At 70.5% G+C, this 55,700-nt stretch carries 54 protein-coding genes and 3 pseudogenes (1 of these 57 running past the window's edge); 39 read left to right on the top strand and 18 right to left on the bottom strand.

The features are described from left to right. Positions 1-306: the 5' portion of a PLD nuclease N-terminal domain-containing protein gene (locus QWM81_RS16320; RefSeq protein WP_290112723.1), read on the bottom strand. It extends 93 nt beyond the left edge of the window; 306 of the gene's 399 nt are visible here — the first part of the coding sequence; the start codon lies at positions 304-306; the stop codon falls past the left edge of the window. An 89-nt stretch (positions 307-395) separates the two neighbouring features. Here QWM81_RS16320 and QWM81_RS16315 point away from each other — a divergent pair, with 89 nt between their 5' ends. Beyond that, complete coding sequence (locus tag QWM81_RS16315) at positions 396-1,847, top strand: menaquinone biosynthesis decarboxylase (RefSeq protein WP_290112722.1); 1,452 nt, start codon at positions 396-398, stop codon at positions 1,845-1,847. Next, positions 1,844-2,755, top strand: a complete 912-nt coding sequence (gene mqnP / locus QWM81_RS16310) for a menaquinone biosynthesis prenyltransferase MqnP (protein WP_290112721.1) — start codon at positions 1,844-1,846, stop codon at positions 2,753-2,755. Before QWM81_RS16315 ends, mqnP begins: the two co-directional genes overlap by 4 nt. On the opposite strand, the gene QWM81_RS16305 is transcribed toward mqnP, so the two are convergent. After that, positions 2,745-3,362 (bottom strand): rhomboid family intramembrane serine protease, encoded by a 618-nt coding sequence (locus QWM81_RS16305; RefSeq protein WP_290112720.1) that lies wholly within the window; start codon positions 3,360-3,362, stop codon positions 2,745-2,747. The genes mqnP and QWM81_RS16305 overlap by 11 nt on opposite strands. A gap of 94 nt (positions 3,363-3,456) precedes the next feature. Here QWM81_RS16305 and QWM81_RS16300 point away from each other — a divergent pair, with 94 nt between their 5' ends. From QWM81_RS16300 to QWM81_RS16270, 7 genes are all read left to right on the top strand, one after another. Then, positions 3,457-4,131 carry a UbiX family flavin prenyltransferase gene (locus tag QWM81_RS16300; protein WP_290112718.1) on the top strand — a complete coding sequence of 225 codons (675 nt, stop codon included), beginning with the start codon at positions 3,457-3,459 and terminating at the stop codon, positions 4,129-4,131. Positions 4,132-4,352: 221 nt separating this feature from the next. Then, on the top strand, positions 4,353-4,808 hold the full coding sequence (locus QWM81_RS16295; RefSeq protein ID WP_290112716.1) for an Lrp/AsnC family transcriptional regulator: 456 nt from the start codon (positions 4,353-4,355) through the stop codon (positions 4,806-4,808). 102 nt (positions 4,809-4,910) lie between these two features. Continuing rightward, the gene (gene mqnE, locus QWM81_RS16290; protein ID WP_290112765.1) at positions 4,911-6,074 is read left to right on the top strand and encodes an aminofutalosine synthase MqnE; all 1,164 of its coding nucleotides are present in this window, start codon (positions 4,911-4,913) and stop codon (positions 6,072-6,074) included. Positions 6,075-6,257: 183 nt separating this feature from the next. After that, the gene (locus tag QWM81_RS16285; RefSeq protein WP_290112715.1) at positions 6,258-6,920 is read left to right on the top strand and encodes a UdgX family uracil-DNA binding protein; all 663 of its coding nucleotides are present in this window, start codon (positions 6,258-6,260) and stop codon (positions 6,918-6,920) included. Between the two features lie 19 nt (positions 6,921-6,939). Next, positions 6,940-7,464, top strand: coding sequence for a GNAT family N-acetyltransferase (locus QWM81_RS16280; RefSeq protein WP_290112713.1), 525 nt, complete (start codon positions 6,940-6,942; stop codon positions 7,462-7,464). Between the two features lie 117 nt (positions 7,465-7,581). Beyond that, on the top strand, positions 7,582-7,836 hold the full coding sequence (locus QWM81_RS16275) for a DUF4229 domain-containing protein (protein ID WP_290112764.1): 255 nt from the start codon (positions 7,582-7,584) through the stop codon (positions 7,834-7,836). A gap of 332 nt (positions 7,837-8,168) precedes the next feature. Further along, on the top strand, positions 8,169-9,512 hold the full coding sequence (locus QWM81_RS16270) for a dicarboxylate/amino acid:cation symporter (protein ID WP_290112712.1): 1,344 nt from the start codon (positions 8,169-8,171) through the stop codon (positions 9,510-9,512). Between the two features lie 7 nt (positions 9,513-9,519). Here QWM81_RS16270 and QWM81_RS16265 read toward each other — a convergent pair. Beyond that, positions 9,520-10,797: pseudogene (locus tag QWM81_RS16265) on the bottom strand (MFS transporter). Between the two features lie 159 nt (positions 10,798-10,956). Further along, the gene (locus QWM81_RS16260) at positions 10,957-12,138 is read right to left on the bottom strand and encodes a S8 family peptidase (RefSeq protein WP_290112711.1); all 1,182 of its coding nucleotides are present in this window, start codon (positions 12,136-12,138) and stop codon (positions 10,957-10,959) included. A gap of 242 nt (positions 12,139-12,380) precedes the next feature. Here QWM81_RS16260 and QWM81_RS16255 point away from each other — a divergent pair, with 242 nt between their 5' ends. Beyond that, positions 12,381-13,013, top strand: coding sequence for a TetR/AcrR family transcriptional regulator (locus tag QWM81_RS16255; protein WP_290112763.1), 633 nt, complete (start codon positions 12,381-12,383; stop codon positions 13,011-13,013). Positions 13,014-13,096: 83 nt separating this feature from the next. Here QWM81_RS16255 and QWM81_RS16250 read toward each other — a convergent pair whose 3' ends face one another. Both QWM81_RS16250 and QWM81_RS16245 read right to left on the bottom strand, forming a co-directional pair. Continuing rightward, positions 13,097-13,498: a DnaJ family domain-containing protein gene (locus QWM81_RS16250; RefSeq protein ID WP_290112710.1), complete on the bottom strand. Its 402-nt coding sequence runs from the start codon at positions 13,496-13,498 to the stop codon at positions 13,097-13,099. A 137-nt stretch (positions 13,499-13,635) separates the two neighbouring features. Next, positions 13,636-13,839 (bottom strand): cold-shock protein, encoded by a 204-nt coding sequence (locus tag QWM81_RS16245; protein ID WP_030012116.1) that lies wholly within the window; start codon positions 13,837-13,839, stop codon positions 13,636-13,638. Positions 13,840-14,099: 260 nt separating this feature from the next. Between QWM81_RS16245 and QWM81_RS16240 the strand changes: the two genes are divergently transcribed. Further along, positions 14,100-14,969 carry a menaquinone biosynthetic enzyme MqnA/MqnD family protein gene (locus QWM81_RS16240; RefSeq protein ID WP_290112709.1) on the top strand — a complete coding sequence of 290 codons (870 nt, stop codon included), beginning with the start codon at positions 14,100-14,102 and terminating at the stop codon, positions 14,967-14,969. 22 nt (positions 14,970-14,991) lie between these two features. Here the strand turns inward: QWM81_RS16240 and QWM81_RS16235 are convergent, their stop codons facing one another. Next, on the bottom strand, positions 14,992-16,005 hold the full coding sequence (locus QWM81_RS16235) for an alpha/beta hydrolase (RefSeq protein WP_290112708.1): 1,014 nt from the start codon (positions 16,003-16,005) through the stop codon (positions 14,992-14,994). A gap of 215 nt (positions 16,006-16,220) precedes the next feature. Between QWM81_RS16235 and QWM81_RS16230 the strand changes: the two genes are divergently transcribed. The 4 genes from QWM81_RS16230 to QWM81_RS16215 all read left to right on the top strand — a co-directional run bounded on the left by QWM81_RS16230 (position 16,221) and on the right by QWM81_RS16215 (position 20,522). Further along, a complete protein-coding gene (locus QWM81_RS16230) occupies positions 16,221-17,903 on the top strand; it encodes a serine/threonine-protein kinase (protein ID WP_290112707.1) in 1,683 nt (560 codons plus the stop codon). An 85-nt stretch (positions 17,904-17,988) separates the two neighbouring features. Then, positions 17,989-19,188, top strand: a complete 1,200-nt coding sequence (gene mqnC, locus QWM81_RS16225; RefSeq protein WP_290112706.1) for a cyclic dehypoxanthinyl futalosine synthase — start codon at positions 17,989-17,991, stop codon at positions 19,186-19,188. 7 nt (positions 19,189-19,195) lie between these two features. Beyond that, complete coding sequence (locus tag QWM81_RS16220; RefSeq protein WP_290112705.1) at positions 19,196-19,795, top strand: imidazolonepropionase-like domain-containing protein; 600 nt, start codon at positions 19,196-19,198, stop codon at positions 19,793-19,795. A 31-nt stretch (positions 19,796-19,826) separates the two neighbouring features. Next, complete coding sequence (locus tag QWM81_RS16215; RefSeq protein ID WP_290112704.1) at positions 19,827-20,522, top strand: demethylmenaquinone methyltransferase; 696 nt, start codon at positions 19,827-19,829, stop codon at positions 20,520-20,522. Positions 20,523-20,587: 65 nt separating this feature from the next. On the opposite strand, the gene QWM81_RS16210 is transcribed toward QWM81_RS16215, so the two are convergent. After that, the gene (locus tag QWM81_RS16210; RefSeq protein ID WP_290112703.1) at positions 20,588-21,112 is read right to left on the bottom strand and encodes a GNAT family N-acetyltransferase; all 525 of its coding nucleotides are present in this window, start codon (positions 21,110-21,112) and stop codon (positions 20,588-20,590) included. 97 nt (positions 21,113-21,209) lie between these two features. Between QWM81_RS16210 and QWM81_RS16205 the strand changes: the two genes are divergently transcribed. Then, positions 21,210-22,502 carry a geranylgeranyl reductase family protein gene (locus tag QWM81_RS16205; RefSeq protein ID WP_290112701.1) on the top strand — a complete coding sequence of 431 codons (1,293 nt, stop codon included), beginning with the start codon at positions 21,210-21,212 and terminating at the stop codon, positions 22,500-22,502. Positions 22,503-22,584: 82 nt separating this feature from the next. Here the strand turns inward: QWM81_RS16205 and QWM81_RS16200 are convergent, their stop codons facing one another. Further along, positions 22,585-23,424: a C40 family peptidase gene (locus QWM81_RS16200; RefSeq protein ID WP_290112699.1), complete on the bottom strand. Its 840-nt coding sequence runs from the start codon at positions 23,422-23,424 to the stop codon at positions 22,585-22,587. Between the two features lie 691 nt (positions 23,425-24,115). Between QWM81_RS16200 and QWM81_RS16195 the strand changes: the two genes are divergently transcribed. From QWM81_RS16195 to nuoN, 14 genes are all read left to right on the top strand, one after another. After that, a complete protein-coding gene (locus QWM81_RS16195; protein ID WP_290112698.1) occupies positions 24,116-24,475 on the top strand; it encodes an NADH-quinone oxidoreductase subunit A in 360 nt (119 codons plus the stop codon). 17 nt (positions 24,476-24,492) lie between these two features. Beyond that, the gene (locus QWM81_RS16190; RefSeq protein ID WP_290112697.1) at positions 24,493-25,047 is read left to right on the top strand and encodes a NuoB/complex I 20 kDa subunit family protein; all 555 of its coding nucleotides are present in this window, start codon (positions 24,493-24,495) and stop codon (positions 25,045-25,047) included. After that, complete coding sequence (locus tag QWM81_RS16185; RefSeq protein WP_290112696.1) at positions 25,044-25,772, top strand: NADH-quinone oxidoreductase subunit C; 729 nt, start codon at positions 25,044-25,046, stop codon at positions 25,770-25,772. Before QWM81_RS16190 ends, QWM81_RS16185 begins: the two co-directional genes overlap by 4 nt. Next, positions 25,769-27,112, top strand: coding sequence for an NADH-quinone oxidoreductase subunit D (locus QWM81_RS16180; protein WP_290112695.1), 1,344 nt, complete (start codon positions 25,769-25,771; stop codon positions 27,110-27,112). Before QWM81_RS16185 ends, QWM81_RS16180 begins: the two co-directional genes overlap by 4 nt. 20 nt (positions 27,113-27,132) lie before the next feature. Beyond that, positions 27,133-27,948: an NADH-quinone oxidoreductase subunit NuoE gene (nuoE, locus tag QWM81_RS16175; RefSeq protein WP_290112762.1), complete on the top strand. Its 816-nt coding sequence runs from the start codon at positions 27,133-27,135 to the stop codon at positions 27,946-27,948. Next, complete coding sequence (gene nuoF, locus QWM81_RS16170; protein WP_290112694.1) at positions 27,948-29,291, top strand: NADH-quinone oxidoreductase subunit NuoF; 1,344 nt, start codon at positions 27,948-27,950, stop codon at positions 29,289-29,291. Before nuoE ends, nuoF begins: the two co-directional genes overlap by 1 nt. Before the next feature lie 79 nt (positions 29,292-29,370). Next, positions 29,371-31,869: an NADH-quinone oxidoreductase subunit G gene (locus QWM81_RS16165; RefSeq protein ID WP_290112693.1), complete on the top strand. Its 2,499-nt coding sequence runs from the start codon at positions 29,371-29,373 to the stop codon at positions 31,867-31,869. After that, positions 31,866-33,224, top strand: a complete 1,359-nt coding sequence (gene nuoH / locus QWM81_RS16160) for an NADH-quinone oxidoreductase subunit NuoH (protein ID WP_290112692.1) — start codon at positions 31,866-31,868, stop codon at positions 33,222-33,224. The genes QWM81_RS16165 and nuoH overlap by 4 nt, the downstream gene beginning before the upstream one ends. Beyond that, complete coding sequence (gene nuoI, locus QWM81_RS16155) at positions 33,217-33,840, top strand: NADH-quinone oxidoreductase subunit NuoI (protein WP_290112691.1); 624 nt, start codon at positions 33,217-33,219, stop codon at positions 33,838-33,840. Before nuoH ends, nuoI begins: the two co-directional genes overlap by 8 nt. Next, a complete protein-coding gene (locus tag QWM81_RS16150) occupies positions 33,837-34,685 on the top strand; it encodes an NADH-quinone oxidoreductase subunit J (RefSeq protein WP_290112690.1) in 849 nt (282 codons plus the stop codon). The genes nuoI and QWM81_RS16150 overlap by 4 nt, the downstream gene beginning before the upstream one ends. Continuing rightward, on the top strand, positions 34,682-34,981 hold the full coding sequence (gene nuoK, locus QWM81_RS16145) for an NADH-quinone oxidoreductase subunit NuoK (RefSeq protein ID WP_069927518.1): 300 nt from the start codon (positions 34,682-34,684) through the stop codon (positions 34,979-34,981). The genes QWM81_RS16150 and nuoK overlap by 4 nt, the downstream gene beginning before the upstream one ends. 14 nt (positions 34,982-34,995) lie before the next feature. Beyond that, entirely contained in the window at positions 34,996-36,945 is a 1,950-nt protein-coding gene (nuoL, locus tag QWM81_RS16140) for an NADH-quinone oxidoreductase subunit L (protein WP_290112689.1), read from the top strand. Positions 36,946-36,950: 5 nt separating this feature from the next. After that, positions 36,951-38,546 carry an NADH-quinone oxidoreductase subunit M gene (locus QWM81_RS16135; protein WP_290112688.1) on the top strand — a complete coding sequence of 532 codons (1,596 nt, stop codon included), beginning with the start codon at positions 36,951-36,953 and terminating at the stop codon, positions 38,544-38,546. Beyond that, complete coding sequence (nuoN, locus tag QWM81_RS16130; protein WP_290112687.1) at positions 38,543-40,201, top strand: NADH-quinone oxidoreductase subunit NuoN; 1,659 nt, start codon at positions 38,543-38,545, stop codon at positions 40,199-40,201. The genes QWM81_RS16135 and nuoN overlap by 4 nt, the downstream gene beginning before the upstream one ends. Positions 40,202-40,271: 70 nt before the next feature. Here nuoN and fahA read toward each other — a convergent pair whose 3' ends face one another. Then, positions 40,272-41,501 (bottom strand): fumarylacetoacetase, encoded by a 1,230-nt coding sequence (gene fahA, locus QWM81_RS16125; RefSeq protein ID WP_290112686.1) that lies wholly within the window; start codon positions 41,499-41,501, stop codon positions 40,272-40,274. 276 nt (positions 41,502-41,777) lie between these two features. On the opposite strand from fahA, the gene QWM81_RS16120 reads away from it, so the two are divergent. After that, positions 41,778-42,788, top strand: coding sequence for a polyprenyl synthetase family protein (locus QWM81_RS16120; RefSeq protein ID WP_290112685.1), 1,011 nt, complete (start codon positions 41,778-41,780; stop codon positions 42,786-42,788). 123 nt (positions 42,789-42,911) lie between these two features. Beyond that, positions 42,912-44,135 carry a LolA family protein gene (locus tag QWM81_RS16115; RefSeq protein WP_290112684.1) on the top strand — a complete coding sequence of 408 codons (1,224 nt, stop codon included), beginning with the start codon at positions 42,912-42,914 and terminating at the stop codon, positions 44,133-44,135. 102 nt (positions 44,136-44,237) lie between these two features. Here the strand turns inward: QWM81_RS16115 and QWM81_RS16110 are convergent, their stop codons facing one another. Further along, positions 44,238-45,602 (bottom strand): M28 family peptidase, encoded by a 1,365-nt coding sequence (locus QWM81_RS16110; RefSeq protein WP_290112683.1) that lies wholly within the window; start codon positions 45,600-45,602, stop codon positions 44,238-44,240. Positions 45,603-45,858: 256 nt separating this feature from the next. Between QWM81_RS16110 and QWM81_RS16105 the strand changes: the two genes are divergently transcribed. Then, a complete protein-coding gene (locus QWM81_RS16105; RefSeq protein WP_290112682.1) occupies positions 45,859-46,041 on the top strand; it encodes a hypothetical protein in 183 nt (60 codons plus the stop codon). Next, a complete protein-coding gene (locus QWM81_RS16100) occupies positions 46,038-46,253 on the top strand; it encodes a hypothetical protein (protein WP_290112681.1) in 216 nt (71 codons plus the stop codon). Before QWM81_RS16105 ends, QWM81_RS16100 begins: the two co-directional genes overlap by 4 nt. Before the next feature lie 33 nt (positions 46,254-46,286). Here QWM81_RS16100 and QWM81_RS16095 read toward each other — a convergent pair whose 3' ends face one another. Next, complete coding sequence (locus QWM81_RS16095) at positions 46,287-46,739, bottom strand: VOC family protein (RefSeq protein WP_290112680.1); 453 nt, start codon at positions 46,737-46,739, stop codon at positions 46,287-46,289. 21 nt (positions 46,740-46,760) lie between these two features. On the opposite strand from QWM81_RS16095, the gene QWM81_RS16090 reads away from it, so the two are divergent. Continuing rightward, positions 46,761-47,390: a CGNR zinc finger domain-containing protein gene (locus QWM81_RS16090; protein ID WP_290112679.1), complete on the top strand. Its 630-nt coding sequence runs from the start codon at positions 46,761-46,763 to the stop codon at positions 47,388-47,390. A gap of 143 nt (positions 47,391-47,533) precedes the next feature. On the opposite strand, the gene rarD is transcribed toward QWM81_RS16090, so the two are convergent. Beyond that, positions 47,534-48,463: an EamA family transporter RarD gene (gene rarD, locus QWM81_RS16085; protein WP_435372380.1), complete on the bottom strand. Its 930-nt coding sequence runs from the start codon at positions 48,461-48,463 to the stop codon at positions 47,534-47,536. A 172-nt stretch (positions 48,464-48,635) separates the two neighbouring features. After that, the gene (locus QWM81_RS16080; protein WP_290112677.1) at positions 48,636-49,499 is read right to left on the bottom strand and encodes an SDR family oxidoreductase; all 864 of its coding nucleotides are present in this window, start codon (positions 49,497-49,499) and stop codon (positions 48,636-48,638) included. Between the two features lie 89 nt (positions 49,500-49,588). On the opposite strand from QWM81_RS16080, the gene QWM81_RS16075 reads away from it, so the two are divergent. Continuing rightward, the gene (locus QWM81_RS16075) at positions 49,589-49,984 is read left to right on the top strand and encodes a winged helix-turn-helix transcriptional regulator (RefSeq protein ID WP_290112676.1); all 396 of its coding nucleotides are present in this window, start codon (positions 49,589-49,591) and stop codon (positions 49,982-49,984) included. A 54-nt stretch (positions 49,985-50,038) separates the two neighbouring features. Here the strand turns inward: QWM81_RS16075 and QWM81_RS16070 are convergent, their stop codons facing one another. The 4 genes and pseudogenes from QWM81_RS16070 to QWM81_RS16055 form a co-directional block, all read right to left on the bottom strand. Continuing rightward, on the bottom strand, positions 50,039-51,088 hold the full coding sequence (locus tag QWM81_RS16070; protein ID WP_290112675.1) for a 2-oxoacid:ferredoxin oxidoreductase subunit beta: 1,050 nt from the start codon (positions 51,086-51,088) through the stop codon (positions 50,039-50,041). After that, a complete protein-coding gene (locus QWM81_RS16065) occupies positions 51,081-53,054 on the bottom strand; it encodes a 2-oxoacid:acceptor oxidoreductase subunit alpha (protein WP_290112674.1) in 1,974 nt (657 codons plus the stop codon). The genes QWM81_RS16070 and QWM81_RS16065 overlap by 8 nt, the downstream gene beginning before the upstream one ends. Before the next feature lie 280 nt (positions 53,055-53,334). After that, a pseudogene (locus QWM81_RS16060) lies at positions 53,335-53,415 on the bottom strand (DNA-binding response regulator); the annotation flags it as partial. A 200-nt stretch (positions 53,416-53,615) separates the two neighbouring features. Beyond that, positions 53,616-53,945: pseudogene (locus QWM81_RS16055) on the bottom strand (sensor histidine kinase); the annotation flags it as partial. A gap of 129 nt (positions 53,946-54,074) precedes the next feature. Here QWM81_RS16055 and QWM81_RS16050 point away from each other — a divergent pair. The 3 genes from QWM81_RS16050 to QWM81_RS16040 form a co-directional block, all read left to right on the top strand. Then, a complete protein-coding gene (locus tag QWM81_RS16050) occupies positions 54,075-54,485 on the top strand; it encodes an NADH-quinone oxidoreductase subunit A (protein ID WP_290112673.1) in 411 nt (136 codons plus the stop codon). After that, on the top strand, positions 54,476-55,054 hold the full coding sequence (locus QWM81_RS16045; RefSeq protein WP_290112672.1) for an NADH-quinone oxidoreductase subunit B: 579 nt from the start codon (positions 54,476-54,478) through the stop codon (positions 55,052-55,054). The genes QWM81_RS16050 and QWM81_RS16045 overlap by 10 nt, the downstream gene beginning before the upstream one ends. Beyond that, positions 55,051-55,700, top strand: a 650-nt coding sequence (locus tag QWM81_RS16040; RefSeq protein ID WP_290112670.1) for an NADH-quinone oxidoreductase subunit C, incomplete at its 3' end; no start/stop codon positions are given. The genes QWM81_RS16045 and QWM81_RS16040, both read left to right, overlap by 4 nt.

The raw sequence follows: 55,700 nt of genomic DNA, 5'->3' as shown, positions 1-55,700 counted from the left end.
GAGAGCCTCGTCCTTCTTGTTCTCGTCCTTCAGGGACTTGAGGAAGTCGGGGTTGTCGTCCGGGGCGACCCACTCGGTGCGATGGTTCCGGTGCCACTCAGAAGGGGTGCCGCCACCGGCCGGGGCGTGGCGCAGCTTGCCGGCGGCGAACCAGACGATCGGCCCGACGATCCAGAAGAGCAGGATGATGAAGATCCACGCCACCTTGGGCAGGTGCCTGGCCTCGTCCTCGGGCGTGTTCAGGCAGTCGATGAACGCATAGATCGTCAGCGCCAGCGGCAGGATGTACATCAACGCCCTGAGCATGTGGGACAGCCCCCTGGAAGCAGTGGCGGGCCGCGTTTCGTCAGCCCCGGTGACAAGGCCAGAGTAACCGGTACCGGATACTTGACCCCATGGCTTACGACGATCTCCGCTCGCTGCTCAGGGCGCTGGAGCGCGAAGGCGACCTCAAGCGCATCAAGGCCGAAGTCGACCCCCATCTGGAGGTCGGGGAGATCGTCGACCGGGTCCAGAAGTCCGGCGGGCCCGCGCTCCTCTTCGAGAACGTCCGCGGCTCCGCCATGCCGCTCGCGATGAACGTCTTCGGCACCGACCGGCGGCTGCTCAAGGCGCTGGGCCTGAGGTCGTACGACGAGATCAGCGCGAAGATCGGCGGGCTGCTCAGGCCGGAGCTGCCGAGCGGCTTCATCGGGGTCCGGGAGGCCTTCGGCAAGCTCGGCGCGATGACCCACGTACCGCCGAAGAAGGTCAAGGACGCGCCCGTGCAGGAAGTGGTGCTGCGGGGCGACGACGTCGACCTGGACGCGCTGCCGGCGCTGTTCACCTGGCCGAAGGACGGCGGGTCCTTCTTCAATCTGGGCCTCACGCACACCAAGCACCCCGAGAACGGGATCCGCAACCTCGGCCTGTACCGGCTCCAGCGCCACGACCGGCGCACCATCGGCATGCACTGGCAGATCCACAAGGACAGCCGCAACCACTACCAGGTGGCCGCGCGGCGCGGTGAGCGGCTGCCGGTCGCGATCGCGTTCGGGGCGCCGCCTGCGGTGACGTACGCCTCCACGGCGCCGCTGCCGGAGGACATCGACGAGTACCTGTTCGCGGGCTTCCTCCAGGGGAAGCGGATCGAGATGGTCGACTGCAAGACGGTGCCGCTCCAGGTCCCGGCGCAGGCGGAGGTGGTCCTGGAGGGCTGGCTGGAGCCGGGGAAGATGCTCCCCGAGGGGCCGTTCGGCGATCACACCGGCTTCTACACCCCGCAGGAGCCCTTCCCCGCCCTCACCATCGACTGCGTGACGATGCGCAGGCGCCCGCTGTTGCAGTCGATCGTGGTGGGCCGCCCGCCGACCGAGGACGGGCCGCTGGGCCGGGCGACGGAGCGTTTCTTCCTCCCGCTCCTGAAGATCATCGTGCCGGACATCGTGGACTACCACCTGCCGGAGTCGGGCGGCTTCCATAACTGCGCGATCGTCTCGATCGACAAGAAGTACCCGAAGCACGCGCAGAAGGTCATGCACGCCATCTGGGGCGCGCACATGATGTCGCTGACCAAGCTGATCGTGATCGTGGACGCCGACTGCGACGTCCGCAATATGCACGAGGTGTCGTGGCGGGCGCTCGGCAACACGGACTACGCCCGTGACCTCACCGTCGTGGAAGGTCCGGTGGACCACTTGGATCACGCCTCCTACCAGCAGTTCTGGGGCGGCAAGGCAGGCATCGACGCCACCAGGAAGTGGCCCGAGGAGGGCTACACGCGCGACGGCGGCTGGCCGGACATGGTCGAGTCCGACCCGGCGACGGCGGCGCTGGTGGACCGCCGCTGGAAGGAGTACGGCCTGTGACCGCCGAATCCGCGTCGGCGGCCGCGGCGCCGCGTCCGGGGCGTACGCGCGCGTTCCTGCGGCTCGTGATGATCGAGCACTCGGTCTTCGCGCTGCCCTTCGCGTACATCGCCTCGCTCACCGCGATGTTCCAGCTGGACGGCACCGTCCACTGGCTCGACCTGCTGCTGGTCACCGTCGCGATGGTCGGCCTGCGGACGTTCGCGATGGCCTGCAACCGGATCATCGACCGCGAGATCGACGCCCGTAACCCGCGCACCGCCAACCGCGAACTGGTCACCGGGGCGGTGTCCGTGCGCTCCGCGTGGACCGGCGCGCTGGTGGCCCTGGTGATCTTCCTGGGCGCCGCGGCCCTGCTGAACCCGCTGTGCCTGGCGCTCGCGCCCCTCGCGGTCGTACCGATGGTGGTCTATCCCTACGGCAAGCGGTTCACCGACTTCCCGCACGCCATCCTCGGGCTCGCCCAGGCGATGGGCCCGGTCGGCGCGTGGATCGCGGTCACCGGGGCGTGGTCCTGGGACGCGGTGATCCTGGGCCTGGCCGTGGGCGTTTGGATCGGCGGTTTCGACCTGATCTTCGCCTGCCAGGACGTCCGGGCCGACCGCGCCCACGGCGTGAAGTCCGTCCCCGCCCGCTTCGGCATCCCCGCGGCGCTGTACGGGGCCCGCGGCTGCCATGTGGTCACCACCGGGCTGCTGGTCTGGTACGCGCTGGCCACCGGGGCCGGGGTGTTGTTCTGGGCGGGCCTGGTGATCGTCGCGGCCGCCTTCGTCTACGAGCACATGATCGTGCGCCCGCACGACCTGTCCCGCCTGAACAGAGCGTTCTTCACCGTCAACGGTTTCATTGGGATCGCCCTGTTCGTCTGCGCGCTGGCCGACCTGGCGGTGCGCGGCCTCAGGCTGTGAGCGCCGGCGCCGTGCGGGTGCGGCGGCGGAAGACGAACGCGGCCGCCACACCCGCCAGCAGGCCGAACAGGTGGCCCTGCCAGCTGACGCCCGACTCGGTGGGCGTGACGCCCAGCAGGATCGTGCTGCCCCAGGTCGCGCCGATCAGCAGGCCCACCACGATGTCCAGCGGCTTGCGGTCGACGAACCCGCGCACCAGCAGGTAGCCGAAGAGGCCGAATATCAGGCCGGACGCGCCCGCCGTGTTGCTGTACGCGGGGGAGACCAGCCAGACGCCCACGCCGTCGGCCACGACGATCAGCGCGGCCACGGCCAGGAAGCGGCGGATGCCGCCCAGGGCGGCGAGGAAGCCGAAGACCAGCAGCGGGACGGTGTTGGCCGCGACATGGCCGAAGCCGAAGTGCAGGAACGCCGCCGGCACGATGTCGCGCAGCTCGGTGAACTCCCGCGGTGTGATGCCGAACTCGTCCAGCGCGTGGCCGCTCGCGAGGTCCACCGCCTCCAGGACCCACAGCAGCGCCACCCATGCGACGATCAGCTTCGCGGCCGCCTTGACCCGGTCGGCGCCGCTCCGCGCGGCGACCCCGCCGCCTGCCGTACCCGCCATCGCAGCCCCCTGTGGTGTCCAGCGTGTCCACCCCCGTAACGTCCGGGTCACCTTGCTCGGTTCCGTACCCGCTGAGCCGGATAGGCTCAGCCGCGTGGAGCCGGTACATGTGCAGCGTCGCCCGTGGGTCGTCGGGGTGTCCGGGGCGTCGGGGACCCCGTATGCCGCCGCCGTGCTGCGCGGGCTGCTCGCCGCGGGCGAGAGCGTGGACCTGGTGGTGTCCCGGGCGTCACGGCTGACGCTGCTCGACGAGACGGGGATCGCCTTCCGGGACGCGCACTGGCGCGACGACCTGCGGGAGTGGCTGAGTCGCGGCGCGGATGGGAAGCCGGGCACGTTCCGGGTGGACGTCGCGGACGTACGGCACTGGGCGGCGGGCGATCTCGCGGCCGGGCCGTCGTCGGGGTCGTACCCCGTCAAGGGCATGCTGATCGTGCCGGCGTCCACCGCGTGTGTGGCGGGGGTGGCGCTGGGGCTGTCGAAGGACCTGTTGCAGCGGGCCGCGAGCGTGACGCTCAAGGAGCGGCGGACGCTGGTCGTCGCCGTGCGGGAGACCCCGCTGAACGGACAGACGCTGAGGCATCTGGTGGCGCTGGACGAGGCGGGCGCCGTGGTGCTTCCCGCCTCTCCGGCGTTCTACGCGGGCGCGACGCACATCCAGGACCTGGTGGACTTCGTCGCGGGGCGGGTGCTGGACGCGGCGGGAGTGCCGCATCGGCTGTACCGCCGCTGGAAGGGGGAGCTGGGGGGAGGATCGCGCGGTGACTGACGCATGTCGGCGGCCTGGCTCCGGCGGCGAGGGCCGCGTGTGGGCGTAGGCCGTGGTCCCGATCGCCTCGATCGCCTCGGTGTTATCGATGGCACCGATCGGCTGGACCGCATGGGCCGCTCAATGTTGATGGAATGAAAGATCGCAGGGTGTCGACCCTGCGTGCCTTGGATTTACACTTAAACTCGCGGTATCGCTGGATAATGGAAGGCTTCAGGCATATGGACGCCGTGGATAGGCAGCTCATCCAGGCTCTGCGGGAGAACGGCAGGGCTTCGTACGCCGAGCTCGGCCGGCTCGTCGGGCTCTCCGGGCCCTCCGTCACCGACCGCATCAACCGCCTGGAGGCGGCGGGCGTCATCACCGGCTACCGGGCCACCGTCGACGCCGCCTCGCTCGGCCTCGGCGTCACCGCCCTCATCGGCATCTCGCTCTCCGACGCCGCCGACCACGAGGACGTGGCGCGCCGGCTGAGGGACCTGGCGGAGATCGAGGACTGCTGGTTCATCGCGGGCGACGACTCGTACATGCTCAAGGTGCGGGCGAGCGACGTGGACGGACTGGAGAAGACGATCCGGCGGCTGTCGGGGACGAAGGGCGTCTCCCGGACCCGTACGACGATCGTGCTCTCCACGAAGTGGGAGAACCGGGTCGGCGAATTGCCCGAGGAGGGCTGACGCGGAGCGTCAATGGGGGTCCCCCCGCCGGAGAAGTGCGGGGGAGTACGGTGGTGGAGCCCGATTGGTAGACGTATGGGAGGCGGCCGCGTGACTGCATCTATGGATGTGGGCCTCAAGCGTGAGCTGGAGGAGAAGGTCAGGTCCGGGGAGCGGCTGACCCGTGAGGACGGCATCGCCCTCTACGAGTCGGACGACCTGGCCTGGCTCGGCGGCCTCGCCCATGAGGTGCGCACGCGCAAGAACGGCGACGTCGTGCACTTCAACGTCAACCGGCACCTCAACATGACCAACGTGTGCACGGCGTCGTGCGCGTACTGCTCGTTCCAGCGCAAGCCGGGCGAGAAGGACGCGTACACCATGCGCATCGAGGAGGCCGTCCGCCTCGCCAAGGCGATGGAGAACGAGAACCTCACCGAGCTGCACATTGTCAACGGGCTCCACCCCAACCTGCCGTGGCGCTACTACCCGCGCTCGCTCAGCGAGCTGAAGAAGGCGCTCCCGAACGTCTCCCTCAAGGCCTTCACGGCGACCGAGATCCACCACTTCGAGACCATCTCCGGGCTGTCCGCCTCCGAGATCCTCGACGAGCTGATCGAAGCCGGTCTGGAGTCGCTGACCGGCGGCGGCGCGGAGATCTTCGACTGGGAGGTCCGCCGGCACATCGTGGACCACCGCACCCACTGGGAGGACTGGTCCCGCATCCACCGCCTCGCGCACGAGAAGGGTCTCAAGACCCCGTGCACGATGCTGTACGGCCACATCGAGGAGCCGCGCCACCGGGTGGACCACGTGCTGCGGCTGCGTGAGCTCCAGGACGAGACCGGCGGCTTCCAGGTCTTCATCCCGCTGCGCTACCAGCACGACTTCGTGGACGTGCGGGACGGCAAGGTCCGCAACCGGCTCCAGGCGCGTACCACCATGGCGACGGGCGCGGAGGCGCTGAAGACGTTCGCCGTCTCCCGGCTGCTGTTCGACAACGTCCCGCACGTGAAGGTCTTCTGGGTCATGCACGGGGTGCAGACCGCGCAGCTCGCGCTCCAGCACGGCGCGGACGACATGGACGGCTCGGTCGTCGAGTACAAGATCACGCACGACGCGGACAACTACGGCACGCCCAACAAGCTGGGCCGCGAGGACCTGCTGGAGCTGATCCGGGACGCCGGTTTCCGCCCGGTGGAGCGGAACACGCGGTACGAGATCATCCGCGAGTACCCGGGCCCGGACCCCGACCGCCGCGAGTCGCCGCAGCCCATGCGCGTCTGACGCGGGCGGCCTGCGTCGTGGGCGCCCTGCGTCCCGGGAGCCCTGCCTCGTGGGTGCCCTGCGTCCCGGGAGCCCTGCCTCGCGGGCGGCCTGCGTCGTGGGCGCCCTGCCTCGTGGGTGCCCGGCGTCCCGGGAGCCCTGGGGCCTTGGGTTGGCCCACCGCCCCGGGGGTACCCGGGCCGCATGGCCAGTCGTACGAAGACCGCGCCGGAGGAGGCGTACACCGCCGAGCCGTTCGTGCCCGGGAGCGGCGGGATCGAGGCGCTGCGCGAGGCGGCCGCCGGGTGCCGGGGCTGCCCGCTGCACCGCGACGCGACCCAGACCGTGTTCGGCGCCGGGAACGTCCACGCGCGCGTGATGCTCCTCGGCGAGCAGCCGGGGGACCAGGAGGACCGGCAGGGGGCGCCGTTCGTCGGCCCGGCCGGCAAGGTGCTGACCCGGGCCCTGGACGAGGCCGGGATCGAGCCCGGCGACACGTACGTCACCAACGCCGTCAAGCACTTCAAGTTCGAGCTCGTGCCCGAGCGCGGCAAGCGCCGCATCCACAAGGCACCCAGCCTGCGCGAGATGACCGCCTGCCGGCCGTGGCTGGAGGCCGAGCTGCGGCTCGTCGACCCCGAGATCATCGTCGCCCTCGGCGCGACCGCCGGAAAGGCGCTGCTCGGCTCCTCCTTCCGGGTCACCAAACAGCGCGGCATGCTGCTGCCCTTCCCCGGCCACGAGGAGCGCGGCGAGTGCCTCCTCGCCACCATCCACCCGTCCGCCGTGCTGCGCGCGGACGACCGGGAAGCGGTCTACGCGGGCCTGGTGTCCGACCTGCGGATAGCCGCGCGGGCCCTCGGCTGAGCCGTTTATCGTCGAACGCATGCCGTTGAACTTCGAACTGGACCCCCAGGTCGACCACGCCCTCCGCGACGGCGTCCTCGCCCTGTGGACGGACGTCTCCAACGCGGGCGGCTCCGTCGGCTTCGTCCCGCCCGTGACGCCCGATGACATCCGCCCGGAGTGGGTCAAGCACCTGACCGCCATGGCCGAGGGCCGCACCCGGCTCGTCGTCGGCCGCGACGAGGACGGCACCGTCGCCGCCACGGCGTTCATCACGTACAACACGCACCGGCTGATGAGGCACTGGGTGTGGCTCTACACCGTGATGGTCCACCCCCGCCACCAGGGCAAGGGGTGCGGGCGCGACCTCATGGCGGCCACGGAGGCGGCGGTACGCGGCTTCGAGGGCATCGAGGCGATCCGCCTCACCTGCCGCGGCGGTACCGGTGCCGACCGGTTCTACGCCTCCTGCGGCTACAAGGAGGTCGGGCGCGTACCGGGCGCCATCCGGGTCGCGGACGGCGATGACCGCGACGACATCATCATGCTGCTCCCCTTGAACTGATCAATTCGCCACGTGCTTCACTAGTCAGGCAGGAATGCCATACGAAGGAACACGAAGGAAGAAGGCCACGCCGTGTCCGCTTCAGCCCGCACGAGCGCCACGATCCAGTACACCCTCATGCGTCTCGGCGTCTTCGCCGGCTGCTTCCTCGTCCTGTGGGGTCTGGTGTACGTCGGTGTGCTGCCGCGCGGCCTCGGCGACTCCAACCTGCTGTGGGTGCTGCTGCTCTCGATCGTGATGTCGGCGCCGCTCAGCTTCGTGCTGCTGCGCAAGCAGCGTGACGCGATGTCCGCGCAGATCGTCGAGAAGGTCGACAGCGCGAAGGCCCGCCTGGAGGCCAGCCGGTCCCAGGAGGACGCCACCGCCCAGTGATGTGACTCACACGCTCGTACGCACCCCCGTGCCGAAGCCGCGCTTCGCACGGGGGTGTTGGCGTTCCGGGCGACGCCCGTACCTCAAAGAACAGCTTTGAGGTTCTCAAAGTTCAAGTGTTAACGTGTTCAGCGTGAAGACAGCAGTGCGCCTCCAAGCCGACGCCATGAGCATCCCGCTCGTGGCGCGCCTGCATGTCGACCTGTGCCGCTGTATGTCCGCGGTCTGTTGCCGCGAAGTCTGACCCGGCATCATGCAGCGGCGCCGCCGTAAGGCGCGTGCGCCGCACCCCTCGTCCCGTATTCCCCGATACGTACCACTGGAGTGTGTCCGTGTCCGCGTCCGCGAGCACCGCGAACCCCGATACCCAGCCCGCCCGCCGCATACCCAAGGTGCCCTTCTGGGCCCAGATCGTCGCCGGTCTCGTCCTCGGCGTCATCCTCGGCTGGATCACCCGCACCTATGACGTGCAGTGGCTCCACACCACCCTCGACAAGGTGGGCCACATCTTCGTCCAGCTGCTGAAGCTGGCCGTCGCCCCGCTCGTCTTCTTCGCGATCCTGGTGTCCATCACCAACCTGCGGAAGGTCAACAACGCCGCCCGGCTGGCCACCCGCACCCTGCTCTGGTTCATGATCACCTCGCTGATCGCCGTCGCCATCGGCCTCGCGATCGGCCTGCTGACCAACCCGGGCGCGGGCACCGGCCTGACCCCGAGGGACGGCGAGAAGCCCGAGAAGGCCGGCTCCTGGCTGGACTTCCTCACCGGCATCATCCCGGAGAACGTCATCACGCCGTTCGCCGAGCTGAACGTCCTCCAGATCGTCTTCATGGCCGCCGTCGCCGGTATCGCCGCCCTGAAGCTCGGCGAGAAGGCCCAGCCGATCCTCACCCTGAGCGAGTCCGTGCTGGAGCTGCTCCAGAAGGCCCTGTGGTGGGTCATCCGCCTGGCGCCCCTGGGCACCGTCGGCCTCATCGGCTACGCCATCGCCGACTACGGCTGGGACCTGATCGGCAAGTACGCCACCTTCACCGCCGACGTCTACATCGGCTGCGCGCTGGTGCTGTTCGGCGTCTACCCGCTGCTGCTGGCGACCGTCGCCAAGGTCAACCCTCTCCAGTTCTTCAAGGGCGCCTGGCCCGCGATCCAGCTGGCGTTCGTCTCCCGCTCGTCGGTGGGCACCATGCCGGTCACGGTCAAGGTCACCGAGCGGCTGGGCGTCCCGAAGGAGTACACCTCCTTCGCCGTCCCGTTCGGCGCGACGACGAAGATGGACGGCTGCGCCGCGATCTACCCGGCGCTCGCCGCGATCTTCATCGCGCAGATCTTCGGGGTGCAGCTGGGCATCGGTGACTACGTGCTGATCGCCTTCGTGTCGGTCATCGGCTCGGCGGCGACCGCCGGTCTGACGGGCGCGACCGTCATGCTGACGCTGACCCTGTCCACGCTGGGCCTGCCGCTGGAGGGCGTGGGTCTGCTGATGGCGATCGACCCGATCCTCGACATGATGCGCACCGCCACCAACGTCGCCGGCCAGGCGCTCGTCCCGGTCATCGTCGCCGCCCGCGAGAAGATCCTCGACCACGAGGCGTACAACGCGGCCTCGGCCTCGCCGGTCGACGACTACGACGTCCGCGAGGCGGAGCAGAAGGTCACGGTGCCGGTCGCGGCCTGACGCAGCGTCACCCGACAGTGCCCCCGGTCTGCTGACCGGGGGCACTGTCGTACGCCGCTCCTGAGTCATGTGGTCCTGTTCCGTCCCGCCCGGGGAGCAGGAGCACGGTGGTCAGGAGGAGGACGCCGGCGATGGCGATCGCGGTGCGGGGGCCTGCGAGACCGGCCAGCAGCCCCCAGAGGCCGATCATGGCCGCGGTCGTGGCCTTGCCGGTGACCGACCACGCGGACAGGGTGCGGACGAGCCGGTCCGTCGGGGTGTGGTCGAGCCGGTAGGTGGCGAACACCGGGTTGAACACGCCCATGCAGGTGATCAGACCCAACTCGACGGCCATGACCAGCACCAGCCCGGCAGTGCCGGGGCAGACGAAGGCCAACCCGAACGACCAGCACGCCCGCAGCGCCCCGGCGATGACCAGGACCTTGTGCCGGCCGGCCCGGGCGACCAGTCCGGGGGCCATCCGTGCCCCGATCAGGCCGCCGACACAGGGCACCGCGAAGGCGAGGCCGTACTGCCAGGGCGGGAAGCCGAGGTCGGCGAGCATGAGGACGGCGAGCAGTGGCGAGGTCGCCATGATCAGGCCGTTCACCAGGACGGTGTTGAAGAACAGCGGGCGCAGCGCCGGGTGGGCCAGGATGCAGCGTCACCCTTCGAGCAGGTCGCCGGCCCGGAGTCGTGGTGGTGCGCCGGTGCGTACGGGGCGTGGCTCCTTGCCGCCGATCGCGCGGATGCCCAATGCCGAGAGCGCGTAGCTGACGGCGTCGGCCACCACGGTCATCACCGGGCCGAACAGCCCGATCGCGGCCGTGCCGAGCGGCGGTCCGAGCACGGTGGCGGTCCAGGTCGTGGACTCGAACCTCCCGTTCGCGACGAGGAGGTCCTCGGGCGGTACGAGGGCCTTCAGGCAGGCGCCGGCGGCCGCGCTGAACGTGATGCCGGCCGCGGCGACGACGACCGACACGACGAGGAGCTGGACGAAGGTGAGCCGGCCGAGCGCGAACGCGGCGGGGACACTCATCAGCGCCGCGAACCGGACCAGGTCCATCGCGACCATCACGGACCGCTTGCGGCGGAACTCCACCCATGGTCCCAGCGGTACCGCCACCGCCGCACCTACCGCCGCCCCTGCGGCTGCCAGCACCGACACCTCCGCCGGGCCGGCGTGCAGGACAAGGATCGCGATCAAGGGGAACGCGTCGAAGGCGAGCCACGTACCGAACGTGCTGACCGCGTACGCCGCCCACAGCCACCGGAACCGCCGCCCCAGCGACCGCTTGGTCCTCATGCCCGCGACAACCTCCCGTTGACTGCCGACATCAAAGCGGTCGGCAGGCCGACCGATCAAACGACCGGCTCGCCGGGCACAGGACGGCTGACGTGAGGGTGCCCCCACCGGCCGGCCGGCCGGTGGGGGCACCTTTTCGCGCGCGGCGGAGGCCGGTGGTCAGAGGCCGGCGGTTTGGAGGAGGCGGTTGGGGGAGGACTTGCTCACTACGAGGATGTCCTTGACCGACTGGTCCCTGAGCCAGGTGTAGACCTGCGCGGGGGTCGCCGAGGGGTAGCGGGACTTGAGGAGGGTTGCCACGCCGGCGACGTGGGGGCTGGCCATGGAGGTGCCGTTCAGGGCGACGCTGCCGCCGCCGAGCCTGGCGGAGACGATGGCGGCGCCGGGGGCGTACATGTCCAGGCACGGCCCGTAGTTGGAGAAGCTGGTCTCCCGGTCCTGGTGGTCGGTCGCGCCGACGGTGAGGACCCGGTCGGCGCTCGCGGGCGAGACGTTGCAGGCGTCGATCGCGTCGTTGCCGGCAGCGAGCACCGGCAGGACGCCGCTGTCCGAGAGGGCGGTGGCCGCCTGGTTGACGGCGATGTTCTTCGGGCCGCCCAGGGAGCCGTTGAGGACCGCCGGCTGCCTGGCGTTCTTCGCGACCCAGTCGAAGCCGGCGATGATGCCGCCCCACGAGCCCTTGCCGTCGCAGCCGAGGACGCGGACGCTGACCAGGGTCGCCTGCCGGGCCACCCCGTAGGTGGCCCCGCCGACGGTGCCCGCCACATGCGTGCCGTGACCGGCGCAGTCCTGGCCGTTCCTGCCGTCGCCCATCGCGTCGAAGCCGGGCACGGCACGGCCGCCGAACTCCGCGTGCGCGTAGTCGATTCCCGAGTCGATGATGTAGGCCGTGGCACCCGCGCCGGTGCTGTACACGGTGAACTGCTGGTTGAGCGGCAGGTACGGCTGGTCGATGCGGTCCAGGCCCCAACTGGCCGCCGGGGCGCGGTTCTCGCGCAGAGGGCCTGCGGTGACGACCGCGTCCTGCTCGACGGCCTGGACGTCAGGGAAGCGGCGTACGGTCTCCAACTGGGAGGCGTTCAGCTTCGCCGTGAAGCCGCGCAGCACGCTCGTGTACTCGTACAGCGGGGTGATGCCGAGCCGCTGGGTGACCTCGGCCGAGGCCGTGCCCGACTTCAGGGTGACGATGTACTGGTCGGCGATGGGCGCCGCGGTGGTGCGCAGCGGGGCGGGTTCGTCGTCGGCGGAGGCGGCGGAGGCGGCGGAGGCGGAGGCGGAGGCGGCGGCGAGGGGGAGCAGCAGGAGCAGCGCCACGCATGCGTGGCGAGCGGACAGCCTCATGCAGTTACTCCGTTCGGGAGCGTCTGACAAAGAGCGACGCCTGTAGGGAAGCAGCTCACCGGCGTTCCGGAATATCACCTACTGGAGTGACATGCACACTTTCAGTGGTGAACGGCGCATATGCCTCCGCTCGGTGCGCGGCGCGCGCCCTTCCGGTCGGCCGTAGGCTTACCGATCACCGAGGAGTAGGAGGACGGGTGTCGAAGAGCACGGGCGCGGGGCCGAGCGCGAAGGCCAAGCGCATGCCGCGGGCCGTGCGGGAGCGGCAGATGCTGGACGCGGCCGTGCGGACGTTCGGGCAGCGGGGGTACCGGGCGGCGTCGATGGACGAGATCGCCGAACTGGCGGGCGTGTCCAAGCCGCTGGTCTACCTGTACCTCAACTCCAAGGAGGAGCTCTTCACCGCCTGCATCCGCCGCGAGGCCGCCGCGCTCATCGCCGCCGTACGCGACGCCGTGGAACGGGACGCGGCAGAGCCCGGGTTGCCGGCCGACCGGCAACTGTGGGCGGGGCTCACCGCGTTCTTCACGCACACCGCTGAGCACCCGGACGGCTGGGCGGTGCTCCACCAGCAGGCGCGTACGCACGGCGAGCCGTTCGCCGCGGAAGTGGCCGCCATGCGGGACGAGATGGCCGCGTTCGTGACCGGCCTCATAGGGGAGGCGGCCCGGGAGGCCCACCAGGACCCCGCGTTCGGCGACCGGGACGTGGCCGGGCTCGCCCAGGCGCTGGTGGGCGCGGCCGAGTCGCTGGCTCAGTGGGCCAACGAGACGCCCGGGGTGTCCGCCAAGGAGGCGGCCGCGACCCTGATGAACTTCGCCTGGACGGGCCTGGGCAACCTCATGGACGGGCAGCGCTGGTCACCGTCCCGGTGAGGCGGATCACCCCCGCCACCCGCGCCCGCCGCCCGCGCCCGCCGCCCGCACCCGGGCCCGCGGACTGGCTCGTGCGCTGAGGCTCAGGTGCGACGGGACCGCCACTGCCGGACCAGCTCCTCCGCGTCGAACGGCGCGAGTCGCAGCGGTGGGCCGGCCGGCGGGCGGCGCAGGGCCGCCGTGATCTTCTCGTTGATGTCGGCGACGATCCGCCGCACCTGCGTCTCCGAGGACGCGCGGCCCACCGCCTCCAGCGCGTCCTCGGCCTCCTTGCGCAGGGCGAGCGCGGGCGGCAGGACGGGGGCGATGCCCTCGCGGTGCATCTTGCCCTTCACCCACCACAGGTCGTCGTACGGGGCGGTGTCGTCGGGCAGGGGCTTGCCGAAGCCGGACAGGTTCTGGAAGTCGCCGCGTTCCATCGCCTCGCGGATCTGCCTGTCGACCCATGACTCGAAGCTGACGCCGGGCGGTTTGCGTTCGGTCATGCCATCGATCGTAGGCGGCCCCGCACGGTGACGAGGAGGACAAAGGGCAGAAGCCCTTTTCCGTGACAGCCTCGCGGCCGTCACGGAAAAGGGCTCCTTGGTACTGCTAAGTCGTGCGCGATCGCCGACCCGGGCAACTAGGCCGGGGTGACGTTCTCCGCCTGCGGGCCCTTCGGGCCCTGGGTGACGTCGAAGTTCACGGTCTGGTTCTCCTCGAGGGAGCGGAAGCCAGACGCGTTGATCGCGGAGTAGTGGACGAAGACATCCGGGCCGCCGCCGTCCTGGGCGATGAAGCCGAAGCCCTTTTCAGCGTTGAACCACTTGACGGTTCCGGTAGCCATAAGCCCTCCTATGGGCCAAAGGGTTGCCCTGCTCCAGAACCTGCCAAACAAGTCTGAAAACTACAAAAGCCTGCGGGTTACATGCTCCGCAGGCTCTGTACTGCAAGGGAAACCAAACTGCAACTTGCGTCGAGCCTAGCACGCAGTGTGCGCGTATGGGTAGAGGCAAAGATCACGTCACCCGGACGTTTGAAAGTCGCGGCGGCGCTGACGGCCAGCCCGGCGCGGCCGGGCCCGCAGGACGGGTCTAGCCTCGCAATGTGGACCATTCAACCGACGACCACCCGCGGAGCCGGCCCCGCGTCGGACACATCCAGTTCCTGAACTGCCTCCCCCTCTACTGGGGCCTGGCCCGCACCGGAACGCTCCTCGACCTTGAGCTCACGAAGGACACCCCGGAGAAGCTCAGCGAGCAGCTGGTGCGCGGCGATCTCGACATCGGGCCCATCACCCTCGTCGAGTACCTGCGCAACGCCGACCGTCTCGTCGCCTTCCCCGACCTCGCGGTCGGCTGCGACGGACCCGTCATGTCCTGCGTGATCGTCTCTCAGCAGCCGCTGGAGCGGCTCGACGGCGCACGGGTCGCCCTCGGCTCCACCTCGCGCACCTCCGTACGCCTGGCGCAGCTGCTGCTCGCCGAGCGCCACGGGGTGACCCCCGACTACTACACCTGCCCGCCCGACCTCGGCGTGATGATGCAGGAGGCCGAAGCGGCGGTCCTGATCGGGGACGCCGCGCTGCGTGCCTCCCTGCACGACGCCCCCAGGCTGGGGCTCCACGTCCATGACCTGGGGCAGATGTGGAAGGACTGGACGGGGCTCCCGTTCGTCTTCGCGGTCTGGGCGGTGCGCAAGGACTACCTGGCCCGCGAGCCGGGCACGGTACGCCAGGTGCACGAGGCGTTCCTCGCCTCGCGCGACCTGTCGCTGGAGGAGGTCGCGAAGGTCGCCGAGCAGGCCGCGCGCTGGGAGGCGTTCGACGCGGCGCTGCTGGAGCGGTACTTCACGACGCTGGACTTCCGCTTCTCGGCCGAGCAGCTCGCGGGCGTGCGGGAGTTCGCCCGCCGGACCGGGCCGACGACCGGGTTCCCGGCCGACGTACGGGTGGAACTGCTCAGCACGGACCGCTGAGACGGACCTCTGAGACGGATGCCTAGGGGGAGGGGATGGGGGCCTGCATGTGCCGGCTGATCCACTGGATCGAGCCGTCCCCCATGCCCTTCACATAGGTCCTGGCGTTGTGCTCGCCGTCCGGGATCACCTGGAGGCGGGTCTTGACCGGGCCTTTGGTGTACGTCTTCATGAACGATTCGACGTTGCCCAGGCCGGATTCCTTGCTGCCCACCTGGAACGCCAGATAGACCTCATGGTCCTTCGTGTCCGGCTGCGCGCCCAGCGCCTTGGCCAGCTTCTCAGGATTGTTCGCCTGCTTCTGCGCCTCGTGCCCGGACCACAGCGGCGAGTCCGGCACGAGGTCCGGGCCGGAGGCGATGACGGCCTTGAACTTGTCCGGGTGCTTCAGTACGGACTTCAGTCCGACGAAGGCGCCGGACGACGAACCCATGAACGCCCAGCCGTCCCGCGAGGTGAACGTACGGAAATTCGCCCTGACGAAATCGGGAACGTCTTCCGTCATCCAGGTGCCCATTTTCGGCTGCCCCGGGATATCGCTGCCGTCGTAGTAGTGCTTGTCGTCCGGGTTGAGGACCGGCATCACCACGATGAAGGGCAGGCTCTTGCCTTCTTTCGACCACTCGCTGATGCTGCTCTGCAGCTTCAGGTCGGTGCCCATCCAGTAATTGTTCGGATAGCCGTTGCCCCCGGGCAGGGCGATCAGTACGGGGAAGCCGCTGCGGGCGTACGTCGGGTCGAAGTACTGCGGGGGCGCCCAGACCCACACCTTGCCCGTGAAGCCCGACTTCTCGCCGTGCAGCGTCGTCACGCCGATCTTGGTGCCGTCGGAGAGGGTGTTCTGGGTGGTGAACTCGGCCTTGGGACCGGTGGGCATCAGCGTCTTGGCGGCGGCGGCCCGTCCCTTTCCGGTCGCGGGCGCGGGTGCCGACGCGCTCGGGCCGTCGAACGAGACCGGGGCGCCCTCGTCCGAGCAGCCCGTGAGCGTGACCAGGGCGAGCGAGCCGAGGGCGACGGCGGCGACAAGACGTTTCATAGGAGCACTCCGGGTCTTTCGGGGCATTTACGGCCAGGTAGATGCCGGAACGGCCGCACAGGTTGGCCGCGTTGAGCGGTCGATCCCCGTGATCCCGCCCACGCGGGACCTCTACGCTGCTGTACGCGACCACGTCGCCATGACGTACGAAGTGCCATGACGTACGAGGGACGTACGAGGGACGTACGAAGGACGTACGAATCGGGGGGACGCGCATGCAGCCGCTGGAAGCCGGTGAACCGAGGACCATCGGTCCCTACCGGCTGCTCGGCAGACTCGGCGCGGGCGGTATGGGCCGGGTCTACCTCGCCCGCAGCGAGGGCGGCCGCACGGTCGCGGTCAAGGTCGTGCATCCGCACTTCGCCCAGGACGAGGAGTTCCGGGCCCGGTTCCGCAAGGAGGTCCAGGCGGCGCGGCTGGTGGGCGGGCAGTGGACCGCGCCGGTGCTCGACGCCGACCCGGACGCTCCCGTTCCGTGGGTGGCGACGGGGTACGTCACCGGGCCGTCGCTCGCCGCGGCCGTCACCGGACACGGCCCGCTGCCCACGCACTCCGTACGGGCGCTGGGCGCCGGACTCGCCGAGGCCCTGGCCGCCGTGCACGGGCTGCGGCTCGTGCACCGGGACGTCAAGCCGTCGAACGTGCTCCTGGCCCTGGACGGGCCGCGCCTCATCGACTTCGGGATCGCCCGCGCCACGGACGGCTCGGCGTCGCTCACCTCCACCGGAGTCTCGGTCGGCTCGCCCGGCTACATGGCGCCCGAGCAGATCCTCGGCAAAGGCGTGACGGGCGCGGCGGACGTGTTCTCGCTGGGCGCGGTCCTGGCGTACGCGGCGACCGGCGCCCCTCCCTTCCCGGGCGACTCCTCGGCGGCGCTCCTCTACAAGGTGGTCCACGAGGAGCCGGAGCTGGGCGGCGCCCTCACCGGTGAGCTGCGGGAGCTGGTCACCGCGTGCCTGGCCAAGGACCCGGCGGCCCGCCCCGTGCCGGCCGAGGTCGCGGGCCGGCTGGCTCCGGGCGGGGCGGCCGCGCTGGTGGCGGGCGGCTGGCTGCCGGGCCCCCTGGTCGAGCAGGTCAGCCGGGCGGCGGTACGGCTCCTGGACCTGGAGCCGGCGGCGGACCACTCGGGCTCGGGACCGGTGCCGTTCAGCAGCCCGGCGGTGGGCGTCTTCGGCCCCCCGATCGACCCGCCCCCGACCCCGGACTGGGCGCCCCCGCCGCCTGCGGCGCCTTCGCGGGGTGGGGCGCCGGGCGCGGTGCGTTCGCCGGGCGGGGCGCCGGACGCGGTGCCCCCGCCCCGTAAGCCGCTGTCCCTGTCGGTCAGCACCGCGTCGGAGCGCATGGCCGGCCGCGGCCGCCGCCTCAGCTGCACGGTCGCCCTCGCCGTCGCGGGCGCCATGGCGGCGGTGACGGTGGGCGGCGCGTTCCTCCTGGGCCTGTTCGACGACGGCCCCCACGACGCCGACCCGGCCGGGCCCAAGCCGTCCGCGAGCAGCGGCGGCCCGGACGCCTCGGCGGCGGCCTCCTCCGTACCGAAGGAGTTCCTCGGCACCTGGAAGGGCCTCACCAAGGAAGCCCAGGGCGCGCCGCACGGCGAACTCACCGTGGTCATCACCAAGGGCGAACCGGGTGACGACGTCATGCGGCTGACCGCCACCCTGACCGTCCTGACGATGACGGCCGAGTGCCACAGCGTCGGCAAGCTGACCTCGGTGGAACCCCGCCGGCTGAAGGTGCGCGACCGCACCGACCCCGACCGGCCCGGCTCTCCCGGCCTGTGCACCGGGGGCGCCGCCAACCTGACGTTCACCCTGACCAAGGACGGCACCCTGTACTACCAGTCCGACGAGGCGGCGGCGGGCCGGCCGTCCGGCACGCTGACCAAGCAGGGCGGGTGAGGGCTCCGGCGGGCGGCGGAAAACGCTGGCGTAGGCTGGGCCGGTCCGCGCAGAAGCCCTGCAAACCGCCGAAAGGTGACATCCGGTGAGCGAGAAGGCCGACCTTCAGTCCGTCCTGGACCGTGCCGCGGAGGGCGGGCGGATCACCCCCGAGGAAGCGCTCGACCTCTACCGGTCGGCCCCGCTGCACGCGCTCGGCGCGGCCGCGGACGCCGTGCGGCGGCGGCGTTACGCGGGTACGGAGCACATCGCGACGTACATCATCGAGCGCAACATCAACTACACCAACGTGTGCGTCACGGCGTGCAAGTTCTGCGCCTTCTACGCCGCGCCGAAGGACACCGCCAAGGGCTGGACGCGCGACCTCGACGACATCCTGCGGCGCTGCGCCGAGACCGTCGAACTGGGCGGCACGCAGATCATGTTCCAGGGCGGGCACCACCCGGACTACGGCGTCGAGTACTACGAGGAGCACTTCGCCGCCATCAAGCGGGAGTTCCCGCAGCTGGTCATCCACTCGCTGGGCGCCAGCGAGGTGGAGCACATGGCGCGGATCTCCGGCGTACCGGTCGAGGAGGCGATCCAGCGCATCCACGCCGCCGGTCTCGACTCCTTCGCCGGCGCCGGCGCGGAGCTGCTGCCCGAGCGGCCGCGCAAGGCGATCGCGCCGCTCAAGGAGTCCGGCGAGCGGTGGCTGGAGATCATGGAGACCGCGCACCGGCTGGGTGTCGAGTCGACGTCCACGATGCTGATGGGTACGGGCGAGACGAACGCCGAGCGCATCGAGCACATGCGCATGATCCGCGACGTGCAGGACCGGACTGGCGGCTTCCGGGCCTTCATCCCGTACACCTACCAGCCCGAGAACAACCACCTGAAGGGCCGCACCCAGGCCACGATCTTCGAGTACCTGCGGATGATCGCCATCGCCCGGCTCTTCTTCGACAACGTGGCCCACATCCAGGGCTCGTGGCTGACCACCGGCAAGGAGATCGGCCAGCTGTCGCTGCACTACGGCGCCGACGACCTCGGTTCGATCATGCTGGAGGAGAACGTCGTCTCCTCGGCCGGTGCCAAGCACCGCTCCAACCGCCAGGAGATCATCGACCTGATCCGCAAGGCGGGCCGCGTGCCGGCGCAGCGCACCACGACGTACGAGCACATCGTCGTCCACGACGACCCGGCGAACGACCCGGTCGACGAGCGCGTGGCCTCCCACATCTCCTCGACGGCGATCGAGGGCGGCACGGCCCATCCCGAGCTGAAGCTCCTGAACGCCAACTGACGCCGCCGTGCTGACCCTTCACGTCGCCGAGTCCTCGCCCGAGTCCGCGGTCCTGGTCGACGGCGCCCACATCGCCGCCATCGGCCCGTACGAGGAGCTGGCCGCCGCTCATCCACGGGCGCGGGTGCGGCGGTGGCCCGGCATCCTCACCCCCGGGCTGCTCAACCCGTACGGGCCCGAGCTCCTCGAAGGCACCTACCACCCGGACCCGCGCGAGGCCGCCGAGTTCGGCACCGAGCCGATCACCGGGGAACGGGCGCGGGCCATCTTCCTCGCCGACGCGTCCCGTCAGGGCGCCAGCGCGCGGCGCGGGGTGCGGCGGATGCTGGCGCACGGAACGGTCGCCGTCGCCGGTGAACTGCGCACCCGCGCCGCCCTGGACGCGGTGCGCCGGGCCGGGCTCGCGGTCGGCCGCCGCCCGGCGGTCCTGCCGGGGCCCGCGTCGTTCTCGCCGGTGCCGCTGATCCTGCTGCCGCGACTGGCCCCCGGGGGCCCCGCGCGGTTCGCCGTGTTCGACGTACCGGACCGGGCCGCCCTCGTGCGGCTCGGCGCCTCGACGTGCGTGGCGACCGTCCTGGCCGGCCGCCTTGTCCACAGGCGCGCGTAGGCGCGAGGGGGCCGCCTGCCACAATGGGCGGGTGACGCGAGCAACCCTGGACAAGCAGCCGCACGAAGTCGCCTCGATGTTCGACGACGTCGCCGCGAACTACGACCTCACCAATGACGTGCTCTCGCTCGGCCAGGACCGGCGGTGGCGCAAGGAGGTCGCCAAGGCGGTCGACGCCCGGCACGGCCAGAAGGTCCTCGACCTGGCGGCGGGCACCGGTACGTCCTCGCTGCCGTTCGCGCGGGCCGGTGCGTATGTGGTGCCGTGCGACTTCTCGCTCGGCATGCTGCGCGAGGGCAAGAAGCGCCACCCCTGGCTGCCCCTGACGGCGGGCGACGCCACGAAGCTGCCCTTCCGGGACGGGGTGTTCGACGCGGTGACGATCTCCTTCGGGCTGCGCAACGTCCAGGACACGGACGCCGCGCTGAGCGAGCTGTACCGGGTGACCAAGCCGGGCGGCCGGGTGGTGATCTGCGAGTTCTCGCACCCGACGTGGGCGCCGTTCCGGACGGTGTACGAGGAGTACCTGATGCGCGCGCTGCCGCCGGTCGCCCGCGCCGTCTCCTCCAACCCCGACGCGTACGTCTACCTCGCCGAGTCCATCCAGAGCTGGCCCGACCAGCCGACCCTCGCCCGGCGCCTCCAGGCGGCGGGCTGGTCGAAGGTGGCGTGGCGGAACCTGACGGGCGGGATCGTGGCGCTGCACCGGGGCACGAAGGCGCGCTAGGTCATGTCGTCACAGTCCCGTCTGCCCCGCCCTTCGGGCGGACGACGCTGCTTTGACGACACTCCCTAGGACAGCTCCAGCCGGAAGCAGCGCGCCTGTTGCCCGCCCCCGCCGGGTATCGCGTACGTCCGCGCCGGTGCCATCCCCAGCCGCCGCGCCACCGCCACCGACCGCTCGTTGCCGGTGTTCACCATGGCGACCACCCGCTCCACCCCCGCCGCCCGCAGCCGCTCCAGCGTCATGCGGGCGGCGGCGGTCGCGTACCCCTTGCCCCACGCGCACCGGGCGAGCCGCCAGCCGATCTCGACCTCGCCGGCCGGCCCCCACGCGTGCGGCCACGGCTGCGCTCCCGTGAAGCCGATGACCTCGCCGGCCTCGTCCAGCAGCGTCCACAGGCAGAAGCCGCGCTCGGCGTCATGGCGGCGCTGGCGGGCGGTGAGCTCGTGGTAGACGGACAGCTCGGCGGGCCCGCCCTGGAAGAACTCCATCACCTCCGGGTCGTCGAACGCCCGGTGCCAGGCGTACGCGTCCTCGTGCGTCGGTACACGCAGCCGGACAACGGGCCGGCCGGCGGGGAGCAGCTCGGTCATCGGGCGGCCCTTCGGGTCGGTGATCGGTACGTCCCCATAGACTGCACACGTCCTGTGCCGTCCGGTACGCAATTTCGAGTATTCGGGAGACCCCGCCGTGACCGAGCAGCAGCCCCTCTCCGAACACACCGCGGATGTGATCGTCGTCGGGGCCGGTCCGGCCGGCTCCACGACCGCGTACTACCTCGCCAAGGCCGGCCTGGACGTCCTGCTCCTCGAAAAGACCGCGTTCCCGCGCGAGAAGGTGTGCGGCGACGGTCTCACCCCCCGCGCCACCAAGCAGCTCGTGGCGATGGGCATCGACATCTCCGAGGAGGCGGGCTGGCTGCGGAACAAGGGCCTGCGCATCATCGGCGGTGGCGTCCGCCTCCAGCTCGACTGGCCGGAGCTGGCCAGCTACCCGGACTACGGCCTCGTACGCAAGCGCGACGACTTCGACGAGCAACTCGCCCGCCAGGCGCAGAAGGCGGGTGCGCGGCTGTACGAGCGGTGCAACGTCGGCGCCCCGGTCATCGATGAGCGCACCGGCCGGATCACGGGCGTGCACGCCAAGCTGGGCGAGGAGAAGACGCCCGCCACCTTCCACGCGCCGCTGGTCGTCGCCGCCGACGGCAACTCCACGCGCCTGTCCCTCGCCATGGGCCTGCACCGGCGCGAGGACCGGCCGATGGGCGTCGCCGTCCGTACGTATTTCACCTCCCCACGCCACGAGGACGACTACCTGGAGTCCTGGCTGGAGCTGTGGGACCGGCGCGGCCCCGGCGAGGACCGGCTGCTGCCCGGCTACGGCTGGATCTTCGGCATGGGCGACGGCACGTCGAACGTCGGCCTCGGCGTCCTCAACACCTCCGACTCCTTCAAGGAGCTGGACTGGCGCGAGGTGCTGAAGGCGTGGTGCGCCTCGATGCCGGAGGAGTGGGGGTACGTCCCCGAGAACATGACCGGCCCGATCCGCGGCGCCGCGCTGCCCATGGCCTTCAACCGGCAGCCGCACTACACGCGCGGCCTGCTGCTGGTGGGCGACGCGGGCGGCCTGGTCAACCCGTTCAACGGCGAGGGCATCGCGTACGCCATGGAGTCCGGGCAGATCGCCGCCGACGTGATCGTGCAGGCGCACGCCCGCGCGACCCCGGCCCAGCGCGAACTGGCCCTCCACAACTACCCGAAGATCCTCAAGGACACCTACGGCGGGTACTACACGCTCGGCCGCGCCTTCGTGAAGCTGATCGGCAACCCGAAGGTCATGAAGATCGCGGCGCAGCGCGGCCTGACGCACCCGCTGCTGATGAGGTTCACGCTGAAGATGCTCGCCAACCTCACCGACCCCACGGGCGGCGACGCGATGGACCGCATCATCAACGGCCTGTCGAAGGTGGCCCCGAAGGCCTGAACGCCCGCAGGCAGGCGCCGAAGGGCCGTCGCTCCCTCCCCGAGCGGGGGAGCGACGGCCCTTCACACCGGATGCGCGCGGGTCAGAGCACGCGGACCGCGCCGGACGGCATGTCGTAGTCGAGGGAGCGCTCGACGACACCCGTGCTGGGGTTCTGCGCGCCGACGTAGTTGCCGCCGCCCACGTAGATCGCGACGTGGTACGAGTCGCTGCGGCTGCCCCAGTAGAGGATGTCGCCCGGCTGGAGGTCGTCCAGCGAGACGGACGTGCCGCGGCTGGACTGGTCGCCCGAGACGCGGGGGAGCTCGATGCCCGCCTGGCGGTACGCGGCCTGGACGAGGCCCGAGCAGTCCCAGGAGTTGGGGCCGGTGCTGCCCATGACGTACGCGTCGCCGACCTGGGCGCGGGCGAAGTCCACGATCGCCGCGGCGGAGCCGGTCGCCTGGGAGGAGCCGGAGATGTCGAAGGAGGAGCCGCCGTCGTCGGAGCCGGCGGAGGCGGAGAGCGTGGTGCGCTCGGCGGAGCGGGAGGCGCGCTCGGCGGCCTCGGCCTTGGCCTGGGCCTCGGCCTTCCGCTTGGCCTCGGCCTCGGCCTTGCGCTCCGCCTCGGCCTTGGCCGTCTTGGCTTCCTTCGCGGCCTTGGCGGCCGCGGCGTTCTCCTGCGTCTGCAGCTCCTGGTCGAGTGCGATCTGCTGGGTCGCCTCGGCGGAGGCGGCGACCGCGCTCGACAGGTTCGCGGACAGGTCCGCGTTGAGGGTGGGCATCTCGATGGTCTCGGTCACCGGCTCGGCGTGGGCCGGCCCGGCAGCACCGGCCACCGCGATGGTGCTGAGAACGCCACCGGCAACTCCGGCCCGCAGCGCGAGCTTCGAGGCGTTGCGGCGGGGCTTCCGGTGGCTGGGTATGTGAGCGGTGTGGGACATGAGTACAACCGCTATCAGGGCTTCACGGTTCCCTTCAAGAAACGTGGGTTGCGCCACAGTTGCGCTCGGAATGCGTGAATCCGGTTCCGTACGGGCTTTATTGACGCCGTAACGGACAATGCGGACTGTGGTGATCATGGCCGTGATCATGGGCTTTCTGTGAAACGTCCGAATTGCCGCGCGCCTACCACTCCTTCACGCCGGTGGCCAAGCCCGCTTTCCCCGGCGCGGCAGCGGCGTGACGCAGGTCACGGAAAGGTCACCGTCGCAGATGCCCGGAAGATCGTGAACGCACGCACGTGTCCACTTCGGTACCGGCCGGCCCCTCGCGGGAGTGGGGTGAGGTCCTCTACCACCCGTGCGAATCCAGAGCGAATTTGCCTGTACCCACCATCTCTTGATAGGGCAAACCGGCTCTGACCAGCGGCAACCCCTACCTGCTTCACGGAACGCAGTCATATGACTACGCGGCGTGTGAAGATCAGCCTTCATCGGAATTCATGATCCTTCGCCAGGTGGTGGAGATCACAAAGACGTTGTCGCACCCCGTGTCGCAGATCACAGATCCACGGGCATAGGATGCGAGCAGCGGGCTTGTGAACTGCCTCACATGTGCACGATCTTCGCGAGGCGGCGAGACGGATGCCCGGTGCGGTCCAACGGTCAAGGACGACTGGAAGGAGCGAGGAGCGTGAATGCCTACGCGCCCATCCTCGTGCTCGGCGCCCTCGGGGCAGGGTTTGCGATCTTCTCCGTGGTCATGGCCACGCTTATCGGCCCAAAGAGGTACAACCGGGCCAAGCTTGAGGCCTACGAGTGCGGTATCGAGCCGACACCCACTCCGGCCGGAGGTGGCCGCTTCCCCATCAAGTACTACCTGACGGCGATGCTCTTCATCATCTTCGATATCGAGATCGTCTTCCTCTATCCCTGGGCCGTCAGCTTCGACGCCCTGGGGCTTTTCGGGCTCGTGGAGATGCTGCTCTTCGTGCTCACCGTCTTCGTCGCCTACGCGTATGTATGGCGGCGCGGCGGCCTGGACTGGGACTGAGGGGCTGAGGAGCACCAATGGGACTCGAAGAGAAGCTGCCGAGCGGTTTTCTGCTGACGACGGTCGAACAGGCCGCGGGCTGGGTGCGCAAGTCGTCCGTCTTCCCCGCGACCTTCGGCCTTGCCTGCTGCGCCATCGAGATGATGACGACCGGCGCCGGGCGGTACGACCTGGCGCGCTTCGGCATGGAGGTCTTCCGCGGCTCGCCGCGCCAGGCCGACCTGATGATCGTGGCCGGCCGGGTCAGCCAGAAGATGGCGCCCGTCCTGCGCCAGGTCTACGACCAGATGCCCAACCCCAAGTGGGTGATCTCCATGGGGGTTTGCGCATCATCGGGCGGAATGTTCAACAATTACGCGATTGTGCAGGGCGTCGACCATGTCGTCCCCGTCGACATCTATCTGCCGGGCTGCCCACCGCGTCCGGAGATGCTGATGGACGCGATCCTCAAGCTCCACCAGAAGATCCAGAACTCCAAGCTCGGCGTCAACGCGGAGGAAGCGGCCCGCGAGGCGGAGGAAGCCGCGCTCAAGGCACTGCCCATGATCGAGATGAAGGGGCTGCTGCGATGAGCGACCAGCCGAATCCCGACAAGGAGCTGAGCGCGCAGAACCTGCCGGGCCAGCGCGGCCGGCTGGGCGAGGAGATCCGCGTCCAGCGCGGCATGTTCGGCGCCAACAGCGGCGGCGACACCTCCGGCTACGGCGGCCTGGTCCGCTCCGTCCGCCTGCCAGGACCGGCGGTCCGCCCCTACGGCGGGTACTTCGACGAGGTCGCCGACGAGCTGGAAGGCGCCCTCGAAGAGCAGGGCCTCGTCCCCGAGAACGCGATCGAGAAGACCGTCGTCGACCGGGGCGAGATCACCTTCCACATCGCCCGCGAACACCTCGTACGCGTCGCCCGCACCCTCCGTGACGACCCCGCGCTGCGCTTCGAGCTCTGTACGGGGGTGAGCGGCGTGCACTACCCCGGCGACAAGGGCCGCGAGCTGCACGCCGTGTACCACCTGCGCTCGCTCACCCACGGCCGCCTGATCCGGCTCGAAGTCTCGGCCCCCGACGCCGACCCGCACATCCCGTCGCTCGTCCCGGTCTACCCGACCAACGACTGGCACGAGCGCGAGACGTACGACTTCTTCGGCCTGATCTTCGACGGCCACCCCGCCCTGACCCGGATCATGATGCCGGACGACTGGCAGGGCTTCCCGCAGCGCAAGGACTACCCCCTCGGCGGCATCCCCGTCGAGTACAAGGGCGCCCAGATCCCGGCTCCGGACGAGCGGAGGTCGTACTCATGACCAGCACCCCCCATGCCCCTCAGGCCCCCGAGGCCGAGGTCCGCGAAACCACCGAGGGCACCGTCTACACGGTCACCGGCGGCGACTGGGACGAGGTCGTCCAGGCCGCGACCAAGGCCGACGACGAGCGGATCGTCGTCAACATGGGCCCCCAGCACCCGTCCACGCACGGCGTGCTCCGGCTCATCCTGGAGCTCGACGGCGAGACGGTCACCGAGGCCCGCTGCGGCATCGGCTACCTCCACACCGGCATCGAGAAGAACCTCGAATACCGGAACTGGACGCAGGGCACCACCTTCGTCACGCGCATGGACTACCTGACGCCCTTCTTCAACGAGGCGGCGTACTGCCTGGGCGTGGAGAAGCTGCTCGGCATCGAGGACCAGATCCCCGACCGGGCCTCGGTCATCCGCGTCCTGCTGATGGAGCTCAACCGGCTCTCCTCCCACCTGGTGTGCATCGCCACCGGCGGCATGGAGCTGGGCGCCACCACGATCATGATCTACGGCTTCCGGGACCGCGAGCTGATCCTGGACCTGTACGAGCTGATCACCGGGCTGCGCATGAACCACGCGTACATCCGCCCCGGCGGCCTCGCCCAGGACCTGCCGCCGGGCGCCGTGGACCAGCTCCGCGAGTTCGTGAAGACCATGAAGAAGAACCTGCCGGAGTACGACAAGCTCGCCACCGGCAACCCCATCTTCAAGGCCCGCATGCAGGACATCGGCTACCTCGACCTGGCCGGCTGCATGGCCCTCGGCGCCACCGGGCCGATCCTCCGCTCGGCCGGGCTCCCGCACGACCTGCGCAAGACCGACCCGTACTGCGGCTACGAGACGTACGAGTTCGACGTCCCGACCGCCGACACCTGCGACGCGTACGGCCGCTTCCTCATCCGGCTCGAAGAGATGCGCCAGTCGCTGCGGATCGTCGAACAGTGCCTGGACCGGCTGGAGCCGGGCCCGGTGATGGTCGCCGACAAGAAGATCGCCTGGCCCGCGCAGCTCGCGCTCGGCCCGGACGGCCTCGGCAACTCCCTCGACCACATCAAGCACATCATGGGCACCTCCATGGAGGCCCTGATCCACCACTTCAAGCTGGTCACCGAGGGCTTCCGGGTGCCGCCCGGCGAGACGTACACAGCGGTCGAGTCGCCCAAGGGCGAGCTGGGCGTCCATGTCGTCAGCGACGGCGGCACCCGCCCCTACCGGGTCCACTTCCGTGACCCGTCGTTCACCAACCTTCAGGCCATGGCGGCGATGTGCGAGGGCGGCATGGTCGCCGACGTCATCGTCGCCGTCGCGTCCATCGACCCCGTGATGGGAGGCGTCGACCGGTAATGACAGACGTATCGCTGGGGATGCCGCAGCTGCCCGCCCCCGATTACCCGGCCGATGTGCGCGCCCGGCTCGAAGCGGATGCCAAGGAGATCATCGCCCGCTACCCGGACTCCCGTTCCGCGCTGCTGCCGCTGCTGCACCTGGCGCAGTCGGAGGAGGGGTACGTCTCCCGGACCGGCATGCGGTTCTGCGCCGACATGCTGGGCCTGACCACCGCCGAGGTCACCGCCGTCGCCACCTTCTACAGCATGTACCGGCGGGGGCCGGGCGGCGACTACCAGGTCGGGGTGTGCACCAACACCCTGTGCGCGGTCATGGGCGGGGACGCGATCTTCGAGGAGCTCCAGGAGCACCTCGGCGTCGGCAACAACGAGACGACACCGGACGGCAAGGTCACCCTCGAACACATCGAGTGCAACGCGGCCTGCGACTTCGCGCCCGTGGTGATGGTCAACTGGGAGTTCTTCGACAACCAGACGCCCGAGTCGGCCAAGCGGCTCGTCGACGACCTGCGCGCGGGCCGCCCCGTCGCACCGACGCGCGGCGCGCCCCTGTGCACGTACAAGGAGACCGCCCGCATCCTGGCCGGCTTCCCCGACGAGCGCCCCGGCGCGGTCGAGGCCACCGGCGGCGCGGGCCCCGCCTCACTGGTCGGGCTCCGGCTCGCCAAGGGCGAGGCCGAGCCGGGCGCGCGCGTGGTCCACCCACGCGGCGAGGCCCCGCGGGACGAGCCCATGCCCGGGTCGGGGCACCTCAGTTCGCACGACGCGCCACAGCCGACCTCGGCCTCGGACCGCGAGCACCCGTCCGGCCCGGTCACCGAGGAGGGGGAGTGATGACGTTGGCACCCGAGATGACCAGCCCCGAGAAGCTGCTCTCGCCGGTCCTGTCCGCGTTCTGGGACCAGCCCGGCTCCTGGACGCTGGAGACGTACACACGGCACGAGGGGTACGAGGGGCTGAAGAAGGCCCTCGCCATGTCGCCCGACGACCTCATCGCGTACGTCAAGGAATCCGGCCTGCGCGGCCGTGGCGGCGCCGGCTTCCCCACCGGGATGAAGTGGCAGTTCATCCCCCAGGGGGACGGCAAACCGCACTATCTCGTGGTCAACGCCGACGAATCCGAGCCGGGGACCTGCAAGGACATCCCGCTCCTGTTCGCCAACCCGCACTCCCTCATCGAGGGGATCGTGATCGCCTGTTACGCGATCAGGTCGAACCACGCCTTCATCTATCTGCGCGGCGAAGTGGTGCCCGTCCTGCGCAGGCTGCACGCCGCCGTGCGCGAGGCGTACGCGGCGGGCTACCTCGGCACGAACATCCTCGGCAGTGGACTCGACCTCGAACTCACCGTGCACGCGGGCGCGGGCGCGTACATCTGCGGTGAGGAGACCGCACTGCTCGACTCGCTCGAAGGCCGCCGTGGCCAGCCCCGGCTGCGTCCCCCCTTCCCAGCGGTCGCCGGTCTGTACGCGTGCCCCACTGTGGTGAACAACGTCGAGTCGATCGCCTCGGTTCCCGCGATCCTGAACCGGGGCAAGGACTGGTTCCGCTCGATGGGCAGCGAGAAATCCCCCGGCTTCACGCTCTACTCGCTCAGCGGGCATGTCGCATCCCCCGGCCAGTACGAGGCGCCGCTCGGCATCACGCTGCGCCAGCTGCTCGACATGAGCGGTGGCATGCGGCCCGGCCACCGGCTCAAGTTCTGGACGCCCGGCGGCTCGTCGACCCCGATGTTCACCGACGAGCACCTCGACGTACCGCTGGACTACGAGGCCGTGGGCGCCGCCGGCTCGATGCTCGGCACCAAGGCCCTGCAGTGCTTCGACGAGACGACGTGCGTGGTGCGGGCGGTGACCCGGTGGACCGAGTTCTACGCCCACGAGTCGTGCGGCAAGTGCACCCCGTGCCGTGAGGGCACCTACTGGCTGGTGCAGTTGCTCCGCGACATCGAGGCCGGCAAGGGCGACATGGACGACCTCGACAAGCTGAACGACATCGCCGACAACATCAACGGCAAGTCGTTCTGCGCGCTCGGCGACGGCGCTGCCTCGCCGATCTTCTCGTCGCTGAAGTACTTCCGTGAGGAGTACGAGCAGCACATCACGGGCAAGGGCTGCCCCTTCGACCCGGCCAAGTCCACCGCCTGGGCGGACAACCACGCGGGGGTGACGGCATGACCGCCTCCCACGCCACGACCCTTCGCCGGGGCCCCGCCGCGCGCCGCCCGGCCGACGCATCCCACCTGGAGGTGGACGCATGACCGTCACCACGTCAGCCGCCTCCGCCGGGGGCGGCAGCGCTGCCGCCCCGCCGGAGGACCTGGTCACGCTGACCATCGACGGGATCGAGATCTCCGTCCCCAAGGGGACGCTGGTCATCCGCGCCGCCGAGCAGCTCGGCATCGAGATCCCCCGGTTCTGCGACCACCCGCTGCTCGACCCGGCCGGCGCCTGCCGGCAGTGCATCGTGGAGGTCGAGGGCCAGCGCAAGCCGATGGCGTCCTGCACGATCACCTGCACCGACGGCATGGTCGTCAAGACCCAGCTGACCTCGCCGGTCGCCGAGAAGGCGCAGGTGGGGGTGATGGAGCTGCTGCTCATCAACCACCCCCTGGACTGCCCGGTCTGCGACAAGGGCGGTGAGTGCCCGCTGCAGAACCAGGCCCTGTCGCACGGGCAGGCCGAGTCCCGCTTCGAGGGCAGGAAGCGGACGTTCGCCAAGCCCGTGCCGATCTCCACGCAGGTGCTGCTGGACCGTGAGCGGTGCGTGCTGTGCGCGCGCTGCACCCGGTTCTCCAACCAGGTCGCCGGCGACCCGATGATCGAGCTGATCGAGCGCGGCGCGCTCCAGCAGGTCGGCACCGGTGAGGGCGACCCCTTCGAGTCGTACTTCTCCGGCAACACCATCCAGATCTGCCCGGTCGGCGCGCTGACGTCGGCCGCGTACCGGTTCCGTTCCCGGCCGTTCGACCTGGTCTCGTCGCCGAGTGTGTGCGAGCACTGCGCGGGTGGCTGTGCGACGCGCACCGACCACCGGCGCGGCAAGGTCATGCGGCGGCTCGCGGCCAACGACCCGGAGGTCAACGAGGAGTGGCTGTGCGACAAGGGGCGGTTCGCGTTCCGGTACGCGCAGCAGCGTGACCGGCTCACCACGCCGCTGGTGCGCAACGCGGAGGGCGTCCTTGAGCCCGCCTCGTGGCCGGAGGCGCTTCAGGCGGCCGCGCGCGGGCTGGTCAGGGGGCGCACGGGCGTCCTGACCGGCGGGCGGCTGACGGTCGAGGACTCCTACGCGTACGCCAAGTTCGCGCGGGTGGCGCTCGACACCAACGACATCGACTTCCGTGCCCGGGTGCACAGCAGCGAGGAGGCCGACTTCCTGGCCGCCCGCGTCGCCGGTCGCGGCCGGGACCTGGACGGCCGGGGGGTCACGTACACCTCCCTGGAGAAGGCCCCGGCGGTGCTGCTCGTCGGGCTGGAGGCGGAGGAGGAGGCGCCCGGCGTCTTCCTGCGGCTGCGCAAGGCGTGGCGCAAGCGGGGCCAGCGGACGTTCGCGCTGGCTTCGCACGCGACCCGGGGCCTGCAGAAGGCGGGCGGGACGCTCCTGGCGACGGCGCCCGGGACGGAGCCGGAGTGGCTGGAGGCGCTGGCCTCCGGCACGGGCCTGGACGCGGCCGGCACCGCCGCCGCCGAGGCGCTGCGCGCGCCCGGTGCGGTGATCGTGGCTGGTGAGCGGCTGGCGGGCGTGCCGGGCGCGCTGACCGCCGCCGTACGGGCCGCGGCGGCGACCGGCGCGGAGCTGGTGTGGATCCCGCGCCGGGCCGGTGAGCGCGGTGCGGTGTGGGCGGGCGCGATCCCGTCGCTGCTGCCGGGCGGGCGGCCCGCGACCGATCCACGCGCGCGTGAGGAGACGGCGGCCGCCTGGGGCGTACGCGAACTGCCGCACCGCTACGGGCGGGACACCGGCCAGATCGTCGAGGCGGCGGTCACCGGCGAGCTGGCCGCCCTGCTGGTGGCGGGCGTCGAGGTGGCGGACCTGCCGGACCCGCGGCGCGCGCGTGAAGCGCTCGACGCGGCGTTCGTGGTCTCGCTGGAGCTGCGGCCGAGCGAGGTGACGCGGCGGGCGGACGTGGTCTTCCCGGTGGCCGCGGTCGCCGAGAAGCCCGGCACCTTCCTCAACTGGGAGGGCAGGGCCCGGCCGTTCGACGCCGCCCTGGAGCCGCAGCACATGACGCGCCCGGTCGCCCCGACGGACACGCGCGTGCTGCACATGCTGGCCGACACCCTTGACGTGCACTTCGCGCTGCCGGATGTGCAGGCCGTACGCCGCGAGCTGGACCGGCTCGGCGCGTGGGACGGCACGCGGGCGGGCGACCCGGCCGAGTCCGCCGCGCCGCTGCCCCGCGCGGGCGAGGGCGAGGCGGTGCTGGCCGGCCACCGGATGCTGCTGGACCTGGGCGTCCTCCAGGAGGGCGACGACGCCCTGGCGGGCACCCGCCACGCCTCGGTGGCCCGCCTGTCGGCGGCCACGGCGGCGGAGGTGGGCGTCAAGGACGGCGACCCGCTGTCGGTCACCGGACCGGCGGGCACGGTCGAACTGCCCCTGAAGGTGACCGACATGCCCGACCGGGTGGTCTGGCTGCCGCTCAACTCCACCCCCGGTGGCGTCCTGTCCGCCATGGGCACCGCCCCCGGCCGGCTGGTCCGCATCGCCCCGACGACCCCGAACTCCGCGGCCCCCACGGAGGTGGAGGCATGATCCCGTACACCCTGGCCGCGGAAGACCTGTCCATGTTCGGCCGCGATCCCTGGTGGCTCGTGGTGATCAAGGCGGTCTTCTGCTTCGCCTTCCTGATGATCACCGTGCTCTTCTCCATCGTGTGGGAACGCAAGGTGGTCGCCTGGATGCAGCTGCGCATCGGGCCCAACCGGCACGGTCCCTGGGGCTTGCTCCAGTCCCTGGCGGACGGCATCAAGCTGATGCTCAAGGAGGACGTGGTCGTCAAGCGGGCCGACAAGGTCGTGTACGTCCTCGCCCCGATCGTCGCCGCCATCCCCGCGTTCATGGCGATCGCGGTGATCCCCTTCGGCCCGGCCGGCAACGAGGTCTCGATCTTCGGTCAGCGCACCACGATGCAGCTCACCGACCTGCCGATCGCGATGCTCTACATCCTCGCCGTCGCCTCCGTCGGCATCTACGGCATCGTCCTGGCCGGCTGGTCGTCCGGCTCGACGTACCCGCTGCTCGGCGGCCTGCGCTCGTGCGCGCAGATGATCTCCTACGAGATCGCGATGGGCGCCGCCTTCGCGTCCGTCTTCCTCTACTCCGGATCGATGTCGACCTCGGCGATCGTCGAGGCGCAGGCGGACCGCTGGTACATCATCCTGCTGCCGGTCTCGTTCATCATCTACGTCGTCACGATGGTCGGGGAGACCAACCGCGCCCCGTTCGACATGCCGGAGTCCGAGGGCGACCTGGTGGGCGGCTTCAACACCGAGTACAGCTCCATCAAGTTCGCGATGTTCATGCTCGCCGAGTACGTGAACATGGTGACCGTCTCGGCGGTCTCCGTGACCCTCTTCCTGGGTGGCTGGCGAGCACCGTGGCCCGTGTCCACCTTCTGGGAGGGCGCGAACCACGGCTGGTGGCCGATGCTCTGGTTCGTCCTCAAGGTCCAGCTGCTGCTGTTCTTCTTCATCTGGCTGCGCGGCACGCTGCCCCGCGTCCGCTACGACCAGCTGATGAAGCTCGGCTGGAAGGTCCTCATCCCGGTCTCGGTGGTCTGGCTGATGCTGGTCGCGACCGTGCGCGCGCTGCGCAACGAGAACTACGACTTCCAGCAGATCGTGCTGTACGTCGCGGGCGCGGTCATCGCGGTTCTGCTGCTCTCCTTCGTCGCGGACGTCTTCCGCGACAAGAAGGCCAAGCAGGCCGAGCAGGCGGCCGCACCCCCCGCCGAGTTCGATCCGATGGCCGGTGGATTCCCCGTACCGCCGCTGCCCGGTCAGACGTTGCCGCCGGTGCCTCGCCGGCGGTCGCGCCAGGAGCGCGCGCTGATTGTCAGTGGTGGGCCGGACACTACGAGTGACGGAAAGGAGGCCGACGGTGTCTGAGAGTAATTTCCAGAATCCGGTCGCCGGCTTCGGCGTGACCTTCAAGGCCATGTTCAAGAAGCGGCTGACCGAGCAGTACCCCGAACAGAAGAAGACGACGGCGCCGCGCTTCCACGGCCGCCATCAGCTCAACCGGCATCCGGACGGCCTGGAGAAGTGCGTCGGCTGCGAGCTGTGCGCCTGGGCCTGCCCCGCCGACGCCATCTATGTGGAAGGCGCGGACAACACGGACGAGGAGCGCTACTCGCCGGGTGAGCGGTACGGCCGCGTCTACCAGATCAACTACGCCCGCTGCATCCTGTGCGGCCTGTGCATCGAGGCCTGCCCGACACGGGCGCTGACGATGACGAACGAGTTCGAACTGGCCGACAGCTCCCGCGAGAACCTCATCTATACGAAGGAACAGCTGCTCGCCGGCCTGGACGAGGGCATGGTCGACACGCCGCACGCCATCTTCCCGGGCATGACCGAGCAGGACTACTACCGGGGGCTGGTCACCGAGGCCGCGCCCGGCACGGTCCGGCAGGCCGCGGTGAGCAAGGACCAGCCTCCGCAGGAGGCCGCGTCGGACTTCGGCGAGGGCGAGCCCGCCGCGAAGAAGGTGATCGGGACATGAACACCCTCGCCGCCACCGCGACCTCGACGGGCGAGGCCGTGCAGTTCTGGATCCTCGGCACCATCGCCGTCATCGGCGCGCTGTGCACCATCCTGATGAAGAAGGCCGTGCACAGCGCCCTGTGCCTGGCGGGCACGATGATCGTTCTGGCGGTCTTCTACCTCGCCAACGGCGCGTACTTCCTGGGCGTCGTCCAGATCGTCGTCTACACCGGCGCGATCATGATGCTCTTCCTCTTCGTCGTCATGCTGGTCGGCGTCACCGCCGCCGACTCCCTGAAGGAGACCATCAAGGGCCAGCGCTGGCTGGCCGCCGCCTGCGGGCTCGGCTTCGGCATCCTGCTCGTCGCCGGGATCAGCCGGGCCTCGCTGGACACCTTCAACGGGCTCGGCACGGCGAACGCCGGCGGGAATGTGGAGGGCCTCGCGGCGCTGATCTTCAGCAAGTACGTCTTCGCCTTCGAGATCACCGGTGCGCTGCTGATCACCGCCGCGGTCGGCGCGATGGTGCTGACCCACCGGGAGCGCACCGAGCCGGCCCGTACCCAGCGGGAACTGGCCGAGCAGCGGGTACGGGAGGGCACGCACCTGCCGCCGCTTCCCGCGCCCGGTGTCTACGCCCGGCACAACGCGGTCGACATCCCGGGTCTGCTGCCGGACGGCACCCCGTCCGAGCTCACCGTCAGCAAGACGCTGCGGGCGCGCGGGCAGATCCGCGATGTGTCCTCCCAGGCGCTGGAGGCCGTCAAGGCGCTGGAGCAGCGCGCCGAGGAGCGGCTCGGGCACCAGGGGACGGGGCCGCAGGCGTCCCGGCCGCAGAGCCGTGAGGAGGAGAACGCGCAGTGAATCCGGTCAACTACCTCTACCTCGCCGCCCTGTTGTTCACCATCGGTGCGGCCGGGGTGCTGATCCGGCGCAACGCGATCGTCGTCTTCATGTGCGTCGAGCTGATGCTCAACGCCTGCAACCTCGCGTTCGTCGCCTTCTCCCGTATGCACGGCAATCTCGACGGCCAGATCATCGCCTTCTTCACGATGGTCGTCGCCGCCGCGGAGGTCGTGGTCGGGCTCGCGATCATCGTGTCGCTGTTCCGTTCCCGCCACTCGGCCTCGGTCGACGACGCCAGCCTGATGAAGCTGTAAGGGGCGCTTGACTCGTGGAGAACGCTGAGAACTTGATCGCGCTGCTCGTCGCGGCGCCTCTGCTGGGAGCGGCCGTCCTGCTGTGCGGCGGCCGGCGCCTGGACCGGGCCGGGCACTGGCTCGGCACCGTGCTCGCCGCCGCCTCCTTCGTCATCGGGGCGGTGCTCTTCTTCGACATGCTCGGCAGGGGCGCAGAGGAACGGACCCTGCGCCAGCACCTGTTCAGCTGGGTGCCGGTGGAGAGTTTCCAGGCGGACGTCGCCTTCCAGCTCGACCAGCTGTCGATGACCTTCGTTCTGCTGATCACCGGTGTCGGCACGCTCATCCATGTCTACTCGATCGGGTACATGGCGCACGACGAGCGCCGGCGCCGCTTCTTCGGCTACCTGAACCTCTTCCTCGCGGCGATGCTGCTGCTCGTCCTCGCCGACAACTACCTGCTGCTGTACTTCGGCTGGGAGGGCGTCGGTCTCGCGTCGTTCCTGCTCATCGGCTTCTGGCAGCACAAGCCCAGCGCGGCCACGGCCGCGAAGAAGGCCTTCCTGGTCAACCGGGTCGGCGACATGGGCCTGTCGATCGCCATCATGCTGATGTTCACCACCTTCGGGACGTTCGCCTTCGGGCCGGTGCTGGCCGCCACGGGCGAGACGTCGGAAGGGATGCTGACGGCCATCGGGCTGATGCTGCTGCTCGCCGCCTGCGGCAAGTCCGCGCAGGTGCCGCTGCAGTCCTGGCTCGGTGACGCGATGGAGGGCCCGACCCCGGTCTCGGCCCTGATCCACGCGGCCACCATGGTGACCGCCGGGGTCTACCTCATCACCAGGTCGGGCGCGATCTTCAACGCCGCACCGGACGCACAGCTGGCGGTCGCGGTCGTCGGCGCGGTCACGCTCCTCTTCGGTGCGATCGTCGGTTGCGCCAAGGACGACATCAAGAAGGCGCTGGCCGGTTCGACGATGTCGCAGATCGGCTACATGATCCTGGCGGCCGGACTCGGTCCCGTCGGGTACGCCTTCGCGATCATGCACCTGGTGACGCACGGCTTCTTCAAGGCCGGGCTGTTCCTCGGCGCCGGTTCGGTCATGCACGGCATGAACGACGAGGTCGACATGAGGAAGTACGGGGGCCTCCGGAAGTACATGCCGGTGACCTTCGTGACCTTCGGGCTCGGCTACCTGGCGATCATCGGCTTCCCGGGGCTCTCCGGCTTCTGGTCCAAGGACAAGATCATCGAGGCTGCCTTCGCCAAGGGCGGCACGGAAGGCTGGATCCTCGGCGGGGTCGCCCTGCTGGGCGCCGGCATCACCGCGTACTACATGACCCGCGTGATGCTCATGACGTTCTTCGGCGAGAAGCGCTGGCAGCCCGCCCCCGACCCGGACACGGCGCCCAGCGTCGAGCCCGGCATCGAGGTCCACCCGGGCGAGATGCCGCACCCGCACGAGTCGCCCAGGTCCATGACGATCCCGATGATCCTGCTGGCCTTCGGATCGGTCTTCGCGGGCGCGCTCTTCTCGCTGAACGGCGCGTTCGTCAACTGGCTGAGGCCGGTGACCGACTTCGAGCACGGGCACCCGCCGGTCAGCGCCGCCACGGTGACCGTCTCCACGGTCGTCGTCCTGCTGATCGGTGTGGGCATCGCGTACGCGCAGTACGGCCGCCGGCCCGTGCCGGTCGTCGCCCCGCGCGGCTCGCTGCTCACCCGGGCCGCCCGGCGCGATCTGCTCCAGGACGACTTCAACCACATCGTCCTGGTCCGCGGCGGCGAGCACCTCACGCGCTCCCTGGTGTATCTCGACCACACCCTGGTGGACGGGGTCGTCAATGGCACCGCCGCCTCGGTCGGCGGACTGTCCGGCCGGCTGCGCAAGCTGCAGAACGGCTTCGCCCGCTCCTACGCGGTCTCGATGTTGGGAGGTACGGCGGTGCTGATCGCCGCGACCCTGCTGATGAGGGGAGTGTGACGGCCATGTCGTTCCCCCTCCTGACCGCGACGGCGGCGCTTCCCGCCGTCGGTGCGATCCTCACCGCCGCCGTCCCGGCCACGCGCCGCACGGCCGCCAAGTGGCTGGCGCTGGCCGTCTCGCTCGGCACGCTGGTACTCGCCGCGCTCGTGGCCATCCGGTTCGAGCCCGGCGGCGACCGCTACCAGCTCACCGAATCGCACGCCTGGATCAAGGACTTCGGCGTGCGGTACGAACTGGGCGTGGACGGCATCGGGGTGGCGCTCATCGCGCTCACCGCCCTGCTGATCCCGTTCATCATCCTGGCCGGCTGGCACGACGCCGACTCCCTGGCTGTGTCCGACAGCGGCCCCGCCGCGGGGCACGCGAAGCGGTGGCGGCCGACGCAGGGCTTCTTCGCCCTGATCCTCATGGTCGAGGCGATGGTGATCCTCTCCTTCGAGGCCACCGACGTCTTCCTCTTCTACATCCTCTTCGAAGCCATGCTCATCCCGATGTACTTCCTCATCGGCGGCTTCGGGGACCGCGCGCACGCGGGCACCGACGAGAACGCGGCGGCCCAGCGGTCGTACGCGGCGGTGAAGTTCCTGCTCTACAACCTGGTCGGCGGGCTCATCATGCTGGCCGCCGTCATCGGGCTGTACGTCGTCGCCGGGAACTTCTCGCTGACGGAGATCGCCGAGGCGCGGGCGAGCGGGCAGCTGGAGATGGCCACGAACACGGAACGGCTGCTGTTCCTGGGCTTCTTCTTCGCCTTCGCGGTGAAGGCACCCCTGTGGCCGCTGCACACCTGGCTGCCCAACGCCATGGGCGAGGCGACCGCCCCGGTCGCCGTGCTCATCACGGCGGTCGTCGACAAGGTCGGCACGTTCGCGATGCTCCGCTTCTGCCTCCAGCTCTTCCCGGAGGCGTCGAAGTGGGCGACGCCGGCGATCATCGTGCTGGCGCTGATCAGCATCGTGTACGGCGCGCTGCTCGCGGTCGGGCAGCGGGACATCAAGCGGCTGATCGCGTACGCGTCGATCTCCCACTTCGGGTTCATCATCATGGGCATCTTCGCCATGACCAGTCAGGGCCAGAGCGGCGCGACGCTCTACATGGTCAACCACGGGCTGTCGACGGCCGCGCTGATGCTGGTGGCCGGGTTCCTGATCTCGCGGCGCGGCTCGCGGCTCATCGCCGACTACGGCGGCGTGCAGAAGGTCGCGCCGGTGCTCGCCGGCACCTTCCTGGTGGGCGGTCTGGCCACGCTGTCGCTGCCGGGTCTCGCGCCGTTCGTCAGTGAATTCCTCGTCCTGGTGGGCACGTTCGCCCGCTATCCGGTGGCGGGGATCATCGCCACCTTCGGCATCGTGCTCGCCGCGCTCTACACGCTGGTGCTGTACCAGCGCACGATGACGGGCCCGGTGAAGCCCGAAGTGCGGGCCATGCCCGATCTGCGGGTGCGTGAGCTGGTGGTCGTCGGGCCGCTGATCGCGCTGCTGCTCTTCCTGGGCGTCTACCCCAAGCCGCTGACCGAGATCGTCGAGCCGGCCGTGCGGCACACCATGTCCGACGTACAGCAGAAGGACCCCAAGCCCGAGGTGGAGGCGGCCAAGTGACTGCATCAGCCGTACCCGTCGTCCACAGCCTGTGGACGACGGCTGCCGAGCCGGTCGACAAGATCGGGGCGCCGACCATCGAGTACGCCCAGCTGGCACCCACGCTGATCGTGGTGGGCGCCGCCGTGGTGGGCATCCTGCTGGAGGCGTTCGTCCCGCGCCGCGCGCGCTACTACGCGCAGGTGTTCCTGACCGTCGTGGCGCTGGCCGCCGCCTTCGCGGCGGTGGTCGGCCTCGCGGCGGGCGGGTACGGCTCCACCAAGGCGGGCATCGCCGCGATGGGCGCCATCGCGGTGGACGGGCCCGCGCTGTTCCTCCAGGGCACCATCCTGCTGGCCTCGCTGGTCGCCGTGTTCACCTTCGCCGAACGGCGGCTCGACCCGGCCCACCACGGGTACCGGATCGACTCCTTCGCCGCCGAGGCCGCCGCCGTACCCGGCAGCGACCAGGAGAAGGCCGCGGTCAAGGCGGGTTTCACCACCACCGAGGTCTTTCCGCTGATGCTGTTCGCGGTCGGCGGGATGCTCGTCTTCCCGGCGGCCAACGACCTGCTGACGCTCTTCATCGCGCTGGAGGTCTTCTCCCTGCCGCTGTACCTGCTGTGCGCCGTCGCCCGCCGCAAGCGGCTGATGTCGCAGGAGGCAGCGGTCAAGTACTTCCTGCTGGGCTCGTTCTCCTCGGCGTTCCTGCTGTTCGGCATCGCCCTGCTGTACGGGTACGCGGGCTCCGTGTCGTACGCGCGCATCGCGGACGTGGTCGACGGGTCCGTGGCGGCGATCGATCCGGCGCTCGCCGCCACCATGGGCAATGACGTCCTCCTGCTCATCGGTGTCGCGCTGGTGCTGATGGGGCTGCTGTTCAAGGTCGCCGCGGTGCCGTTCCACATGTGGACCCCGGACGTCTACCAGGGGGCGCCGACCCCGGTCACGGGCTTCATGGCGGCGGCGACGAAGGTCGCGGCGTTCGGCGCGATGCTCCGGCTGCTGTACGTGGTGCTGCCCGGGCTGGCCTGGGACTGGCGGCCGGTCATGTGGGGCGTCGCCGTCGTCACCATGCTGGGCGGCGCGATCGTCGCGATCACGCAGACCGACATCAAGCGCCTCCTCGCGTACTCGTCGATCGCGCACGCCGGGTTCATGCTGGCCGGTGTCATCGCGGCCACGCCCGACGGGGTGTCGTCCGTCCTGTTCTACCTGGCCGCGTACTCCTTCGTGACGATCGGGGCGTTCGCCGTCGTCACACTGGTGCGCGACGCCGGTGGTGAGGCGACGCACCTGTCCAAGTGGGCGGGGCTCGGGCGGCGTTCACCGCTGGTGGCGGCGGTCTTCGCGGTGTTCCTGCTCGCCTTCGCCGGAATCCCGCTGACGTCCGGCTTCGCGGGGAAGTTCGCGGTGTTCAAGGCGGCGGCGGAGGGCGGCGCCGCGGCGCTGGTCGTGGTCGGTGTGATCTCGTCCGCGATCGCCGCGTTCTTCTACATCCGGGTCATCGTGCTGATGTTCTTCAGCGAGCCGAAGCCGGAGGGCCCGACGGTCGCCGTCCCCTCACCGCTGACGATGACGACGATCGGCGTGGGGGTCGCGGTGACGCTGCTCCTGGGCGTGGCGCCGCAGTACTTCCTGGACCTGGCCGGTCAGGCGGGGGTCTTCGTCCGGTAGCGGAGGGCGGAGAGCCGGGAGCAGTGGGTGGTCGGCGGGGTGCCGTGAGCGGCCCCCGCCGACCGCTGTTCTAGGCGCGGGCCGGTGCGATGCGGCCCGTGACCTCGCCGAGGGCGACCTTGGTGCCGTCCGGGCCCGGGGCCCAGGCCGTGAGCGTGACCTCGTCGCCGTCCTCCAGGAACGTCCGCTTGCCGGTGGACAGTTCGAGCGGCTCCTGACCGTTCCAGGTCAGCTCCAGGAGGGAGCCGCGCTGGTGCACCTCCGGGCCGCTGACCGTGCCGGAGCCGAAGAGGTCGCCCGTACGGAGCGAGGCGCCGTTGACGGTCATATGGGCCAGCTGCTGGGCGGCCGTCCAGTACATGGACGCGAAGGGCGGCTCGGAGACCACCTCGCCGTTGATCCGTACCGTGATGTGCAGGTCGAAACCGCCCGGCTCCTCGTCGTCGCCGTCGTCCAGGTACGGCAGGAGGGGGAGGTCCCGGGCCGGGGGCGCCACCCGGGCGGCGTCCAGCGCTTCGAGGGGCGTGACCCAGGCGGACACGGAGGTCGCGAAGGACTTGCCCAGGAAGGGGCCGAGCGGGACGTACTCCCACGCCTGGATGTCACGCGCCGACCAGTCGTTGAGGAGCGTCAGGCCGAAGACGTGATCGCGGAAGGAGGCGAGCGGCACGGGGCGGCCGAGCTCGGAGGGCGCACCCACGAGGAAGCCGACCTCCGCCTCGATGTCGAGCTTCAGCGACGGGCCGAAGAGGGGGGCGGCGTCGGCGGGGGTCTTGCGCTGGCCGGCCGGGCGCGTGACCTCGGTGCCGGAGACGACGACCGTTCCCGAGCGGCCGTGGTAGCCGATCGGGAGGTGCTTCCAGTTCGGGGTGAGCGGCTCGCCGTCCGGGCGGAAGATCTTGCCGACGTTGGTGGCGTGGTGCTCGGACGCGTAGAAGTCGACGTAGTCCGCGACCTCGTACGGCAGGTGGAGGGTCACGTCGGACAGGGGGTGCAGCAGCGGCTCGATGTCCGGGCGGTGGGCGGGGACCGTCACCCAGGCGGTGAGCGCCCGGCGGACGTCGCGCCAGGCGGTGCGGCCGGCGGCGAGCAGCGCGTTCAGGCTGGGCTGGGCGAGCAGCGTCGCGTACGGCGAGCCCAGCGCGTGCGCCGCGGCCCCCGCGTCCAGGACGTGGTCGCCGATGCGGACGCCGAGCCGGCGGCGGCCGGGCTCGTCGGCGGTCGTGAAGACGCCGTACGGAAGGTTGTGCGGGCCGAAGGGGTCGCCTTCGGCGAGGTCGAGCGGGCTCTGCTCGGGCATCGGTGCTTGCCTCGCTTTCCACGTGTGTGGGGGACACGTTAGATCAGCGTGCCGTACAGGGAACGCGGTTCTCCAGGTGGCGGCGGGACGCGGTCCCGGAGCCGCACCGCGTCCGGACAAAAGCCGCACTCGCCATCGTATGAGCTGTTCATGAACATACCGGTGGAGGCTGGAAGGCGCCCACGGTGATCGAAAGGGAACCGGATACGCTGACTTGAGTGAATCCAGCGACACATCGACAATCCGTGTGATCGTCACCAGACAGGAGATCCCCTCGTGACCGCAGTCGGGCCGTTCGGGCTGAACGTGCGGGACCAGGCTCTTGAGGCCGATGTCCAGACCGGATTGGCGGCCGTCGAGGCAGGACTCCTCGATGCCACCAAGAGCGACGTGCCGTTCATCACCGAGGCGGCACAGCACCTCGTACGGGCCGGGGGCAAGCGTTTCCGTCCGCTGCTGGTGATGCTCGCCGCGCAGTTCGGCGACCCGCACGCGCCGGGTGTCGTGCCCTCGGCCGTCGTGGTCGAGCTCACACACCTGGCGACGCTGTACCACGACGACGTGATGGACGAGGCCGAGGTACGCCGCGGGGTGGAGAGCGCCAACGCCCGCTGGGGCAACTCGGTGGCCGTCCTGACGGGTGACTTCCTCTTCGCGCGCGCCTCGCACATCCTGGCGGACCTGGGCCCCGAGGCGGTACGCATCCAGGCGGAGGCCTTCGAGCGGCTGGTCACCGGGCAGATCCTGGAGACGGCAGGGCCCAGGGACGGGCGCGACCCGGTCGAGCACTACCTGGACGTCATCGCCGGCAAGACCGGCTCGCTGATCGCCGTCTCGGGACGCTTCGGCGCGATGATGTCGGGCGCCGACGAGCGGACCGTGGACACCCTCACGCAGTACGGGGAGCGGCTCGGCGTCGCCTTCCAGCTCGCCGACGACGTCCTGGACATCGCCTCCGACTCCCACGAGTCCGGCAAGACCCCGGGTACGGATCTGCGGGAGGGCATCCCCACGCTGCCGGTGCTGCACCTGCGGGCGCGGGCGGCGGCGTCCGGGCTGGCGGGCGACGTGGAGCTGGTCGAGCTGCTGGACGGCGACCTGACGGACGACGCGCGGCACGCGGAGGCGCTGCGGCGGCTGCGCGCCCACCCGGCGCTGGAGCAGGCGCGGCGGGACACCGTGCGGTACGCGGAGGAGGCGCGGGCGGCGCTGGCGCCACTGCCGGAGTGCTATGCGAAGGCGGCGCTGGAGGAGCTGTGCGACCTGGTGGTGCACCGGGCGGGGTAGGGACGCTCCGGGTCGGGGTCATCCTTGAGCAGTACGGAAGTTGAGCCCGGGGGCTGACGCCTGTGCGGTGCCGTTTTGGTCAGATTGAGGCAGATGGCTCGCTGACCACGGAGGTAGGCATACATGGCACCGAACGACAGCACCGGGCGCCGCGGCATGGCGCGTTACGCGGTACCGGTCGCGGTGGCGGGGGTGGCGGCGGCGACGATCGGGCTCGTCCCGGCGCTCGCGGCATCCGGCGACCCCGAGCTGCCGAAGATCACGGCACAGGAGCTGATCGAGAAGATCGCCGCTTCGGATGCGCAGCAGCTCTCCGGCACGGTGAAGATCACGACGGACCTCGGCCTTCCGTCGCTCGCCGGGCTCGAAGGTCTCGCGTCGGGTGCGGCCTCCGGTTCGGGTTCCGGTTCGTCTTCCGGTTCGGGTTCGGGTTCGGGTTCCGGTTCGGGTTCGGCTGAGGGGCCTGCCGCCGATCCGCAGGCCAAGCTGATGGAGCTGGCCACCGGCACGCACACGCTGCGGGTCGCGGCGGATGGGCCGGACAAGCAGCGGCTGTCCATCCTGGACGACGCCGACGAGTACAGCCTGATCCACAACGGCGACGACGTGTGGGCGTACGACAGCGCGTCCAACGAGGCCGTGCACATGGCGGGAGGCGGCGGCAGCGGCGCGGCCGAGGCCCCGGCGGAGGACGTGCCGGCCACCCCGAAGGACCTGGTGGACCAGGCGCTCAAGGCCGTGGACGACACGACGTCGGTGACGGTCGACGGTACGGCCCGGGTCGCCGGGCGCGACGCGTACCAGCTGGTCATCAAGCCGAAGCAGAGCGGGTCGACCATCGGGTCGATCAAGGTCGCGGTGGACGCGGGGAACGGCGTACCGCTGAAGTTCACGCTCACGCCGAGCGGGGGCGGCAAGGCGGCGATCGACGCGGGGTTCACCAAGGTGGACTTCGCCAAGCCCGCCGCGTCGGTGTTCGACTTCGCGCCGCCCAAGGGCGCGAAGGTGACGGAGGCGCCGGCCGGGGCCGCGGAGCCGGACGCTCAGGACGCTCCGTCCGGTCCCTTCGCTTCTTCGGGAGCGGGAGCGGAGGAGTTCGACGGTCTGAACGTCATCGGCGAGGGCTGGACGTCCATCGCCACGCTCACCGCCCCGGGCGGCGAGGGCGTCCCGGCGGAGGCCGGCCAGTTCCTGGACGCGCTCGGCGACAAGGTGACCGGGAAGTTCGGCACGGGCACGGTCTTCACGACGCGCCTGGTCAACGCGCTGCTCACGGACGACGGCACGGTGTACGTGGGCGCGGTCACCCAGCAGGCGCTGGTCGACGCGGCGAACGGCGCCAAGTAGCGCGGTCAGGCGGTCGGGGCAGCCGTACGTGGGGGCCGACGCCTCCCACGTACGGCTGCCGTGCTTACGCGCGGAACGCTCGGGGCTCAGACGCGCACAGGCTCAGAACGTCAGGCGGAAGGCGTTGATGTAGCCGGTGTCCTGGGAAGCGACGTCCTGGACCCGCAGCTTCCACGCGCCGTTCGCCGCCTCGCCGGCGGCGTCCACCGTGTAGGTCGCCCTGACGTTGTCCGCCGAGTCCGAGGAACTGGAGTTCTTCAGGCGGTACGCCGTGCCATCGGGCGCGAGCAGGTCGACGACCAGGTCGCCGCGCCAGGTGTGGACGATGTCGACGCCGACCTGGAGCGCGGCCGGCGCGTTGCCGCTGCGGCCCGAGACCGTGACCGTCGAGGTCACGGCCGCGCCGTTGTCCGGGATGGCGACGTCGGCGGTGTTCTCGTACGTGTCCCCGGTCGGCGGCGGTTCGGTCGTACCGGCGGACAGCGTCCATACGCCGTGCGCCAGCGCGTCGCTGTTGCGGTCGAGCCCGGTGTCGTTGATGTTCGACGTGGTGTCGCAGGACGAGTGGTAGCAGCGGTCGAATGCCTGGCCCGCCGTACCGCCCCACTTCTGCGCCTGCGCGCTGGTCTTCGTACGGCTCGCACCGGTGAACAGGCCGCCGACCGGGATGCCGGCGTTCTTGAACGAGGCGTGGTCGGACCGGCCGTCCCCCTCCGTCTCGATCTCGGTCGGGACGCCGATGGAGGCGAAGTAGTCCTTGAACGTCTTCTCGATCGCCGGATCGTCGTCGTACACGAAGTAGCCGGGGTTCGGCGAGCCGATCATGTCGAAGTTCAGGTAGCCGGCGACCTTGGCGCGCTCGGTCGTCGGCAGGCTGTTGACGTAGTGCTTCGAGCCGACCAGGCCGAGCTCCTCCGCGCCCCACCAGGCGAAGCGGAGGTGCTTGGCGGGCTTGAACTGGGCGCGGGATACGGCGAGCGCGGTCTCCAGCACGGCGGCGGAACCGGACCCGTTGTCGTTGATGCCCGGCCCCGAGGACACGGAGTCGAGGTGGGCGCCGGCCATGAGGACCTGGTTGGTGTCGCCGCCGGGCCAGTCGGCGATGAGGTTGTAGCCGGTGGCGCCGCTGGAGGTGAACTGCTGGACGGTGGTGGTGAATCCGGCCGCGTCCAGCTTCGCCTTCACGTAGTCGATGGACGCTTTGTAGCCGGGGCGGCCGTGGGCGCGGTTGCCGCCGTTGGCGGTGGCGATCGACTGGAGCTGGGTGAGGTGCGCCTTGACGTTGGCGAGGGGTATGTCGGGGGCGGCGGCTGCGGCTGCGGCTGCCGTTTCCGCGGCGGGGGCGGCGGGGGCTGCCGGCGCTGCGGCTCCGGCGGGGGCGGTGGTGGCGAGGAGGCCGGCGAGGGCGAGGGTGAGTGCGGCGGTCGCGGCGGTACGTCTGGGTATGTGGTGCTCGGAGACGTTCATGTGGGGGCTCCGGATTCCGTACGGGGATGGAACGGAACGTGCGAGACGCCCCGGCCGTATCGGCGCGGGGCGTTGGAGCTACTGGTGCGATGTGCGTGCTGAATGTTCAGCGAGAGGTTGACTCACCGTCAAGAGCGGAATCCGGTCATACGTGTTCGGATCTCGAACAGGCGGGCGTATCGCGGAATGGTCAATGCCGCACGGCCGTTGGGACACGGGTGTTCCGCGTGGCGGGCCCGAGGGGGATGCTGCGGGAATGCGGGAGCATGCGCACGGCCCAGCGGAATTCCCCGGTCTCTGGCACCGGTTCGGCGAGTTGGGTGTCTTCGACGTGCTTGTGGCCATGCTGGCGCTGCTCGCCGTGCTGGGTGCCGTGGTGTTCCTCGGTTCCCCTCGCCGACCCGGGCGGCGCGGCAAGGGGCCGGGGGAGGGGCCGTGATCCGGGATTCCTGGCTCTTCCTGCTGGATCTGCTCCTCGCGTTCGTGGCGTACGTCTTCGTGTACTTCGCTTTCTGGATGCTGTGCGTGATCGGTGTGCTGATCTGCGCTTTCACCCTCTGGTCGCGACTGGCCCGCCCGGCGGCGTACGAGGCCGAGGAGGCCGACGCCGGCGGCCTGGCGGGCTTCCGGTGGGAGGAAGAGGAGCCGTAGCGGACACCTCGCGGTGCGCGCGGAACCCGCTCCTCAGTGCACGCAGAACTCGTTGCCCTCCGGGTCCGCCATCACCGTCCACTCGCCGCCGGGTTCCCTGACCTCGCGCAGGACGGTCGCGCCCAGGGCCTTGAGCCGTGCCACCTCCGCCTGCCGCTGCCCGGGCGCGGGGTGCAGGTCGAGGTGGAGGCGGTTCTTCCCGGTCTTCGGCTCCGGTACGCGCTGGAAGAGCAGTCGCCTGCCGAGTCCGGTGCCGGTCTCCTCCTGGTACGGATCGTCCGGATGCCGGACGGCGATCAGATCCCGCCATGCACGGCGGCCGTGCGCCTGGACGGTCAGCTTCTCCGTCACGTGTCCGAGGCCGATCAGCCGGTCGATGAGGGCGCTGTTGTCCTCGACCAGGTAGCCGAGGGCCTCGGCCCAGAAGTCGGCCTGGGCGTGCGGGTCGGCCGCGTCGATCACAAGCTTCCAGTGGAGCGTCGTCATGTAACCACTTATATTGGTTACGTGAGCTGGTCGGCAACGGGTTTGACGCTGCACACGCCGGAGGGGCAGCCGTACCGCTTCGATCCGGGCGCGCTGTGCCTGGAGCTGCTGCCCACGGGCGGCCCGGGACCCCTGGCCCGGTACGAGGTGCTCGACACCCCCGGCGGGCTGCTCGCCTGGGTGGCCGCCAGCCGCCTCGCCCCCGGCCTGCGGCTGCGGCCGGTCGGGGAGCGGGACCTCGCGGCGGTACGGGAGCTGCGTGACGCCCTGCACGGGCTCACCGCCGCCCGCGCGCACGGCCGCGCCCTCGCGGTCGCCGATCTCGCCGTGGTGAACGCTGCGGCGGCCGCACCGCCGCTGGTGGTCCGCATGACGGTGGCCGGGCGGCGCGAGTGGGCGCCCGGCGCGAGCGTGGCCGGGCTGGTGTCGACGATCGCCCGGGACGCCATCGACCTGTTCACCGGCCCGTACGCGGACCGCGTCCGCGAATGCGGCGCGCACGACTGCACCCTGCTCTTCGTCGACACCTCCCGCCCGGGCCGCCGCCGCTGGTGCGCGATGGAACGGTGCGGCAACCGCCACAAGGTGCGGTCCCACCGCGCCCGTACCGGAACGGGCGCCGGTAAACCGGAACGGGAGGAGGAGCCATGACGCGCACAGGGGCTCACCTCACCAAGGACGCCGGCCGGGAGATAGGCGTATCGAAGACCCTGCCCCTGTCCTGGAGGCCCGGCGGCCGGGCGGTCCTTGCTCCGGGCCGGCGGCCCGGCGGCCCTGGCTCCGGCCTGGGAGACCTAGACCTTGGGCGCCTCTTCGCGCGGCGGGGTCACCGGCCGCACGGTGCCGCCGACCGTCTCCGCCGCCAGGCTCAGCGCCGCCGCTGCCGCCTCCGCCCGCGTACGCCGTGACGTCCGCAGCGCGTCCCACGTGAGGACCGTCAGGGCCAGCCAGACCAGCGAGAAGCCCGCCCATCGCTCAGGCGGCATCGCCTCGTGGAAGTAGGCGACGCCCAGCAGGAACTGGAAGACCGGCGCGAGGTACTGCAGCAGGCCCAGGGTGGACAGCGGCACCCGGATCGCCGCCGCGCCGAAGCAGACCAGCGGCACGGCGGTGACCACGCCCGTCGCGGCGAGCAGTGCCGCGTGCCCCGCGCCCGCCGTGCCGAAGGTGGCCGAGCCCTGGGAGCCCAGCCACAGCAGGTACGCCAGCGCCGGCAGGAACTGGACGGCGGTCTCCGCCGCCAGCGACTCCAGACCCCCGATGTTGACCTTCTTCTTCACCAGGCCGTACACGGCGAAGGAGACGGCGAGGGTGAGGGAGATCCACGGCGGCTGTCCGTAACCGACCGCCAGCACGAGCACCGCCGAGAGGCCGGTGCCGACCGCCACCCACTGCGCGGGCCGCAGCCGCTCCTTCAGCAGCAGTACGCCCATGGCGATGGTGACCAGCGGGTTGATGAAGTAACCGAGGGACGCCTCGACGACATGGCCGGTGTTCACGGCCCAGATGTACAGGCCCCAGTTGACCGTGATGACCGTCGCGGCGACCGCGATCAGGCCGAGCTTGCGAGGCTGCCGCAGCAGCTCGCGTATCCAGCCCCAGCGGCGCAGCGCGAGCAGGGCGATACCGACGACGATCAGCGACCACGCCATACGGTGAGCCAGGATCTCGATGGCCCCGGCCGGCTTCAGCAGGGGCCAGAAGAGGGGCACGAGCCCCCACATGCCGTAGGCGCCCACGCCGTACAGGAGTCCTGCCCGCTGCTCGCCGCCGCTCTTCGCCGCCACTGGCCGCCGCCTTTCGCCTGCCCTGTCCCGCACCTGCCCTGCGGACGAAGGTAGCGCCGCGCGAGGCGGGCTGTCATGCCCGTACCGCGATACGGTCATGACGCATGCGTCACAGCCGCTGGAGCGCCTGCGCCACCGTGTAGGCGAGCGGGGTCGTCGGGCGGCCGATCAGGCGCGCGAGGTCGCCGCTCGTGCGGGCCAGCCGCCCGCGCTCGATCGCCTTGTCGACATCGACGAGGATCGCGGCGAACGCCTCGGGGACCCCGGCGCCGGTGAGGATGGCCAGGTGCGTCTCGGCGGGCACGTTGGTGTACGCGATGGCCTTGCCGGACTGGCGGGCGACCTCCGCCGCGTACTCGGCAAGCGACCACGCGGTGTCGCCGCTCAGCTCGTACGCCGTGCCCAGGTGGCCCTCCTGGGTCAGGACGGCGGCGGCAGCGGCGGCGTAGTCGGCGCGGGCGGCGGAGGCGACACGACCCTCGCCCGCGTTGGCGACGACGGCGCCGTGTTCGAGGACCGGGGCGAGGTTCTCGGTGTAGTTCTCGGTGTACCAGCCGTTGCGCAGCAGCGTGTACGGCAGGCCCGCGTCGAGGATCAGCCGCTCGGTGATCCTGTGCTCGGCGGCCAGGTCGAAGTCGGCGTCGGGGCCGCCCAGGACGCTGGTGTACGCGAGCTGTGCGACCCCCGCCGCCTTGGCCGCGCTGATCACGGCGGTGTGCTGCGGTACGCGCCGGCCCACCTCGCTGCCGGAGACCAGCAGGACGCGGTCGCCTGCCTCGAAGGCGTCCGCCAGCGTCTCGGGGTGGCTGTAGTCGGCGATGCGCAGCTCGACGCCGAGCGCCGCCAGACCGGCCGCCTTCTGCTTGTCGCGTACGACGGCGGCGATGCCGGCCGCCGGGACGCCGCGGTCCAGCAGGGCGTCGACGACGAGGCGGCCGAGGTGTCCGGTGGCTCCGGTGACAACGATGCTCACGGGGGATCTCTCCGTTCCTGGGGTGCGCACACCACCGTACGGAGAGCGCTAACTATTGGAAAGTACCCACCTTGAAGTAAGGTACTGGCATGAGCGTAAGGAAGGTGGGCGTAAGGAAGGTGACGAAGCCGGACGTCAACGACGCGATGTGCCCTTCCCGCGTCGTCCTCGAACACGTCACCAGTCGCTGGGGCGTGCTCATCCTGGCCGCCCTGCTGGAGCGCCCGTACCGCTTCAGCGAATTGCGCCGCTCCATCGGCGGGGTCAGCGAGAAGATGCTCGCCCAGACCCTCCAGACCCTGGAACGGGACGGATTCGTCCACCGCGACGCCAAGCCCGTCATCCCCCCGCGTGTGGACTACTCACTCACCGCGCTCGGCAAGGAGGCCGCCGAGCAGGTGTGGTCCCTCGCGCGGTGGACGGAGGAGAAGGTCGACGCCGTCCAGCGCGCGCGCACGGCATACGACGAGGCCCGGAACTCCTGAGGGAGCCCCGGGCCTTGCCGACGTGTCCGCCGACGCGTCTTCAGTGCGCGGGCGTCAGCCGATGACCGTCCAGGTGTCGTTGCCCGCCAGCAGCGCGGCCAGGTCTCCCTTGCCGTACTGCTCGATGGCCGTGTCGAGCTGGTCGGCCATCAGCGTGTCGTAGACGGGCCGGTCGACGGACCGGAACACACCGATCGGCGTGTAGTGCAGCGTGTCCGGGTCCGCGAGCCGGGAGAGCGCGAACGCCGTGGTGGGGCTCGCGCTGTGCGCGTCGTGCACCAGGACCTGCGCCTCGTTCCCGGCCGTCACGGGCACCACCTTCAGATCGCCGGTGGCCGCGTCCCGCACGACACCCTTCGAACCCTCGGGCCCGAATCGGATCGGCTGCCCGTGCTCCAGGCGGATCACCGCTTCTTCCGCCTGCTGCTTGTCCTTCAGTGCGTCGAAGGCGCCGTCGTTGAAGATGTTGCAGTTCTGGTAGATCTCCACGAGCGCGGTGCCGGGGTGGTCGGCGGCGGCGCGCAGGACCTCGGTGAGGTGCTTGCGGTCCGAGTCGACCGTCCGGGCCACGAACGACGCCTCCGCGCCGAGCGCCAGCGACACCGGGTTGAACGGCGCGTCGAGCGAGCCCATGGGCGTCGACTTGGTGATCTTGCCGACCTCGGACGTCGGCGAGTACTGACCCTTGGTGAGGCCGTAGATCCGGTTGTTGAACAGCAGGATCTTGAGGTTGACGTTGCGGCGGAGCGCGTGGATCAGGTGGTTGCCACCGATGGAGAGCGCGTCGCCGTCGCCCGTGACCACCCAGACGGACAGGTCGGTACGGGAGGACGCCAGGCCGGTCGCGATCGCGGGGGCGCGTCCGTGGATGGAGTGCATCCCGTAGGTGTTCATGTAGTACGGGAAGCGGGACGAGCAGCCGATACCGGAGACGAAGACGATGTTCTCCTTCGCCAGTCCGAGCTCGGGCATGAAGCCCTGCACGGCGGCGAGGATCGCGTAGTCACCGCAACCGGGGCACCAGCGCACTTCCTGATCGGACTTGAAGTCCTTCATGGACTGCTTCGCCTCGGCCTTGGGCACCAGCTTCAGCGCCTCAGTCATGGATGGCCTCCTTGAGAGCCGTGGCAAGCTGCTCCGCCTTGAACGGCATGCCGTTCACCTGGTTGTAGCTGTGCGCGTCGACCAGATATTTCGCCCTGATGAGCGTGGCGAGCTGGCCGAGGTTCATCTCGGGCACGACGACCTTGTCGTACCGCTTGAGTACATCGCCGAGGTTCCTCGGGAACGGGTTCAGGTGGCGCAGGTGGGCCTGCGCGATGGACTCGCCGGCCGTGCGGAGCCTGCGTACGGCGGCGGTGATCGGGCCGTACGTCGATCCCCAGCCCAGCACCAGCGTCCTCGCCCCGCTGGGGTCGTCGACCTCCAGGTCCGGCACGTCGATGCCGTCCACCTTGGCCTGGCGGGTGCGGACCATGAAGTCGTGGTTGGCCGGGTCGTAGGAGATGTTGCCCGTGCCGTCCTGCTTCTCGATGCCGCCGATGCGGTGCTCCAGCCCCGGCGTACCGGGCAGGGCCCAGGGGCGGGCCAGGGTCCGCGGGTCACGCTTGTACGGCCAGAAGACCTCAGTGCCGTCGGCGAGGGTGTGGTTGGGACCGGTGGTGAACTGCACCCGCAGGTCCGGCAGCTCGTCCAGGTCCGGGATGCGCCAGGGCTCGGAGCCGTTGGCGAGGTAGCCGTCGGAGAGCAGGAAGACCGGGGTGCGGTAGGTGAGCGCGATACGTGCCGCGTCCAGCGCCGCGTCGAAGCAGTCCGCCGGGGTCCTCGGCGCGACGACCGGCACCGGCGCCTCGCCGTTGCGCCCGTACATCGCCTGGAGCAGGTCCGCCTGCTCCGTCTTGGTCGGCAGACCCGTCGACGGGCCGCCGCGCTGGATGTCGACGACCAGCAGCGGCAGCTCCAGCGACACCGCGAGCCCGATCGTCTCGGACTTCAGCGCCACACCGGGCCCGGAGGTGGTGGTGACGGCCAGCGATCCGCCGAAGGCGGCGCCCAGGGCGGCGCCGATGCCGGCGATCTCGTCCTCGGCCTGGAAGGTCCGCACACCGAAGTTCTTGTGCTTGGACAGCTCGTGGAGGATGTCGGACGCCGGCGTGATCGGGTACGAGCCCAGGTACAGCGGCAGATCGGCCTGCCGGGAGGCGGCGATCAGCCCGTACGACAGGGCCAGGTTCCCCGAGATGTTGCGGTACGTGCCGGTGGGGAACGCCTGCGTGGCCGGGGCGACCTCGTAGGAGACGGCGAAGTCCTCGGTCGTCTCGCCGAAGTTCCACCCCGCCCGGAACGCGGCCACGTTCGCCTCGGCGATCTGCGGCTTCTTGGCGAACTTCTGCCGCAGGAACCTCTCCGTGCCCTCGGTCGGCCGGTGGTACATCCAGCTCAGGAGCCCGAGCGCGAACATGTTCTTGGAGCGCTCGGCCTCCTTGCGGGGCAGCCCGAAGTCCTTCAGCGCCTCGATCGTCAGCGTCGTCAGCGGCACCGGGTGCACGCGGTACCCGTCCAGCGAGCCGTCCTCCAGCGGGGAGGTCTCATAGCCCACCTTGGCCATGGCGCGCTTGGCGAACTCGTCCGTGTTGACGATGATCTCGCCGCCGCGCGGCACATCGCCGATGTTCGCCTTCAGCGCGGCGGGGTTCATCGCGACCAGGACGTTCGGCGCGTCGCCCGGCGTGAGGATGTCGTGGTCGGCGAAGTGCAGCTGGAACGAGGAGACGCCCGGCAGCGTGCCGGCGGGGGCCCGGATCTCGGCGGGGAAGTTCGGCAGGGTCGACAGGTCGTTGCCGAACGACGCCGTCTCCGACGTGAAGCGGTCACCCGTGAGCTGCATACCGTCGCCGGAGTCACCCGCGAAGCGGATGATGACCCGGTCCAGACGGCGTACTTCCTTCACCGCGCCGTGCTGCCCGCCACCGCGCTGCTCCCCGACGAGAGCCTCGTTCGCCTGGCTGACCTCGTTGGCCCCACCGGCTCCGTCGGCCTGCTCGGCTGGGCTACTGACCTGGCTGGTCACTGAACTGGACCTCCCTCGAGACAAGGGGTCTCCCCGCCGTCGGCGGGGGAACGCTCGGGAGACCGCCGGCCGACCGCGGCCGTTGCCGTCCCAAGGTCCACCCTACGTCCGTAAGGGTCGCCCTCCCTGGACCGCTCATATGATGGACGCCTTTTCGCCCTTACGCCCTGGATCATCATGCTTCGTCTCCCCCCGCGTCCTTGGGTAGCGACGCTCCCGTCTCATGCTTTGGTTCTAGGCCGTGCGGCCGACCTCGTACGTCAGCTGCTCAGGTAGGTCAGCCCCGGTCGGTCAGCAGCCGGGTCGGTCCCTCCCGAAGGAGTACGGAATCCTCGGCGACCAACCGCACCCTGTCCTGCACCACGGCCCTGCCTCCCCCATGGCTCGATGCGCCCGACGCGGTTCCCGCGTCTGCGACCAGCATCCCAGCCTCCGGACGCTCATGGGCTGGTCTGTGGATAACTCGCCATCGCCCTGCGGGGACAGCGGGCCGGGGGAGGGTCGGCGGGCCGGGCGGCATCAGCCCCGCCACGGCAGCTCGGCGGTGATCGTCGTCGGCCCTCAGGCCGGCGAACGCACGGCGGGGATCCCGTCCACCGCGTCCAGCCGTACGGTCAGCCCCGCAAGGCCGCTGCCCGCGGTTATGTCCGCACGGCCCCGGCCGTCGCCCGTCACCTGGAGCATCAGCCTGTCCTCCACTCGCCATACGCCGACGGTGGCACGGCTGGCTCGGGCGTGCTTGGAGACGTTCTGGAGCAGTTACGAGACGGTGAAGTAGGCGATGCCCTCGATGGCCGGTGCGGGCCGGGCCGGCAGATCCAGCTCCACCCGGACCGGCACGGCGCAGCGGGAGGCGACGGCGGCCGTGTCGGCGACCACGCCCCGGTCCGACTCCGGCCGTAACCCCTTGAAGTGCGGCACAGCTGATTACCCGCGCTTTGCCAGGGCCTAGACTCGCGTGCGTACAGATCGCATAAGCATCGCCGCGAGGCGCGAGGGCAGGGAGCGAGGGGCGCGGACGTGCCGGAACCGACCGTATTGAGCGTATCCACCGTACTCGCCGTCGACTATTTCCAGAGCTATTCGGTCGTCGGCCTGCTCGCCCTGCTCGGGGTCCTCTTCGTCGCGGTGGCCTTCGGGGCGGGGCGGCTGCTGCGGCCCGTCGTACCGACGCCGGAGAAGCTCCTGACGTACGAATGCGGCGTCGACCCGGTGGGGGAGGGCTGGGCACACACCCAGGTCCGCTACTACGTCTACGCTTTTCTGTACGTCATCTTCGCGGTGGACTCGATCTTCCTCTTCCCGTGGGCGACCGTCTTCGCCGCACCCGGTTACGGCGCCACGACGCTGGTCGAGATGTTCATCTTCCTCGGCTTCCTTGCCGTGGGACTGCTCTACGCGTACAAGAAGGGCGTCCTGACATGGACGTGACCCCTGTCGATCTTCCCGAGCCGAAGCGGCTGGGAGCCCTCTCGCGGCTCGCACCCGAGCCCATGAAGGTGGTCCTGAACTGGGGCCGCCGCTACAGCCTGTGGGTCTTCAACTTCGGGCTCGCCTGCTGCGCGATCGAGTTCATCGCCGCGTCGATGGCCCGGCACGACTTCATCCGGCTCGGCGTGATCCCGTTCGCACCGGGCCCGCGCCAGGCGGACCTGATGGTCGTCTCCGGGACGGTGACGGACAAGATGGCGCCCGCCGTGAAGCGGCTGTACGAGCAGATGCCCGAGCCCAAGTACGTCATCTCCTTCGGCGCCTGCTCCAACTGCGGCGGTCCGTACTGGGACTCGTACGCCGTCACCAAGGGCGTCGACCAGATCATCCCCGTGGACGTGTACGTGCCCGGCTGCCCGCCGCGCCCCGAGGCACTGCTCCAGGGCATCCTCAAGCTCCAGGAGAAGATCGCCCGCGAATCCCTGGGCGAGCGGTACGGCCACGGGCGCGCGACGCCCACCGGCCGGCTCCGCAGCGGTCTGGTGCTCCCTCCGGGAGGTACGGCGTGAACGCCTACGACCGTCTTCCCGAGGCCGTCACCGAGGTCTTCGGCGAGGACGCGACGGCCGAGCGGACGTATGACCTCCTGACCGTCGACGTGCCGGCCGAGTCCTGGACGGCCGCGTTGGAGACGGCCCGGGACGAGCTGGGCTGCACGTATTTCGACTGGCTGAGCGCGGTCGACGAGCGGGGCACCGGCTTCCGTGTCTGCGCCCATGTCGTCGCCCTGGAGAGCCGCCGGGTGAGGCGGCTCCTGCTGCGCACGACCGTGCCGCACGACGCGCCCGCCCTGCCGAGCGCCGTGGGCGTGTACGCGGGCGCGGGCTGGCACGAGCGCGAGACGCACGAGATGTTCGGCGTGACGTTCACCGACCACCCGCACCTGGTGCCGCTGCTGCTGCCGGACGGCTTCGAGGGCCACCCGCTGCGCAAGGATTTCGTGCTGGCCGCCCGCGTCGCCAAGGCGTGGCCGGGCGCCAAGGAGCCGGGCGAATCCGAGCACGGCGGACCCAAGCGGCGCCAGATGCTGCCGCCGGGCGTCCCCGACCCGAACGAGTGGGGTCCCCTGAAGGGCCAGCTCCCGCCCGCCCCCGCCCGCCCGGCCCGCGCCGTGCGCGTGCGGCGGACCGGGCGGTCGCCGGCGGGGCGCGCGGC

The sequence above is a fragment of the Streptomyces ficellus genome, assembly GCF_030406405.1.
GTDB lineage: Bacteria > Actinomycetota > Actinomycetes > Streptomycetales > Streptomycetaceae > Streptomyces > Streptomyces ficellus_B.
This window is presented reverse-complemented; position numbering and strand designations above follow the sequence as displayed.

What these genes read in the sequence shown, in the direction of transcription:
- QWM81_RS16075 (WP_290112676.1), top strand. Translation starts at nt 49,589, where the DNA reads ATGAGCGTAAGGAAGGTGGGCGTAAGGAAGGTGACGAAGCCGGACGTC.
- QWM81_RS16305 (WP_290112720.1), bottom strand. Translation starts at nt 3,362, where the DNA reads ATGGCGGGTACGGCAGGCGGCGGGGTCGCCGCGCGGAGCGGCGCCGAC.
- QWM81_RS16280 (WP_290112713.1), top strand. Translation starts at nt 6,940, where the DNA reads ATGCCGTTGAACTTCGAACTGGACCCCCAGGTCGACCACGCCCTCCGC.
- QWM81_RS16135 (WP_290112688.1), top strand. Translation starts at nt 36,951, where the DNA reads ATGTCGTTCCCCCTCCTGACCGCGACGGCGGCGCTTCCCGCCGTCGGT.
- QWM81_RS16210 (WP_290112703.1), bottom strand. Translation starts at nt 21,112, where the DNA reads ATGACCGAGCTGCTCCCCGCCGGCCGGCCCGTTGTCCGGCTGCGTGTA.
- QWM81_RS16150 (WP_290112690.1), top strand. Translation starts at nt 33,837, where the DNA reads ATGAACACCCTCGCCGCCACCGCGACCTCGACGGGCGAGGCCGTGCAG.
- QWM81_RS16190 (WP_290112697.1), top strand. Translation starts at nt 24,493, where the DNA reads ATGGGACTCGAAGAGAAGCTGCCGAGCGGTTTTCTGCTGACGACGGTC.
- QWM81_RS16110 (WP_290112683.1), bottom strand. Translation starts at nt 45,602, where the DNA reads ATGAACGTCTCCGAGCACCACATACCCAGACGTACCGCCGCGACCGCC.
- QWM81_RS16180 (WP_290112695.1), top strand. Translation starts at nt 25,769, where the DNA reads ATGACCAGCACCCCCCATGCCCCTCAGGCCCCCGAGGCCGAGGTCCGC.
- QWM81_RS16105 (WP_290112682.1), top strand. Translation starts at nt 45,859, where the DNA reads ATGCGGGAGCATGCGCACGGCCCAGCGGAATTCCCCGGTCTCTGGCAC.
- QWM81_RS16255 (WP_290112763.1), top strand. Translation starts at nt 12,381, where the DNA reads ATGCCGCGGGCCGTGCGGGAGCGGCAGATGCTGGACGCGGCCGTGCGG.
- QWM81_RS16165 (WP_290112693.1), top strand. Translation starts at nt 29,371, where the DNA reads ATGACCGTCACCACGTCAGCCGCCTCCGCCGGGGGCGGCAGCGCTGCC.
- rarD (WP_435372380.1), bottom strand. Translation starts at nt 48,463, where the DNA reads ATGTGGGGGCTCGTGCCCCTCTTCTGGCCCCTGCTGAAGCCGGCCGGG.
- QWM81_RS16070 (WP_290112675.1), bottom strand. Translation starts at nt 51,088, where the DNA reads ATGACTGAGGCGCTGAAGCTGGTGCCCAAGGCCGAGGCGAAGCAGTCC.
- QWM81_RS16315 (WP_290112722.1), top strand. Translation starts at nt 396, where the DNA reads ATGGCTTACGACGATCTCCGCTCGCTGCTCAGGGCGCTGGAGCGCGAA.
- QWM81_RS16185 (WP_290112696.1), top strand. Translation starts at nt 25,044, where the DNA reads ATGAGCGACCAGCCGAATCCCGACAAGGAGCTGAGCGCGCAGAACCTG.
- nuoF (WP_290112694.1), top strand. Translation starts at nt 27,948, where the DNA reads ATGACGTTGGCACCCGAGATGACCAGCCCCGAGAAGCTGCTCTCGCCG.
- QWM81_RS16235 (WP_290112708.1), bottom strand. Translation starts at nt 16,005, where the DNA reads ATGAAACGTCTTGTCGCCGCCGTCGCCCTCGGCTCGCTCGCCCTGGTC.
- QWM81_RS16200 (WP_290112699.1), bottom strand. Translation starts at nt 23,424, where the DNA reads ATGTCCCACACCGCTCACATACCCAGCCACCGGAAGCCCCGCCGCAAC.
- fahA (WP_290112686.1), bottom strand. Translation starts at nt 41,501, where the DNA reads ATGCCCGAGCAGAGCCCGCTCGACCTCGCCGAAGGCGACCCCTTCGGC.
- QWM81_RS16045 (WP_290112672.1), top strand. Translation starts at nt 54,476, where the DNA reads ATGGACGTGACCCCTGTCGATCTTCCCGAGCCGAAGCGGCTGGGAGCC.
- mqnE (WP_290112765.1), top strand. Translation starts at nt 4,911, where the DNA reads ATGGATGTGGGCCTCAAGCGTGAGCTGGAGGAGAAGGTCAGGTCCGGG.
- QWM81_RS16260 (WP_290112711.1), bottom strand. Translation starts at nt 12,138, where the DNA reads ATGAGGCTGTCCGCTCGCCACGCATGCGTGGCGCTGCTCCTGCTGCTC.
- QWM81_RS16295 (WP_290112716.1), top strand. Translation starts at nt 4,353, where the DNA reads ATGGACGCCGTGGATAGGCAGCTCATCCAGGCTCTGCGGGAGAACGGC.
- QWM81_RS16230 (WP_290112707.1), top strand. Translation starts at nt 16,221, where the DNA reads ATGCAGCCGCTGGAAGCCGGTGAACCGAGGACCATCGGTCCCTACCGG.
- QWM81_RS16115 (WP_290112684.1), top strand. Translation starts at nt 42,912, where the DNA reads ATGGCACCGAACGACAGCACCGGGCGCCGCGGCATGGCGCGTTACGCG.
- QWM81_RS16245 (WP_030012116.1), bottom strand. Translation starts at nt 13,839, where the DNA reads ATGGCTACCGGAACCGTCAAGTGGTTCAACGCTGAAAAGGGCTTCGGC.
- QWM81_RS16095 (WP_290112680.1), bottom strand. Translation starts at nt 46,739, where the DNA reads ATGACGACGCTCCACTGGAAGCTTGTGATCGACGCGGCCGACCCGCAC.
- QWM81_RS16250 (WP_290112710.1), bottom strand. Translation starts at nt 13,498, where the DNA reads ATGACCGAACGCAAACCGCCCGGCGTCAGCTTCGAGTCATGGGTCGAC.
- QWM81_RS16285 (WP_290112715.1), top strand. Translation starts at nt 6,258, where the DNA reads ATGGCCAGTCGTACGAAGACCGCGCCGGAGGAGGCGTACACCGCCGAG.
- nuoE (WP_290112762.1), top strand. Translation starts at nt 27,133, where the DNA reads ATGCCGCAGCTGCCCGCCCCCGATTACCCGGCCGATGTGCGCGCCCGG.
- nuoH (WP_290112692.1), top strand. Translation starts at nt 31,866, where the DNA reads ATGATCCCGTACACCCTGGCCGCGGAAGACCTGTCCATGTTCGGCCGC.
- QWM81_RS16275 (WP_290112764.1), top strand. Translation starts at nt 7,582, where the DNA reads ATGCGTCTCGGCGTCTTCGCCGGCTGCTTCCTCGTCCTGTGGGGTCTG.